Raw genomic sequence first — 57,671 nt, 5'->3', positions numbered from 1 at the left:
GGTCTCTCTCCTCAGCAGCGCGACTATGCGCAGACTCTGCAGAGTTCAGGAGAGGCGCTGTTGTCGGTGATCAACGACATCCTAGACTTCTCGAAGATCGAGGCCGGCAGAATGGAGCTCGAGCTCACGAACTTTGATCTGAGGGAGACGATCGAGGAGATCACCCAGCTCTTCGCCGCCCCTGCCCACAAGAAGGGTCTCGATCTGAGTGGCTTCGTTGAGCCAGGCACGCCGCAGAAGTTGGTCGGCGATTATTTCCGCATCCGACAGATACTGATCAACATCGTTGGTAACGCCATCAAATTCACCGACTCAGGTGAGGTTGTCATCAGCGCCTCATGCAATCAAGAGACTGAAGACGTCGCGACGATTCAGTTCGAGGTCACCGATACAGGTATCGGTATCAGCAAAGACCAGGAGGATCGACTGTTCTCAGCTTTCTCACAGGCAGAGGACTCCACTTCTCGACGGTTTGGCGGAACGGGCTTAGGACTCTCCATCGCCAGTAGATTGAGCGAACTGATGGGTGGCGAGATGGGCATGATAAGTATTCCGGGGAGCGGAAGCACATTCACATTCACAGCACCCTTGATGAAACATGCCCCCGGCGACGGGGATGCGGACCCTCAGGAACACCCTCAGAACATGTTGGGGAGACGTGTCTTGGTGGTCGATGACAGTCCCACGAACCGGAGCATCCTCGAGCATCAGCTCGCCAGCTGGGGAATGCACAGTGCTGCCGCTGAAGACGGACCCCGGGCGTTGCAGATGCTTCGTGAAGCCGCGGATGCACAGGTGCACTATGACCTAGCGATATTGGACATGCATATGCCGGGCATGGATGGCATCACGCTGGCTCGTGTCATCTCAGCAGATCCAACACACGAGGGAACCCGGCTTCTGCTGCTGACCTCGATCGGCGAGAGCCTCGGTGAGCAAGCCAGTCAGGCAGGAATTTCCGCCTACCTGACCAAACCGGTCCGACAGACCCAACTCCTGGAATCGTTGACACAGGTCATGACGGCTCGCGACGCCAAGGGAGAAACGGCGAAGTCGTCCTCTGCAAAGACCGCTGAATGGAACCAGCCGCTGCAGGAGGGGTCAGGAGAGCGAGCCCCCTACGCCGGACGGATCCTCTTGGTCGAAGACAACCTGATCAACCAGAAAGTCGCCAGCGCCATGCTGCAAAACTTGGGGTACACGGTGGAGACAGCAGCGAACGGACGCCTTGCGGTTGAAGCCGCGACGCATCACTCGTTCGACGCGGTGCTGATGGATATCCAGATGCCTGAGCTGGATGGTTATTCCGCTACCGCCCAGATACGGAGGATAGAGACAGAGTCCGGAAAGGACCGCTTGCCTGTCATCGCACTGACAGCCAACGCCATGGCCGAGGACCGTGACCAGGCCCTGGCGGCTGGCATGGATGACCACCTGCCGAAACCGATTCATCAGAAACAGCTGCAACTGGCCTTATCGCGCTGGGTGGGGTCACCAGCAGGTGATGTGCCAGATCTGACGGCAGCGCCAGAACGGACTTCGTCTCCGCTGGATCGGGGGATCCTGGAGGCGCTGAGAGCCTTGGATCAGCCAGGCGGAAACGAGGTATTCGCTGAGCTGGTGGGCATGTTCCTAGAAGACGCCCCCGCCCAGATTGAGAAGATTGGCCAGGCCATCACACAGAATGACCACACTGCGGCAGTCCAACTTGCGCACGCCCTGCAGGGGAGCAGCGGCAGTATGGGCGCCCTTCACCTGAGCAAACTAGCTGGTCAGGTCCAGGAACTGAGCAGAACCCGAGATTACCCGCAGCTCACTCAGAGACTTAGACTGCTGGAGATCGAGTTCGAGGCCGTCAAAGGGTCCTTGGAGAAGGAAGTCGCCAAGACGGTCTAGTGTCACGTAGGCAAAGACGCCAGCGCGCGCGACCGACAGGTACGCGGGATGAGAAAGGGAGCTGCTGTGGACGAAGATTTCGCTTCTTTTCGACCCGCGCACTGGACGAAACGTAGTCATCGTCTCGGGCGAAGCCTTCTGGAACCGTCAAGCGTGGACGTCGCTGACCATGTGCTGCGGTTGACGCTGCCGGCGGACTCCACCAACGGAGCAGAGATACGCTCCGTAGAAGCCTTTGGCTTTGGAAGGTTCGAGGCGCGTCTGCGCGTTCCACACGCCCCTTCCTCGATCACCGGATTCTTCCTTTACGAACCGCCGGACGAGGCTCAGGAGATCGATATCGAGATCTTCAACGACCGGACCGGCAGGGTGATGTTCACCTACTACTCTGCTGGTCAACAGGTCAGCAGGACCCATGAGCTGCCTTTCGACCCGACAGCGGGGTTCCACACCTACGGCTTCCACTATGGGGCTGATGTGGTGGAGTTCTTCGTCGACGGTGAACTCCTGGAGAGTCTCCGTGGTGACATGCCTGCCGGACCACTTCGTCTGCATCTCAACACATGGTTTCCGGCATGGTTGGAGGGTGAGCGCAGTCCGCAGGATCATCACGTGTCAGTGGACCACGTCCGGGTCACGCCTCGCTAAGCCGGGATCGTCATCTGAGGCGACAACCTCAGATTCGGCCTCTGGAACGCCACAGCACGGTGCGAACACGTGCAGCGAGCTCATCCGGAGAGAACGGCTTGGCGATGTAGTCATCGAGCCCTGCTTCCAGCCCCTCGATGGTGTCGTTCTCACCTTGACGTGAGGTGAGCATGATGATCGGCAGCTTCGCGAGATCCTCCATGGGACTCTTACGCAGCTGACGGACCAGCTGCAGTCCATTGAGCCGCGGCATGAGCTTATCCACCACAAGAACGTCAGGTCTTGCACCCGCGTGCAGAGCCTCGAGGGCTTCTTGTCCGTCAGCGAGCTCAGTCACCTGACAACCCAGACCAGTGAGCTTGGCCGTGATCATGCGTCGTATCACGCGCTCATCATCGACGACCATCATCTTGATGCCTTCAAGTCCAGCCATTGCTGCCCCTCGCCTTACAAATACCAAAAGTTCTTGAACTTTAGTTCGGGTACATTCTATCCATGGGATTCGGTATACCGGGGTGGATGCAGGTGGTTGTAGCGCTGCTGGTGCTGTCGATCCTGGTGATGGTGATGACCACAGTGAGCATCAAGTCAATCCGCAGCATGATCGAACGGTGGCGGGGAGCGAATCAGGAGAAGATGGAACCCCTGTTGGAGAAGACCCTCCACGGCGGTATGGGTCCGGCAACTTTACGCCGGGTAGGTCTGCGCCGACTTGACCGCGACCTCACACCGATGTTGGTCGAACGCATCAGATATCTCCATGGCTCTTCTCGGGACCAGATGCTTGACCTGGTCCGTGAGCTGGGACTGGTGAGAAGGAATCAGGCCGCCCTGCGTTCGCGTCGCCGCTGGCGCCGAGCTCGGGCCGCGGAACGGCTGGGTCATCTCGGCGGCGCCCGCCAGGTCGAGGATCTCGGGTTGTTGGTCACTGATCAGGATGAAACAGTCCGTGCCGTCGCTGCGCGCGCTCTGGCGCAGCTCGGGACACCACAGGCGGTGGAGATCTTGGTACGTACCCTCGATGATCCCTCCGAGTTGACGCGATTGCGCATCGCGGAGAACCTGCATCGGCTCGGGAGCCAAGCCCTTCCCCAGCTCATCGCACACGTAGAAAGAAGGCTCGTCCACGACGTCGGAAACGGGGAGAAGGGGCTCCTCGCCGTGCTCAGCGTGCTCGGCGGGACACGTTCCTACCAGGCCCGCCCGGTCCTGCGTGAAACCATCGAAGTGGCGCAGAGTGTGGCGGTGCGTGCTGGAGCTGTCCGGGCGCTGGGCCGTTGCGGCGGGCCCAGCGATGTGCGGCTGCTGAGCGCGTGTTCCAAGGACGGTCATTGGGAGGTCCGTCAACAGGCGGCCCATGCCCTGAGGTCAATCGGGGACACCTCGGGGATTCCAGCCCTCGGAAAACTGATGGCAGATGAGATGTGGACCGTGCGTACCGCGGCAGCAGAAGCCCTCGCAGGAATGGGCCTGATCGGAGAGGACGCGTTGGTCAGGTTCGCAGGCTCTCGAGACGCCCACGTTCGAGACCAGGCAGTGACGGCTTTAGAGGCCAGTGGCGCCACTGCCAGGTTAGTTCAGGAACTGGCCCTTCAGGGCCCGACGGGAACCCGCGCGCGAACCGCGATATCGACCCTCGTCAATGCTGGGGCGACACGACACCTCACCGACCTGGCCACCGAGCTTAGCCATACCGAACGCGAAACTCTGGGTCGCATGCTGCAAGTGCCTGCCCCATCTGAAGATGAACGCCTGGAACGAGAAGTAGGGGTCGAGAATGACGGTTGAGGGTTTCGTACTGGCCGTCAACTACGCCATACTCGGTTACTTCTTTCTCCTTAATGGCTTCTATCTGATGCTGTATGTCATTTCATTTCGGGTCGTCTCAGACTACGCGCGGCGGGAAGTGTTTTCGGGATTCTCAGAGCTCGCGAACTCGCAATACTCTCCCGGGGTCTCGCTGATCGTCCCTGCATATAACGAGGAAGCCACCATCGCGGCAAGCGTCCGCTCATTCCTCGCCCTGAACTACCCGACATTCGAGATCGTCGTCGTCAACGACGGCTCCCGTGATCGCACCGTCGACATCCTGCGCAAGGAATTCGAGCTCAAAGCGTCAGACCAGTCAATCCAGAAAGAGCTGCAGACGCAGCCGATAAAGGCCGTCTACACCTCGGCGACGGATAATATCCTGGTCGTCGACAAGGACAATGGTGGAAAGGCCGACGCGCTGAACGCGGGAATCTGCGCCGCCCGCTACCCCTTGATCTGTTGCATCGACGCTGACGTCATCCTCGAAGAAGATGCCCTCCTGCGTCTAGCGCGTCCCATGATCGAATCCAGCGATGTGGCTGCGGTGGGGGGCATCGTGCGCGTCGCGAATGGATGCACCGTGGAAATGGGGCGGGTCATCGATGTGAAGACCTCTCGGCAGGCGCTGCCGAACTTTCAGATCGTGGAGTACCTGCGAGCCTTCCTCGCTGGCCGCACCGGGTGGAGCTCACTCAACGCCATGCTGATCATCTCCGGGGCTTTCGGCATGTTCCGGCGACACGACATCGTGGCAGCCGGCGGCTACGCGAGCGACACCGTGGGCGAAGACATGGAGCTCGTGACTCGGCTGCACAAGACGCTCCGAAGGGCCCAGCGCAAGGAGCGAATAGTCTTCGTGCCAGATCCCGTCGCCTGGACCGAAGTCCCCAGCTCCCTCCGGGTTCTGCGGCGGCAGCGCGATCGGTGGCACCGAGGTCTGCTGGACACGCTTCATCGCCACCGCACCATGCTGTTCAATCCACGCTACGGAACGGTAGGCATGCTGGGGATGCCGTACTTCTTGTTCTTCGAGGCGCTGGGCCCAGTCATCGAACTCATAGGATATGCAGCATTCGCGATCGGATTGAGCCTAGGAATTCTCGACGTGAGTTTCGCGGTCGCATTCTTCGTCGCGGCTGTGGGGCTGGGGATAATATTGTCCCTCGCGGCAGTGCTCCTGGAGGAGATGCGACTACGCCGGTATCACCGATGGTCAGACCTCGCCAAGATCACCGCCTACGCAGTGTTGGAGAATTTCGGGTACCGGCAGATCAATACACTCTGGCGCGCTTTTGCCATCGTTACCTACCTGAGAAAAAACCAATCCTGGGGTGCCATGGAGCGACAGGGCTTTGACAAGCCGCCAGGATAACGACTGGGCGGGTCCCGGCGCATCGCCCCCCCCGTCTCGCTTCGAACGTTTGTTCGAGCGCGTCAGGGGTTCTACACTGAACGACGTGTCAGAGCGAGCAGCAGAAACAGCGATCATCGAATCCGTGGACGACTATTACGCCGAGGGTGCGCGAGAAAAATCCGCCATCAACGGCACGATCGGTCGTGCCGAGGCGGACCGGATTGTGGTCCAGGGTGCCCGCGAGCACAACCTCAAGGACGTCACGGTCGAGCTGCCGCGCAACTCGTTCATCGTCTTCACCGGCCTCTCCGGCTCCGGCAAGTCCTCGCTCGCCTTCGACACCATCTTCGCCGAGGGCCAGCGGCGCTACGTCGAGTCGCTCTCCGCCTACGCCCGGCAGTTCCTGGGCCGCGTGGACAAGCCCGACATCGACTTCATCGAGGGCCTCTCCCCAGCGGTGTCCATCGACCAGAAGTCCACCTCCAAGAACCCCCGCTCCACCGTGGGCACGGTCACCGAGATCCACGACTACCTGCGCCTGCTCTGGGCCCGGATCGGGATTCCGCACTGCCCCACCTGCGGGGAGAAGATCGAACGCCAGACCCCGCAGCAGATCGTCGACCAGGTCCTCGGCTTCCCTGAGAAGACCCGCTTCCAGGTCCTGGCCCCCGTGGTCCGCGGCCGCAAGGGCGAGTTCAAGGACCTCTTCCGCGACCTCGCCAGTGAGGGCTTCTCCCGCGCAATCGTCGACGGCGAGATCATCCAGCTCAGCGAGCCGCCCACGCTGGAGAAGACCTATAAGCACCAGATCGAGGTGGTCATCGACCGCCTGGTGATCCGCGAGGGCATGCGCCAGCGGCTCACCGACTCGGTGGAGACTGCGCTGAAGCTCGCCGACGGACGCCTGGTCATCGACCTGGTCGACCTCGACGACGACGGCGAACCCACCAACGACCGGGTCCCCGAAGGCCTCAAGGGCCCCAAGCAGCGGCCGTTCTCCGAGAACCTCGCCTGCCCGAACGAGCACCCGCTGCAGCTGGACGAGATCGAGCCGCGCTCCTTCTCCTTCAACAACCCCTTCGGCGCCTGCGAGGTCTGCTCCGGCATCGGCTCCAGCCTCGAGGTCGACATCGACCTTGTCATCCCCGATGACACGCTCTCCCTCGAGGGCGGCGCCATCGCCCCCTGGGCGCTGGGCAAGGCCTCCAAGGACTACTGGCTCCGGCTGATCACCGCGCTGTCCAAGGAGCTCGACTTCTCGGTGCGCACCCCCTGGAAGGACCTGCCCAAGAAGGCGCAGAAGGCGCTGCTGCACGGCCGCAACCACAAGGTCGTCGTGCAGTACCGCAACCGCTTCGGCCGCGAACGCACCTACTCCACCGGCTTCGAAGGCGTGCTCTCCTACATCTCACGCAAGCACCTCGAGGTGGAGTCCGACAACGCCCGGGACCGCTACGCGCAGTACATGCGCCAGGTCCCATGCCCGGCCTGCAACGGCCAGCGGCTGAACCCCGCCGCACTCGCGGTCACGGTGCAGGGCGCCTCGATCGCCGAGATCGCCCGGCTGCCGCTGGACAAGTGCGCCGAGTTCTTCACCAGCGTGGAGCTCTCCGCCCGCGACGCCGCCATCGCCGACCAGGTGCTCAAAGAGATCCTGGCCCGGCTGAACTTCCTGCTCGACGTCGGCCTGAGCTACCTGAACCTGGAACGCGCCGCCGGCACGCTCTCCGGCGGCGAGGCCCAGCGCATCCGGCTCGCCACCCAGATCGGCTCCGGCCTGGTCGGGGTGCTCTACGTCCTCGACGAGCCCTCCATCGGTCTGCACCAGCGCGACAACGCCCGGCTCATCCAGACCCTCACCCGGCTGCGCGACCTTGGCAACACCCTGATCGTGGTCGAACACGACGAGGACACCATCGCCGAGGCCGACTGGATCGTGGACATCGGACCCGGCGCCGGTGAGCGCGGCGGCGAGATCGTGCACTCCGGCTCCGTGCAGGGCCTGCGCGAGAACACCCACTCCATCACCGGCGACTACCTCTCCGGCCGGCGCAGCATCCCCGTGCCCACCACCCGCCGCCCGGTGGACAAGTCCCGGATGCTCAAGGTCGTCGAAGCCCAGGAGAACAACCTGGACAAGGTCTCCGTGGAGATCCCGCTGGGGATCTTCCTCTCGGTCACCGGCGTCTCCGGCTCCGGCAAGTCCACGCTGATCAACGAGATCCTGTACAAGTCCCTGGCGAACAAGCTCAACGGCGCCAAGCAGGTCCCCGGCCGCCACCGCCGGATCGACGGGATCGACGATCACCTGGACAAGGTGATCCACGTGGACCAGTCACCCATCGGGCGCACCCCGCGCTCCAACCCGGCCACCTACACCGGGGTCTTCGACCACGTCCGCAAGCTCTTCGCGCAGGCGCCCGAGTCCAAGACCCGCGGCTACCAGCCCGGCCGGTTCTCCTTCAACATCAAGGGCGGCCGCTGCGAGTCCTGCTCCGGCGACGGCACGCTGAAGATCGAGATGAACTTCCTGCCGGATGTCTACGTGCCCTGCGAGGTCTGCCACGGCGCCCGGTACAACCGCGAGACCCTCGAGGTGAAGTACAAGAACAAGAACATCGCCGAGGTGCTCGACATGCCGATCGAGGAGGCAGCAGAGTTCTTCGCCGCCTTCGCCCCGATCGCCCGGCACCTCAACACCCTGGTCGAGGTCGGCCTGGGCTACGTCCGGCTCGGCCAGTCCGCCACCACGCTTTCCGGCGGCGAGGCCCAGCGGGTAAAGCTCGCGTCTGAGCTGCAGCGCCGCTCCAACGGGCGCAGCGTCTACGTGCTGGACGAACCCACCACGGGCCTGCACTTCGAGGACATCCGCAAGCTGCTCCAGGTCCTGCAGGGACTCGTCGAGAAGGGCAACAGCGTGATCACCATCGAGCACAACCTCGATGTGATCAAGTCCTCCGACTGGGTCATCGACCTCGGCCCCGAAGGGGGCAGCGGCGGCGGGCTCGTCGTCGCCCAGGGGACCCCGGAGAAGGTCGCCTCCACCGCAGAGAAGACAGGTTCCCACACGGGCGCATTCCTTGCCGCACTGCTAAAGTGAGTGGGCCAGTTCACAGGCTGGACTTTTTTCATTTACGCAGGACGACGTCGCTGATCAGCGAGTAAGCGGAGGCACCAGGTGAGCACCACCCCCGAGGCGCAGGATTCTGAGCGCGTCGCCACCAATGATGCGGTCCGCAAGACCTTCGAGATCGCCGTAAAGCTCTCCTGCCGACCGGTCATCACCGGACTGGAGAACACCCCGGACGAGGGCGGCTTCATTGTCGCCTCCAACCACCTCTCCTTCCTGGACTCGGTGCTGATCCAGGCGCTGTTCCCGCGCACCGTGAGCTTCTTCGCCAAGGCGGAGTACTTCAACCAGACCGGGGTGAAGGGCCGCGCGATGAAGCTGTTCTTCGAATCCGTCGGCTCGGTCCCGGTGGAGCGGCAGCGCCAGTCCGCCTCGGTGGAGGCGCTCTTCGAGCTCGGCGCGATCGCCCAGGCCGGCCACGGCGTCGGGATCTACCCCGAGGGGACCCGCAGCCGCGACGGCCGGCTCTACCGCGGCAAGAACGGCGTCGGCTGGCTCGCCGTGGCCACCGGACTGCCCATCGTCCCGGTCGGGCTGCGCGGCACCGAGGCGCTGCAGAAGCCAGACTCCCGGATGGTCCGACCCCGGAAGTTCGAGATGCACGTGGGGGAGCCGCTGCAGTTCGAGAAGCTGGGCAAGAAGCACCCGTTGCCCGCCCGCCGGGCCGCCACCGAGGCGATCATGGACTCGATCGCCGCGCTCAGCGGCCAGGAACGGGTGGCCAGCTACAACGCGCCCCCCGCCGAGGACCATGGCTGATCCCTCTTCCTACCGTCCGAAGACCGGGGAGATCCCCACCACCCCCGGGGTCTATCGCTTCATCGATCCGCACGGCCGCGTGGTCTATGTGGGCAAGGCCAAGAACCTGCGTTCCCGGCTGAACTCCTACTTCGCCCGGGTCAACACGCTGCACCCGAAGACCTACGCCATGGTCCACGCCGCGGCCAGCGTGGAATGGACCGTGGTCGGCTCGGAGCTCGAAGCGATCCAGCTCGAATACACCTGGATCAAGCAGCACACCCCGCGGTTCAACATCATGTACCGCGACGACAAGTCCTACCCCTACCTCGCGGTCACCATGAACGAGAAGTACCCGCGGGTCCAGGTGATGCGCGGCGACAAGAAGCCCGGAGTGAAGTATTTCGGACCCTTCTACCCGGCCAAGGCGATCCGCGAGACCGTGGACACCATGCTCCGGGTCTTCCCGGTGCGCTCCTGCTCCGCCGGGGTCTTCAAGCGAGCCAAGGCCTCCGGCAGGCCCTGCCTGCTGGGCTACATCGGCAAATGCGCCGCGCCGTGTGTGGGGGAGATCAGCGAAGAAGACCACCGCAAGCTCGCCGAGGAGTTCTGCGAGGTGATGGCCGGACGCCCCGGCCCGCACGTGAAGCGGATCGAGAACCAGATGAAGTCCGCCGTGGCCGAGCTGCGCTATGAGGACGCCGGCCGGCACCGCGACGACCTCGAAGCCATCCGCCGGGTCTTCGAACGCAACGCCGTGGTGCTCTCCGAGGACACCGAGGCCGACATCTTCGCCTTCGCCGAGGACGAGCTCGAAGCCGCCGCCCAGGTCTTCCACGTCCGGCAGGGCCGCGTCCGCGGCCAGCGCGGCTGGGTCGTGGAGAAGGTCGAAGAGACCGACGCCGGCGCGATGGTCGAGCAGCTGCTGATGCAGGTCTACGGCTCCATGGCCGACACCGAACGGATCCCGCCCGAGGTGCTGGTCCCGGCGCTGCCGGACAACGCCGAGGAGATGACCGCCTGGCTGCGCCAGCTGCGCAGCGACTCCGGCGAAGGCAAGGCGCAGATCAGCCTGCGCGTGCCCCAGCGCGGGGACAAGGCCGCCCTGCTGGGCACCGTGCAGGAGAACGCCGCCCAGGCGCTGTCCCTGCACAAGTCCCGGCGCAACTCCGACATCACCACCCGCTCCGCCGCGCTGCGCGATCTGCAGGAGGCGCTCGGCGCCGCCGAGCCGCTGCTGCGCATCGAATGCTTCGACATCTCCCACACCTCCGGCACCAACGTTGTCGCCTCGATGGTGGTGCTCGAGGACGGACTCTCCAAGAAGCGCGACTACCGGCGCTTTGCGATCAAGGGCGACGCCGCGCGGGATGACACCTCCGCGATGTACGACGTGATCACCCGCCGGTTCGCCCGGCACCTGAAGGACCAGGCCCAGTCGGGGGCTGCGGTGGAGGTGGCTGAGGCGGCTGAGCCTGCGGCAGGGGAGTCCGCTGCTGAGGAGACGAAGGACTCCACCGTGGTGGAGCGTGAGGCCGAGCGCTTCGCGTACCCGCCCAGCCTGGTCGTCGTTGACGGCGGCCAGCCGCAGGTCAACGTGGCCCGGCAGGCGCTGGATGACCTCGGGATCACCGACCTGCCCGTCGTCGGGCTGGCCAAACGCCTCGAGGAGGTCTGGCTGCCCGGGGACGACTTCCCGCTGGTGCTCCCGCGCTCTTCTGAAGCGCTCTACATGCTGCAGCGGATCCGCGACGAGGCCCACCGCTTCGCCATCGCCTACCACCGGTCCAAGCGGTCCAAGGCGATGACCGCCTCCGCACTCGACGATGTCCCGGGCCTGGGGCCGAGCCGCCGCGCCGCCGTGGTCGCGCATTTCGGGTCGGTGGCGAACCTGAAGAAGGCCAGCCTGGAGGAGATCATCGAGGTCCCCGGCATGGGTCGCGGCACAGCGCAGAAGATCCTCGACCACCTGCAGGCCGAGTCGCCTGCGGGGGAGTCGGTTGCGGCGGGCGCCGCCGAGAAGGACCCGGCCTGAACGCTGTATCGACCCGGGTCTGAACCCTGGACTGAACCGGAGGTTCACCCTTGTCATACCCGGCAGATAGGCTTTGGGCATGGATGTTGGTCTGACCCCGGTGAAGCCGCCCGAGAACGAACTGTTGATCGTCACCGGCATGTCCGGTGCCGGCCGAACCACCGCTGCCCATGCCCTGGAGGATCTGGGCTGGTACGTGGTCGAGGGGCTCCCGCCGGAGCTCATCACCACCATGATCGATATCATCTCCCGACACCCTGGCTCCATGGAGAAGCTCGCCGTGGTGATCGACGTGCGCACCCGCGCGCTGTTCTCCGACATGCTCGGCGCCCTGGAGCAGCTCAAGGCCACGGGCGTGACCTACCGGATGCTCTTCCTGGACTCCTCCGACGCGCTGCTGGTCCGCCGCTTCGAACAGGGCCGCCGCCCGCACCCGCTGCAGGGCTCCGGTCGGATCCTCGACGGCATCACCGCCGAGCGTGACCTGCTCAAGGAGGTGAAGTCCGCCGCGGAGATCGTGCTCGACACCACCGACCTCAACGTCCACGGCCTGGCCCGGGAGATCACCGAGATCTTCAATGAGGACGGCCCGGTCCAGCTCCGGCTCAACGTGATGAGCTTCGGCTTCAAATATGGGGTCCCGGCGGACGCGAACTTCATCGCCGATATGCGCTTCATCCCCAACCCGCACTGGGTGCCCGAGCTGCGCGCGCACACCGGCCTGGACCCGGAAGTCAGCGAGTACGTGCTCGGCAACGAGGGCACCTCCGACTTCCTGGACAACTACGTGGAATCGCTGCGCCCGGTCATCGAGGGCTACCGCCGCGAGAACAAGCACTATGCCAACATCTCGGTGGGCTGCACCGGCGGCAAGCACCGCTCCGTGGCCGTCTCCGAAGAGCTGGCCCGCCGGCTCGGCCAGCTCCCCAACGTCACGGTGAACACCATCCACCGTGATCTGGGACGTGAGTAAGCGGTGAGCCAGAACCCCCAGCCGCAGCCGCTCAACACCTCCCGCGGCTCCTTCCGGGTCTCCGCGCTCGGCGGGGGACACGGGCTCTCCGCCACGCTCTCGGCGCTGCGGGTGATCGCCGCGGAGCACCTCACGGCGATCGTCACCGTGGCCGACGACGGCGGATCCTCCGGTCGGCTGCGCGAGGACATGGACGTGCTGCCCCCCGGAGACCTCCGGATGGCGCTGGCCGCGCTGTGCGACGACACCGAATGGGGCCGCACCTGGGCCCAGGTCATGCAGCACCGGTTCCGCTCCCGCGAGGGCGTCACCGGCAGTCTGGACGACCACGCCATGGGCAACCTGCTCATCGTCGCGCTCTGGGAGCTCATCGGCGACTCCGTGGAGGGTCTGCGCTGGGCCGGGACGCTGCTCGGCGCCCGTGGCCAGGTGCTGCCCATGTCCCGGCAGCCGCTGACCATGTCCGGGGTGGTCGAGCCCCTCGAGGGTCAGCCCGGGCTCGAGGCGCCGTTCAACAACGGCGACCGGCTCTCCTCGCAGGTCGCCCTGGCCGCCGCCGGCAGCCTCGGCCGGCTCCGCGATGTGCAGCTGCACCCGGCCGAGGCCTCGGCGTGCTCCGAGGCGCTCACCGCCATCGAGCTCAGTGACTGGGTGGTCTTAGGACCTGGCTCCTGGTACACCTCGGTGCTGCCCCATCTGCTGCTGCCCGAGCTCCGGGACGCTCTCTATGAGACCGAAGCCCGTCGGTGTATCGTGATGAACCTCACACCGCACACCGACGAGACCGCCGGTATGAGTCCCGCCGAACATCTGCGAGTCCTCCATCACTATGCCCCTGGACTGCGCGTGCACCGCATCATCGCGGATCCCGCATCGGTTCCAGGTCAGGAGCGCGAGGAGTTCGCAGAGGCGGCCCGGCTGCTCGGCGCCGAGGTGAGATATCACGACGTCGCCAAGGCAGGTCAGCCTGATGTGCACGACCCGCTGCGGCTGGCCATCGCGTTCAGCGAGGTCTTCGGGGACTGACGCTACGAACGGGATCACGATTCCGTTCAGGGGCATTGGGTACGATGACGGATCAGCATCACACGAAGACCAGAGGACAACACATATGGCGCTGACCGAGTCGGTCAAAGAAGAGCTTTCCCGCCAACACGTCAAGACCACCTCCGAGCGGAAGGCCGAGGTCTCGGCCATGCTCCGCTTCGCCGGGGGACTGCACATCATCTCTGGTCGGATCGTGATCGAGGCCGAGCTGGACCACGCGGCGACCGCGCGGCGGCTCAAGACCACCATCACCGAGGTCTACGGGCACAACCCTGAGGTCATCGTGGTCTCCGGCAGCGGACTCAAGCGCGGCTCCCGCTATGTCGTCCGCGTGGTCCGCGACGGCGAGGCGCTGGCCCGGCAGACCGGACTGCTCGACGCCCGCGGCCGACCCGTGCGCGGCCTGCCCTCCGTCGTCGTCAACGGGTCCATGGCCGACGCCGTCTCCGCCTGGCGCGGCGCCTTCCTGGCCCACGGCTCGCTGACCGAACCCGGACGTTCCTCCTCCCTGGAGGTCACCTGCCCCGGGCCCGAGGCGGCCTTGGCCCTGGTGGGCTCCGCCCGCCGGCTCGGCATCCCGTCCAAGGCCCGCGAGGTGCGCAGCGTGGACCGCGTGGTGATCCGCGACGGCGACTCCATCGCGAAGCTGCTGACCCTCATGGGGGCGCATCAGACCCTGCTGGTCTGGGAGGAGCGCCGGATGCGCAAAGAGGTCCGGGCCACCGCCAACCGACTGGCCAACTTCGACGACGCCAACCTTCGCCGCTCCGCCCAGGCCGCCGTCGCCGCCGGCGCCCGGGTGCAGCGCGCCCTGGAGATCCTCGGCGACGACGCCCCCTACCACCTCAAATACGCCGGCGAACTCCGCCTGGCGCATAAGCAGGCCTCCTTGGATGAGCTCGGTCGGCTCGCCGATCCGCCGATGACCAAAGACGCCATCGCCGGGCGGATCCGACGGCTGCTGGCCATGGCGGACAAGCAGGCCTCCGAGCAGAAGATCCCCGGCACCGAATCCAGCGTCACCCCGGACATGCTCGAAGGCTGAGGCTGCGTCCACGGGCCTGAGGCCCACCTCACACGGCAGTTACTCCGGTGGTGAACACTGCAGGTCATAGGCGTCGATCCCCTTTCTGGCGATGCCCTCACGGCATAGGATGAGAACCGAGTTGAGGTGAAGCTGGCCTCGACGAACCCCCGTGTCTAGGAGGACATTTTGACTGACTTCACGCTTCCTGAATTGGACTACGACTACTCCGCGCTCGAGCCGCACATATCGGCTCGCATCATGGAGCTCCACCACTCCAAGCACCACCAGACCTACGTCACCGGCGCCAACACCGCGCTGGAGAAGCTGGCCGAAGCCCGCGAAAAGGGCGACTACGCCACCACCCCGAAGCTGCTCAAGGACCTGCAGTTCAACCTCGGCGGACACACCAACCACTCGATCTTCTGGAAGAACCTCTCCCCAGAGGGCCAGGAGCGCCCCGAGGGCGAGCTGGCCGCAGCCATCGACGAGTTCTTCGGCTCCTTCGAGGCCTTCCAGCAGCAGTTCACCTCTGCCGCGCTGACCATCCAGGGCTCCGGCTGGGCGATCCTCGCCTACGAGCCCGTCGGCGGCAACGTGGTCATCGAGCAGTTCTACGACCAGCAGAACGGCGTGCCCGTGGGCACCATCCCGCTGCTGATGCTGGACATGTGGGAGCACGCCTTCTACCTGGACTACCAGAACGTCAAGCCTGACTACGTGAAGGCCTTCTGGAACATCATCAACTGGTCCGACGTGGCCACGCGCCTCGAGGCCGCCCGCTCGGGCGCCTCGAAGCTGATCACTCCCTGATCATCTCCACCCGGACGGTCTCACCGTCCGACGCGGACGGTGACACCGTCCGCTCAGAGAGACTCGGCCCCACGATGTTGGGGCCAGCCATGGCGACATGGTTGAATGATGTACGAGAAAACTGAAAATCACGTTCTGCAGACAGCCTGATGGACAACGATGTTGTTGGGGGTCAGCGGTTCGACTACGGTCGAGCTGCTGATCCCCAACGTGTGTCTAAGGGCCTTTTCCCCTTCCGGGAAGCCCCTCGAGCTGCCTCTGCCAGAACGGCCCCAAGGCCCGCAGGAACTGCGGTCCCATGCTCAAGAGAGGAACCTCATGGCGACGAAAATCGCGATCAATGGTTTTGGACGTATCGGCCGCAACGTGCTGCGCGTGCTGGAGAACACCGGCCGCACCGACCTGGAGCTCGTGGCGATCAACGACCTCACCGACCCCGCCCAGCTGGTGAACCTGACCAAGTACGACTCCGTCATGGGCCGCTACCCGGCAGACGTCTCCCTGGACGGCGACACCCTCGTCGCCGGTGACCGCCGGATCAAGCTCCTCTCTGACAAGGACCCGGCGAACCTGCCCTGGGGCGAGCTCGGCGTCGACGTCGTTCTCGAGTGCACCGGCTTCTTCACCACCAAGGACACCGCCGGCAAGCACCTCGAGGCCGGCGCCAAGAAGGTCATCGTCTCGGCACCGGGCAAGGGAGTCGACGCGACCCTGGTCATGGGCATCAACGAGAACACCTATGACCCGGAGAACCACACCGTGGTCTCCAACGCCTCCTGCACCACCAACTGCCTGGCTCCGCTGGTCAAGGTGCTCAACGACGAGTTCGGTCTGGTCGAGGGTCTGATGACCACCGTCCACGCCTACACCGGTGACCAGCGCCTGCACGACGCCCCGCACAGCGATCCCCGCCGTGCCCGCGCCGCCGGCGTGAACATGGTCCCGACCTCCACCGGTGCGGCTGCCGCCATCGGTCACGTCATCCCCGAGGTCGACGGCAAGCTTGACGGCTACGCCATCCGCGTCCCGGTCATCACCGGCTCCGGCACCGACCTCACCGTCGCCATCGAGAAGGAGGGTGTCACGGCCGAGCAGGTCAACGCCGCCTTCAAGAAGGCCGCCGAGGGACCGCTCAAGGGCATCCTGTCCTACAACGAGGACCCGCTGGTCTCCTCCGACATCGTCGGCGACCCGCACTCTTCGATCTTCGACGCACCGCTGACCAAGGTCATCGGCAAGACCGTCAAGGTCTTCGCCTGGTACGACAACGAGTACGGCTACTCCTCCCGCCTGGTGGACATGACCGCACACGTCGGCGGCTGATCCAGCTCGCGTGACCGCAAGGGCCCCGGCTCGACGAAACCTCGTCGGGACCGGGGCCTCTGCCGTGCGGCATGCGTGCGTCGTCGTTCTTCCTGTTTCTCCCTTCCAGCGATTGGTACCCTGATCACATGACTGCAGCCACCCTTGACGCCCTGCTCTCCGAAGGCCTGGACGGGCGCCGCGTGCTCGTCCGCTCCGACCTCAACGTGCCGCTGAAGGATGGTGAGGTCACCGACGACGGCCGCATCCGCGCCTCCCTGCCGGTGCTCGAGAAGCTCGCCGCCGCCGGCGCCCGGGTGCTGGTCACCGCCCACCTGGGCCGCCCCAAGGGCGAGCCCGACCCGCAGTACTCGCTGGCCCCCGTGGCCGCCCGGATGGCCGAGCTCAGCGAGGTCGACGTGCTGCGAGCTTCAGACCTCGTCGGCCCCAGCGCCCAGGAGAAGGCCGCCGCGCTGGAGCCCGGTCAGATCCTGCTGCTGGAGAACGTCCGCTTCGACCCCCGCGAGACCTCCAAGGACGACGCCGAGCGGGCCAGCCTCGCCGCCGAGCTCGCCGCCCTGACCGGCACCGACGGCGCCTACGTCAACGACGCCTTCGGCGCCGTGCACCGGGCCCACGCCTCGGTCGCCGACATCACCGCGAAGCTTCCCGCCTACCAGGGCGACCTGGTCCGCGACGAGCTGCTGGTGCTCCAGCGCCTCACCGAGACCCCGGAGCGGCCCTACACCGTGGTCCTCGGCGGGTCCAAGGTCTCTGACAAGCTCGCGGTCATCGAGAACCTGATGAGCCGCGCCGACACGCTCCTGGTCGGCGGCGGCATGGTCTTCACCTTCCTCAAGGCCCAGGGCCACGGCATCGGCAAGTCCCTGGTGGAGAACGACAAGCTCGACACCGTCAAGGGCTTCCTGGAGGCCGCCGAACGGCAGAACTGCCGGATCGTGCTGCCCACCGACATCGTGATGGCCTCGGCCTTCGCCGCCGACGCTGACGTCGAGGTGCTCCCCGTGGACGCCCTGGAATCCGGAGCCGCCGGCGCCGAAGCCCTCGGCCTGGACATCGGACCCGAGACCTCCCAGGCCTTCGCCGCCGAGATCGCCCAGGCCAAGACGGTCTTCTGGAACGGGCCCATGGGTGTGTTCGAGATGGAGGCCTTCGCCAAGGGCACCTCCGCAGTCGCCGATGCACTGACCACCACCGAGGCCTTCACCGTGGTCGGCGGCGGCGACTCCGCGGCCGCAGTGCGCGCACTGGGCTTCGACGAGGCCAGCTTCGGCCACATCTCCACCGGCGGCGGCGCCAGCCTGGAGTACCTCGAGGGCAAGTCGCTGCCCGGCATCGACGCGCTCGAAGGCTGAGCTCGCGCTTCGTCTGACCTGCTGATCTCATCACTGTTGAAAGGGAATCCCTCTCCATGACCACTCAGAAGAATGGCGCCTTCGTGCGTCGCCCGCTGATCGCCGGCAACTGGAAGATGAACATCGACCACATGGAGGCGATCGCGCTGGTCCAGAAGCTCGCCTGGACGCTGAACGACGCCGGCCACGACTACGACCGCGTGCAGGTCTCGGTGTTCCCCCCGTTCACCGACCTGCGCGGCGTCCAGACCCTGGTCACCGGGGACAAGCTGAGCATCGACTACGGCGCCCAGGACCTCTCCGACCAGGACTCCGGCGCCTACACCGGGGACATCTCCGGGGCCTTCCTGAACAAGCTCGGCTGCACCCAGGTGCTCATCGGGCACTCCGAGCGCCGCGAGGTCCACGGCGAGACCGACGAGCAGCTCAACGCCAAGCTGAGCGCCGCGCTGCGCCACGGACTGACCCCCGTGCTCTGCGTCGGTGAAGGCCTGGACGTCCGCGAGGCGGGCAACCACGTCGCCCACACCCTGGCCCAGCTCGAAGGCGCCCTGACGGGCCGCAGCGCCGAGGAGCTCACCGAGCTCGTCGTCGCCTACGAGCCCGTCTGGGCCATCGGCACCGGCAAGGTCGCCGGACCCGAGGATGCTCAGGAGATGTCGGCCGCGATCCGCGCCAAGCTGGCCGAGCTGTACTCTGAGGAGTTCGCCGACACCGTCCGGGTGCTCTACGGCGGTTCCGTGAAGTCCAAGAACGTCGCCTCGATCCTCGCCGGTCCCGACGTGGACGGCGCCCTGGTCGGCGGCGCGAGCCTGGACACCGACGAGTTCAGCAAGATCATCTCGTTCGAGAAGCACGTCGACACCGGGGCGCAGGGCTGAGCTTCCTCCTGAAGCCAGGATTCAGCCCCATACGGGCTATCCTGGTAGCTGATTCGCCCACGTTCCATCATGAAAGGTCGCTGTGTCTGCGCTGACCATCACTCTTCAGGTCGTCCTTGCCCTGATCAGCCTGCTGCTGATCCTGCTCATCCTGCTGCACAAGGGCCGCGGCGGAGGCATGTCTGACATGTTCGGCGGCGGCGTGACCTCCTCCCTGGGGTCCTCCGGCGTGGCGGAGCGGAACCTGAACCGGTTGACCATCACCCTGGCGGTGAGCTGGGGCCTGATCATCGTCGCCCTGGCCCTGATCGTCCCCCTGGGCGCCGACATCTGACGCCCTAGGCTTGCACGAGAAAAGCCCAGCTCGACCGTGAGGTCGGACTGGGCTTTCTCATGTCCCGGGTGCTTCGTCCTGGGTCACTCATCCTGGGTGGTTGCGTTTTCCGGCAGTTACGTAGTAGCCGGAAAACGCAACCACCCAGGAAGGGGTCAGCGGAGTTTGGCGGCGGCGGCCTGATCCAGGTGCCAGATGGTCTCCCGGGCGCCGCGAGCGTTCACCGCGGGAATCTCGGTGAGCTCGGTCCCCGGAGTCAGCGCCTTCGCGGCGGCCTCGGCCTTGTCCGCGCCGGCCACGACCGTCCAGACCCGCTCGGCGGTGTGGATCGCAGGGAACGTCAGGGTGATCCGCTGCAGCGGCGGTTTCGGGGACTGGTCCTCGCTCGTGGTGGTCTGGTCGGTGACGTGCAGCGAGTCCTTGCCCGGGAACAGGCTGGCCACGTGGCCGTCGGGTCCGACGCCGAGCAGCAGCACGTCGAAGCGGGGGAGGGCCAGCCCGTTGCGGCCGCCTTCGACCGTGTGGCCGGCCAGCTCGGAGGCATACATCTCCGCCCCGATCGGCGGGGCCTCGGCGTCCTCGGAGGTGGGCATCCGGTGCACGTTCTCCTCGGGCAGCCCGTGCTGGATCAGCAGGTGATCGAGCAGCGCCTCATGGGCCTGCTGGGCGTTGCGCTCCGGGTCGTCGCTGGGCAGCAGCCGCTCGTCGCCCCACCAGAAGTGGACCTTGCTCCAGGGCGGGGTCTCGACGCCGGGCTTCGCGACCAGCTCCGCGACCTCGGAGAGCACCGCGATGCCGGCGCTTCCGCCGGTGAGCACCGCGTGGGCATCACCGTGGTGGCGTGCGGCGTCGACCAGGACCGCGAGCAGCCGTTCGGCGACCACGGTGACCAACTGGTCCTTATCGGCGTAGATCTCGGTGCGGGGAGCCGCCAGGGTGGTCTGGGGGGAATCGGTCATGAGGGTGCATCCTTCCGCAGCATCGTCACTGATGCTGCGAGCCTAGTGGGTCGGTCGGAGATGAGTCAGCTGATCGTCTGGGTGGCGCCGGAGAGGTCCGTGGCGGGCAGCGCCCGGGTGAGCACCTCACCGAAGACCTCGTCGGAGTCCAGCCGGCGCAGTTCCTCGGCCAGGCACACCTGCAGGGTGCGCACCGGCAGCGGGACGCCTTGGACCAGGCCGTCGGCGGAGCGCAGCTCGGCGATCTCCTCGCCACGCGGCCGGGAGAGGCTCACGTCGCCGCTGGGCCGGTGGAAGGTCACCGCGGTCAGGGTCAGCGGCAGCTCGGACTCCGGCGGGGGAGCCGTGGAGTTCAGGGTCACCGGGATCTTCAGCGCCTGCTGCAGCCAGGCCGCGAGCAGCGCTGCGCTGGGCAGGTCCGCGGCGGCCTCCACGGTCACCGAGGTCAGATCCGTCGGGTCCAGGGTGTCGAGGATGCTGGCCAACTGGATCCGCCAATGGGTCAGCCGGGTCCAGGCCAGATCGGTGTCGCCCTCGGCGTAGTGCGCGGAGATCCGCTGCAGCGCCTCCAGCGGACGCGGGTCCATGGCCGAGTCGGTGATCCGGCGGTGCGCGATCCCACCGATCGGGGTGCTGCTGACGTTCTCGGGCAGCTCATCGGCCCACCAGGCCACGATCGGCGCGTCGGGCAGCAGCAACGCCGAGACCATCGCCTCGTTCTGCTCGGCGAGCTCGCCGGATGCCTCCAGCACGATCACCTCGGAGGCGCCGGCGTCGCCGCCGACGCGGATCTGGGCGTCCAGCCGGGTCTCATCGGTGCTGCGCCCGGAGGCGAGCACGATGATCCGGCAGGGGTGCTCCCGGGAGGCCAGGTTGGCCGCGGCGATGGCGGGCTCGGCGTTGTCCTTGGAGGTCAGGATGACCAGGGTCAGCACTCGGGTCAGCGCGACCACGCCGCCGTCCTCACGGAGCTCACGCAGCTTCTTGGAGACCTTTGAGGTGGTGGTGTTCTCGATATCGACGATCACGGGGGTTCTCCTTTAGGGCCTGCGCCAGGTGCGGCCGTCACGGGCCAGAAGATCGTGGGCGGACTGGGGACCCCAGCCGCCCGGGGCATAGGGCTCGGGCTGGACCTGCTGGCCGGCCCAGTGCTCCTCGAACGGATCCAGGATCTTCCAGGAGAGCTCGACCTCCTCCTGCCGCGGGAACAGCGGCGGCTCACCGAGCAGCACGTCGAGGATCAGCCGCTCATAGGCCTCGGGGCTGTCCTCGGTGAAGGAGTGCCCGTAGCCGAAGTCCATGGTGACGTCGCGGACCTCCATCTGGGTGCCCGGGACCTTGGAGGTGAATCGGATGGTCGCGCCCTCATCGGGCTGGACCCGGATGACGACGGCGTTCTGACCGAACTCGTGGTCGTCGTGGTCCTGGAAGAGCAGATTCGGGGCGCGCTTGAAGATCACCGCGATCTCGGTGACCCGACGGCCCAGCCGTTTGCCCGCGCGCAGGTAGAACGGGGCGCCGGCCCAGCGGCGGGTGTTGATGTCGAGCTTCAGTGCGGCGAAGGTCTCGGTGATGGACTCGGGGTTGAAGCCCTCTTCGTCCAGGAACCCGACGACCTTCTCCCCGCCCTGCCAGCCGGAGGTGTACTGGCCGCGGGCGGAGGCGGCGCCGAGGTCCTCGGGCAGCCGGACGGCGGCGAGCACCTTCTCCTTCTCGGCGCGCAGATGATCCGCGTCGAAGGAGATCGGTTCTTCCATCGCGGTCAGCGCGAGCAGCTGCAGCAGGTGGTTCTGGATCACGTCGCGGGCGGCGCCGACGCCGTCGTAGTAGCTGGCGCGACCCCCGATGCCGATGTCCTCGGCCATGGTGATCTGCACGTGGTCCACGTACTGGGCGTTCCAGAGCGGCTCGAAGAGCTGGTTCGCGAAGCGCAGCGCGAGCAGGTTCTGCACCGTCTCCTTGCCCAGGTAGTGATCGATCCTAAAGACCGCGTCCGGGGGGAAGACCGACTCGACCACGGCGTTGAGCTCCCGGGCCGAGCTGAGGTCATGGCCGAAGGGCTTCTCGATGACCACCCGGCTCCACGGGTCCTCCACCGAGTTCTGCGGGGCGGCGAGCCCGTGCGAGGAGAGCTTGTGGCAGACGATCTCGAACGAGTTCGGCGGGATCGAGAGGTAGTAGGCGTGGTTGCCGCGGGTCCCGCGGGACTCCTGCAGCTCCTCGAGGGTCTCCCCGAGCCGGGCATAGGCGTCGTCGTCGTCGAAGCCGGTGGCTGTCACGAAGCGGAGCCCGGCAGAGAGCTGATCCCAGACCTGCTGATCGAAGGCGGTGCGCGCGGAGGCCTTGACCTGCTCGAGCACCTCCGCGGCGAACTGCTCGTGGGTCCAGTCGCGCCGGCCGAAGCCGACCAGCGAGAAGCTCGGCGGCAGCAGTCCGCGGTTGGCCAGGTCGTAGATGGCCGGGAGCAGCTTCTTGCGCGCGAGGTCGCCGGTGACGCCGAACATCACCATCGCCGAGGGGCCGGCGATCCGGTTCAGCCGGCGGTCGCGAGGGTCGCGCAGCGGGTTGCTGGGCTTGCTGCGCGAGCTGCCGTTGCCGCGCTTGGCGTCGGCGCGGGAAGAGGCGGGGCGCCCGGAGGCGTTGGTGCGGGACTCGCTCACAGGGCGTCCACCGTCTCGATGACCTGGGTCAGGCCGGCGGTGCGGTCATTGAGATGCACCTGCAGGACCGGCATGTCGTGTCCGGCCAGGACCTGGGCGTCGCCCTCGGCCTGGGCGGCGATCAGCTTCGCCAGCGTGAAGGGCCGGTCCGGAACTTCGACGTCGCGCTCCGAGCTGGTGGTCAGCTGCAGGAAGGCCCCCACGTGGGGGCCGCCCTTGTGGAACTGTCCGGTGGAGTGCAGGAAGCGCGGGCCCCAGCCGAAGGTCACCGGGCGTCCGGCGAGCGAGGAGAGCTGCGCGCGGATGGCCTCGAGCTGGGTCTCGGTGGTGCGGTCCAGGTAGGCGGTGACGGCGAGGTAGCCGTCCTCCGGGACGGACTTCACCAGGGCCTGCAGCGCCTCGCTCAGGGTCGAGGGGTTGGCCTCGGTCAGTGCGGCGCCGCCGATGGTGCGGAAGGCGACCGCGCCGTCGGTCACGGAGTCGCCGGCCTCAGGCGCCGGGGCGTCGAGCAGGCCGCGGGCGGCGGTCTTGGCGGACTCCACGTCGGGCTGGTCGAAGGGGTTGATGCTCAGCAGCGCGCCGGCGACCACGGTGGCGACCTCCCAGAGCATGAACTGGGCGCCGAGGCTGCCGCCGGTGCGGACCTTGTGCGAGCTGACCACCAGGTCGGCGTCGTCGTTGTCCACCGAGGCGCCGTCTTCGACCTCGACGTCGATGATCTGAGCGATGAGCACGTCGTCCTCGTCGCGGTGCAGCTCGGGCTCGCCGTCGGCCACGATCACCGGCAGCAGGCCGGTGCCGTTCTTGCCGGTGGACTCGGCGATGAGCTGTTCGATCCAGTTGCCCAGCCCGATCAGCGGGGAGCCGTCGTCGACGATCACGAGCTTGTTGCGCAGCGGCACGGTGCCGCCGATCGCGGAGCCCAGGCGCAGGCCGGGGTTGTCGGCGTCGTCCTCGGAGAGGATCGTCAGGGTCTCCTCGGCGTCGTCGAGCAGCGACTCCAGGTCGGCGCCGGCCAGCCCGGAGGGGACCAGGCCGAAGGCGGTGAGCGCGGAGTAGCGACCGCCCACAGTGGGGTCGGCCTCGAAGATCGCGCGGACCCCGGCCTCGGTGGAGGACTCGCTGAGCGGGGAGCCGGGATCGGTGACGATCACGGTGCGGGACACGGCGTCGATCCCGGCCTCGGTCATCGCCTGCTGCACGATCCGGCGCTGCGAGTCGGTCTCCACGGTGGAGCCCGACTTCGAGGAGACCACGAGCACGGTCTTGTCGATGTCGGCGCCGATCACGGCGGCCACATGCTGCGGGTCGGTGGAGTCCAGCACGGTCAGCTCCACGCCGGCGGTGGCGCAGATGACCTCAGGGGCCAGGGAGGACCCGCCCATGCCGGCGAGCACCACCCGAGTGACGCCCTCGCCGGCGAGCTCCTCACGCAGGGCGGCGATCTTCGGCAGCAGCGCGCGGGAGTCCTCGAAGAGCGAGACCCAGCCGAGCCGCTTGCTGGCCTCGTCCTCGGCGTCCACGCCCCAGAGGGTTTGGTCCTTCGCGGCGAGCCGGGAGGCGAATTCGTGGTCCAGCAGACCGGGAACCTGGTTCTCAGCGGCCTGACGGGCCGCTCCGGTCAGTGTCAGGGAGAGTGAGCTCATGACGTGCTTCCTTTCTCAGCCGAACGCCTCGGTTCAGCCTGGCCAGCATCTGCGCTTATAGGGGGCCGGTGGGATTCACATGGCTGTTGACCCTGATCGATGCCCGGTCGGGGGAGTCTTCGGCTCCGGTCCTGCTGGAGCCTGGGACGCCGCCCGAGCCGGGCACCGTACGGAGTGAACAGTCGACCGGTCAGCTCAGCATGCGAGCCGACCGGTGTTCAGGTTCAGCTGTTGCGCTTGAGACCATCATCGATGGTGCCCAGCAGGCCAGTCCAGGAGACCTCGAACTTCTGCAGACCTTCGGTCTCCAGGGTGTCGACGACCTCGCGGTAGCTGATCCCGGCGGCGGAGATGCCGTCGAGGACCCGGTTGGCCTCCACGTAGGTGCCGCTGAGCGTGTCCTTCTCGACGACGCCGTGGTCGGCCAGGGCGAGCAGGGTCTTCTCCGGCATGGTGTTGACCACGTCGGCGCCGGCCAGCTCGGTCACGTACAGGGTGTCCGAGAGGTTCGGGTCCTTGGTGCCGGTGGAGGCCAGCAGCAGGCGCTGCGGGCGTGCGCCGCGCTCGGCCAGCAGCTGCCAGCGCTCGGAGGAGAAGGTCTCCACCGCGATCTGGTGCGCGAGCCGGGCGTTGGCCACCGCGGCCTGGGACTTCAGCTTCTCGGTGCCGGGCTTGCCCTCTTCGGCGGCGAGCTCCAGACGCTTGTCGATCTCGGCGTCCACGCGGGAGACGAAGAAGGAGGCCACGGAGTGGATCTTCGAGATGTCGATCCCGTCCGAGTGGGCCTTCTCCAGGCCGAGCATGAACGCGTTGATGACCGCGCGGTAGCGCTCGAGGGAGAAGACCAGGGTCACGTTGACGCTGATCCCCTCGGCGGTCACGGCGGCGATCGCCTCGATGCCCTCGACGGTGGCGGGGATCTTGATCAGCACATTCTCCCGATCCACCGCCTTGTAGAGCTCGCGGGCCTGGGCGATGGTGCCGGCGGCGTCGCGGGCCAGACGGGGGTCGACCTCGATGGAGACGCGGCCGTCGACGCCGTCGGTGGCGGCGTAGACCCCGGCGAACACGTCGCAGGCCTCGCGCACATCGGCGGTGGTGATGTCGAAGACGGCCTTCTCGGCGTCGGCTCCGGCGGCGGCCAGCTCGGCCAGCTGCGCCTCGTAGGCCTCGCCGTCCTTCAGCGCGGACTCGAAGATGGTCGGGTTGGTGGTGACGCCGACGACGTTGTGCGACTCGATCAGCTTCGCGAGCGAGCCGGAGTTCAGCCGTTCGCGGGAGAGGTCATCGAGCCAGATCGAGACGCCGAGGTCTGAGAGCGCCTGGGTGTTCTTGTTCGCAGTCATATTTGTTCTCCTGATGCCAGGGTTGGATGAATCTGATGCGCCGGGCGCCTGGAGGCTGAGCCCCTTGAAGGGGCTGCGCCGGTCGGAGGCTCAGCCTCCAGGCGGTGCCGGGTGAGACGTAAGTGCCTCTAGGAGGCGGCGGCGATGGATTCCTGGGCTGCCTCGGTGACAGCGGCGGTGGTGATGCCGAACTTCTCGTAGAGCACCTTGTAGTCGGCGGAGGCGCCGAAGTGGTCCAGACCGATGATCCGACCGGCGTCACCGACGATGTCCCGCCAGCCCATGGAGGACGCGGCCTCCACGGAGACGCGTGCCTTCACCGCGGCCGGGATGACGCTCTCGCGGTAGTCGGCGTCCTGCTCGAAGAACCATTCGCGGCAGGTCATCGACACCACGCGGGCGGCGATGTTCTGCTGGCTGAGCGCCTCGCGGGCCTCCACGGCCAGCTGGACCTCGGAGCCGGTGCCGATGAGCACGACGTCGGGAGTGACCACGGCGCCGTCGCGGACGGCCTCGGCGAGCACGTAGGCTCCCTTGGCCGCGCCCTCGACCGCACCGAACTCGGTGGCGGTGGCCGCACCGGTGCCGCGGGCGTAGGTGGGGATGTTCTGGCGGGTCAGCGCCAGACCGGCGGGCCGGTCGTTGCGGCGCAGCACCTCGCGCCAGGCGATCGCGACCTCGTTGGCGTCGCCGGGGCGGATCACGTCCAGGTTCGGGATGGCCCGCAGGCTGGCGAGCTGCTCCACCGGCTGGTGGGTGGGGCCGTCCTCGCCCAGGCCGATCGAGTCATGGGTCCAGACGAAGATCGACCCGGTCCCCATCAGCGCGGCGAGCCGGATGGCGGGGCGCTGATAGTCCGAGAAGATCAGGAACGTGCCGTTGTAGGTCCGCAGCGGCGTGGACAGCGAGATGCCGTTGGTGATCGACGCGGCGGCGTGTTCCCGGATGCCGAAGTGCAGGTTGCGCCCGTAGGGGTTGCCGGTGAACTTTTCGGTGGAGTGGGACTCCGGGACGAAGGAGTCGTAGCCGGACATCAGCGTGTTGTTCGAGCCGGCGAGGTCGGCGGAGCCGCCCCACAGCTCGGGGAGCACGTCGGCGATGCCGTTGAGCACCTTGCCGGAGGCCGCGCGGGTGGCGACGTCCTCACCGGCCGGGAACTCGGGAAGGTTCGACTCCCAGCCCTCGGGCAGCTCGCCGGCGGTGAGCCGGTCCAGCAGCTTCGCGGCATCGGGGTTGGCGTCGCGCCAGGAGGCGAACTTGGTGTCCCATTCCTTGCGGGTCTCGACGCTGCGCTCGAGGATTTTGCGGGCGTGGGTGAGGACCTCGTCCTCCACTGCGAAGTGGGCCTCGGTGTCGAAGCCGAGCAGCTCCTTGAGTGCGACGAGCTCGTCGTTGCCGAGCTTCGAGCCGTGGATGCCGCCGGTGTTCTGCTTCTTCGGGGAGGGGTAGCCGATCACGGTGCGCAGCGCGATCAGGGAGGGCTTGGAGGTCTCGGCCTTGGCCGCCTCCAGGGCGCGGTGCAGCTCTTCGATGTCCTCGTCGTAGTCGCCGGACTTCTTCCAGTCCACGCGCTGCACGTGCCAGCCGTAGGCCTCGTAGCGGGCGGCGACGTCCTCGGTGAACGCGATGTCGGTGTCGTCTTCGATGGAGATCTTGTTGTCATCCCAGACCACGACGAGGTTGCCGAGCTCCTGGTGGCCGGCCAGCGAGGAGGCCTCGGAGGTGACGCCTTCCTGGAGGTCGCCGTCGGAGGCGATGACCCAGATGGTGTGGTCGAAGGGGGACTCCCCGGCTGGCGCGTCGGGGTCCATCAGGCCGCGCATCCGGCGCTGGCCGTAGGCGAAGCCGACCGAGGAGGCGAGCCCCTGGCCGAGCGGGCCGGTGGTCATCTCCACGCCAGCGGTGTGCCCGTACTCGGGGTGACCGGGAGTCAGCGAGTCCCAGGTGCGCAGCGCGGCCAGGTCATCGACCTCGAGGCCGTAGCCGGAGAAGTAGAGCTGGAGGTACAGGGTCAGGGATGTGTGACCGGGGGAGAGGATGAAGCGGTCGCGGCCGATCCACTTGGGATCAGTGGGATCATGCTTCATCATCTTCTGGAAGATCAGGTAGGCGGCGGGGGCCAGCGACATCGCGGTGCCGGGGTGGCCGGAGCCGACCTTTTCCACGGAGTCAGCTGCGAGCACGCGCAGCGTGTCGACTGCCCGCTTGTCCAGATCGGTGAATACGGCATTATCGGTCACTAGGTTTCCTCCAGATGGTGAGGGACGGTGGACAACGAGGGCCGCGCACATCGTTGTGCCGCGCAGGATCAACCCTACCGGGGTAGAGGCTATTCCTGGCGGATCATCAGAGCATTGCAGAATGCTCACGAGCGATGATCGCGAGTATGAAATCTTGGAGCCGGCTGCGTCTTCGCAGCGGCTGCCGGTGTCCTGCGACGGTGCAGGCCGGTTGTTCTCCTCCTCGAGCCGGTGGGCTCAGCTCATCCCCAGGGCCAGCGAGATGAGCTCGAAGGAGCGGTGGTCGATCACCAGGTCCGCCTGCTCACGCAGCGCGGGCTTCGCGCAGAAGGCGATTCCCACTCCGGCGGCGGTGATCATGTCCAGGTCATTGGCGCCATCGCCGACGGCGACCACGTTGCGGGGGAGCAGACCCTGTGACGCCGACCACTGTTCAAGATACTCTCTCTTGGCCCTGCGGTCGACGACGGCGCCCCGGACGGTGCCCTCGAGAATCCCCTGCGGCGAGATCGCCAGGTCATTGGCGTGGTAGCCGGTGAGGCCCAGATCCGCGGCCAGCGGGGCAAGCACCTGCAGGAACCCGCCGGAGACGGCGTAGCTGGGCCAGTTCCGGCGGTGCAGCTGCGCCAGCAGCTCCCGAGCGCCCTGGGTGGGGGTGATCGCGGCGAGGGTGGAGTCGATGACGCTCTCGGGCAGGCCGGTCAGTGCCTGAACCCGCTGGTGCAGCGAGGCCGCGAAGTCGATCTCCCCGCGCATCGCACGCTCCGTGACCTCAGCGACCTCGGCCTCCCGGCCGGCGTCGCGGGCAAGGAGCTCGATGACCTCCTGGTCGATCAGGGTGGAGTCCACATCCATGAGCAGCATCAGCCGGCCGTCCGGGGCGTGCAGCTGCGCCCGGCGCGGGGCGGGGAGCACCGTCTGGGTGACCGGGCCCTCGAGCTGATAGGCGGCGTCCTCGAGCAGCGAGACCGCCAGCTGGGAGCCGTAGGAGTCGTCGGAGTCATCCAGCGTCACAGACCACCGCACCGCGGAGACCTCGGTGCGGTCGGCCAGCGGGACCTGGCGCAGTTCCACACTGTGGACCACGCCGCGTCGGGAGAACTCGTGGGTCAGCGAGCGGATGAGCGGTCCGTCCAGCTCAGCGGCCGCCAACATGGCCACCGTGCCGGCGGGGAGATCAGGATCAGGGTGCGCAGTCATAGCGTGTTCAGCCTATAGCGCCTGATCCGGTTCGATAGTGTTGAGCGCATGAGCCCTGTCCTCGATATCCAGAATGTCAGCGTGCGCCGAGGGCGCAAGAATCTCCTCCACGACGTCTCCTGGACGGTGAACGAGGACGAGCGCTGGGTGATTCTGGGGCCGAACGGGGCAGGCAAGACCACCCTGCTGCAGATCGCCGCCGCCCGGCTGTTCCCGACCACCGGCACCGCGAAGATCCTCGACGAGCAGCTCGGCGCCGTCGACGTCTTCGAGCTGCGCCCGCTGATCGGGTTCAGCTCCAACTCGCTGACCACCACGGTCCCGATGCAGGAGACGGCGCTCAACGTCGTTGTCACCGCCGCCTACGGGGTCACCGGACGCTGGCGCGAGGAGTACGAGCAGCTCGATGAGCGCCGCGCATTCGCGCTGCTCAACGAGTGGGGCGTGGGCACGGTCTTCGACCGCCCGTTCAGCACCCTCTCCGAGGGGGAGCGCAAACGCGTGCAGATCGCCCGGGCGCTGATGACCGACCCCGAGCTGCTGCTCCTCGACGAACCCGGCGCCGGACTGGACCTGGGCGGACGCGAGGCACTCGTCGAGCGGACCAGCGAGCTGGTCAGCAGCGAGGAGGCGCCGACGACGGTGCTCGTCACCCACCACCTCGAAGAGATCCCGCCCGGATTCACCCACGTGCTGCTGCTGCGCGACGGCAAGACCGTCGCCGCCGGACCGATCGAGGAGACCATGACCTCGGCGAACCTCTCGAAGACCTTCGACACCGAGCTGGAACTGATCCACCGCGACGGGCGCTTCTCCGCGTTCAAGAAGCCGGCTGCGGCGGCCGCTGCGACGTCGTCGGCGGTCTCCTCGGCCGCGTCGTCGCAAGCTCGTGCCTGATGGAGGCGCTCGCTGACTTCTTCCTGGATGACCTGAGCGTCGCGCAGCTGCTGCTGATCCTGGTGGCAGGGATCTGGGCCGGCGCGATCAACACCGTCGTCGGCTCCGGCACCCTGGTGACCTTCCCGGTGCTGGTCGCGATGGGCGTCCCGCCGGTCTCGGCCACGGTCTCCAACGCGATGGGACTCATCGCCGGGAACTTCACCGGCGCCTGGGGGTACCGGCGCGAGATCCGGCAGGTGAAGTCGGTGCTGGTGAAGCTGATCCCGGCCTCAGTGCTGGGCGGCGTCATCGGCGCGGTGCTGCTGATCACCCTGCCCGAGGAGGTCTTCAGCCGGGTCGCGCCGATCCTGATCGTGGTCTCGCTCGGCTTCGTGATCGCCCAACCGAAGCTCTCCGCCTGGGTCCGCGCCCGCGCTGCGGCCCGGGAGAAGGGCGCCGGTGGTGCTGATGCTTCCGCCAAGGATGCCGGCTCAGCTGATGTCGGCTCCGCCGATGTCGGCACGCCGAAGTCCGGGAAGCCCTCGATGCCCACGGTCGGCCTGGCGCTGATGCTGCTGGTCTTCGCCGCCGGCATCTACGGCGGCTACTTCGTCGCCGCGCAGGGGATCCTGCTCATGGGCATCCTAGGGATCTTCCTGATGGCCAACATCCAGCAGGCCAACGGCGTGAAGAACTTGCTGGTCGCCGTTGTGAACCTCACCGCCGCGATCAGCTACATGTTCGTGGACTACGTGCTGCGCGACGCGGGGGAGCGGGTGATCCTCTGGGAGATCGTGGTGGTCATCGCAGTGGGCTCCACGCTCGGCGGACTCGTCGGTGCCTGGGTCGGCCGCCGCCTCTCCCCCCTGGTGCTGCGCCTGATCATCGTCACCCTGGGCCTGGTCGCCCTCTTCGTGATGCTGCGCAACCTCTTCCTGGGTGGTTGAGTTTTCCGGCTACTACGTAACCGCCGGAAAACTCAACCACCCAGGATGGGGCGGGCGCACCTCTGGGAGCGGGTTCCGGCAGGTGCGCGGCTGATTTGATATAGTGCTGTGTTGGTCCAAACTCGGCCCACCCTCAGTTCCACGCTTCTGGCAAAATCCAGCGGCAGATGAAAAGGACACACTTCATGAAGTCTGATATCCACCCCACATACGAGCCGGTCATCTTCAACGACCTGGCCTCCGGTGAGAAGATCCTCACCCGCTCCACCACCTCCTCGAAGAAGACCATGGAGTGGGAAGACGGCAACACCTACCCGGTCATCGACGTCGAGATCTCCGCAGCCTCGCACCCGTTCTACACGGGCAAGCAGCGCATCATGGACTCCGAGGGTCGCGTCGAGCGCTTCAACGCACGCTTCAAGGGCTTCGGCGGCAAGAAGTAAGCACTTCGCTTCTTTCGCCTCAAGCACCGTCAGTAGGGCCACAGTCATCGACTGTGGCCCTGCTGCTGTCTTGAGGGCCTTGAAGAATCCGTCGCTGCGGCCCGCCGCTCAGACCAGAGCCGGCTTGAACTCGGTGCCCACCGCGATGCTCGGTTCCACGCGGCGCCAGGCCTCGGCGAGGATCTCCACCGCGAGGCTGGTCTCCTCCGCGGGGTAGCTGAGCGGGAAGCGCAGGAACCGCTCAAAGGCTCCGCCGAGTCCGAACCTCGGGCCCGCGCCGATGGGAAGGCCGCCGTCGCGCGCGGCCAGGGCGAGCTGGGAACTGACAGGTTCCTTGATGTTGACCCAGGTGCACAGCCCGCCGGCGACATGCGGCACATCCCACTGCGGAAAGTTCGCGCGCAGCAGCTGCTCCACGTGATCGCGCCCCTCGGTGAGCTGCACCGTCCGGAAGCGCAGGATCTCCTCGTACTCTCCGAGCAGCTCCAGGGCGATCAGCTGCTCGAGGATGGGCGTGCCCAGGTCCTGGGCGTAGCGCGCCTGCTCGAGGCGCCTGATCTTCTCGGGCTGCGCGCGGATCCATCCGATCCGCAGCCCGCCCCACACGGTCTTGCCCATGGACCCGACGAGGATCGCCGGTCCGTAGGCCGCCAGCGGAGCTCCCGCGGCACCATCGATGCGCAGGTCCGCCGTCGTCTCATCGGCCACCACCAGCGTGTGGTGGCGTCGGGCGAGGTCCATGAGCAGCTCGCGCTGATGGCCCGGCATGACGGCGCCCGTCGGGTTGTGGAAGTCCGGCATGACGTAGGCAAGTGCCGGTCTGGCCCCGCGGAAGGCCTGTACGAGCCCGTTGTCGTCCCAGCCCCGGCGGGGATCCACGGTGACCGTGACGAGCTTGCGAGCTTTCAGGCCCAGGGCGTCGTAGGCGTGGGGGTAGCTCGGCGCCTCCACCAGAGCGGTGTCGGCCCGGGACAGGAATGTCTTGGTGATCAGCGAGATCGCATGCTGGGCCCCGAGGGTGACCATGATGTTCTTGGGATCGGTCGGGACGCCTTTGGCCGTGTATCGCTCGGCCAGAGCCTGGCGAAGCCGAGGCAGCCCGAGGAGATCGTAGCCGGTGCCGCCCAGGTAGCCCGGCAGCGCCTGCGCGGCTCTCAGGGAGGCCTCTCCGACCTGCGGGGCGGCGGGGAGCGCCGCCTTGCTGAAGTCGAGCGTGGTGGTGGTGCGCGCCTCGATGTCCTCGACCGGGCTGTCACGTCCCGGGATAGTGACCACGCTGCCCGACCCGCGGGTGCTCTGCAGGTAGCCGCCCTCGCGAAGCCGCGCGTAGGCGGCCGCGACGGTCGTGCGACTGACTCCCAGCTCGGAGGCGAGCTCCCGTTCGGCCGGCAGTCGGGTGCCGAGCGGAATCCGCCCGTCGAGGGTGAGGAGTCGGATGCGATCGGCGAGAGCACTGTAGGCAGGTCCAGCCACGCGCCACGCGCCGAGCTCCGAGGCCAATCTGCGGGCCGTGAGAACCATCATCAGTCCACCATGCCACAATTGGACTCTTGTTGTAATGCCAATCAGCTGGTGAACTTCTCTCATGAGTCTTCTTGGTGCCTGGCGCAGTGCCCAGCTGTTGGTCGGATTGTTCCTCTACGGGTTCTCTCTCGCGATGATGATCAGGGCCACCCTCGGTGTCTCACCGTGGGATGTCCTGGGCCAAGGCTCGGCGCTGCAGACGGGACTCCCGTTCGGCGTGATGACCAACATCATCGGACTGATCGTGTTGCTGCTGTGGATCCCACTCCGGCAGAAGCCCGGCGTGGGCACGGTCCTCAACGTCCTGCTGGTTGGCCCGAGTGCGGAGGTCGGTCTCGCGGTCCTCGGGGAGCCCGAGGCGCTCTGGATGCGCATCCTGCTGTTCACCGGCGGCTTGGTCCTCCTAGCCGTGGCCACCGGACTCTACATCGGAGCCCAATTCGGACCCGGCCCCCGGGACGGACTCATGACGGGAGTGCACCGTCGCTTCGGACTGCCCATCTGGCTGGTCCGCACCGGCATCGAGGGCACAGTGCTTCTTCTGGGCTGGCTGCTGGGCGGCCCTGTGGGTCTTGGAACGGTGGCCGTGGTCTTGCTCATCGGCCCGCTGGTCCACCTGGCGCTGCCGATCTTCCTCATCCCGATCCCCGAGAAACGACCGCAACCTCCCGGGCCGTCGTACCTCCATGGATACTCCCAGACCGAGAGCGTCGAGATCGTCGGTCAAAGCCATCAACTCAAGGGAACATGATGCTGTCACTGTTGTCTGTCTTGCTCTTCACCGTTGCTGTCCTTGCGTATATCGGAAGGACTTCGGTTCCGGCCCGGGAGCGCCTTCCCGTCACCAGCTGGAGTGCCAGGGATCTGTGGCGAAACGTCCGGCGTGGGATCGACGTGTGTGGCGCGCACACGCCGCTGCAGCGGATGCTGGATCAGCCCACCGACAAGGCGTCGAAAAGGTGAATCGCGTGCGAGCCTCGCGGGGGACTGCGACGCTCGATTCGGCCGACAATCCCTGAACTGAGGTTCCCGCGACCGGACCCTGTCTCCGCCCCCGCACTGCCAACTAGAATGAGCTATGGCTCAGACCGGCCGGACCACCGCCGCGGCGGTGCTGCTCGTCCTCGCGGCAGCGCTGGCGCTGCTGGGGGTGCTTCTCCACCACGGATTCCTGGCGGAGTACGGAATCATCACCGACAACGCACTCGAGGGCCTGGTCTGGGGGCTGACGGCCGGTGTCTCCGGCGTCGCTCTCATTCTGGTCCTCGTCGTCGTCGGGATCGTCCTGGTGCTCTCGCCCCGAACCTGGATCCGGTGGACCGCCGCGGCCATCCCGGTCCTCATGCTGGTCACGATGCTCGCTCTCACGCCCTTGGCGCTCCGGCAGAAGGTCGCGGCCCAGTATGACTCCGTCCCGCAATGCGTGAGCGAGGACTCGGGGGAGCCGGCTGCCACCGCGGAGCGTGAGTCCCAGGAGGCGTTCGAGTCCATCGAGCACATCGGCTACTTCAACCGCGGCGGAGCCAGCGGCGTCGGCGGCTGTGACCGCAGCCTGGAAGTCTCCGAGGAGGTCGAGGTGCTCGGGCATTACCGGAATGCGCTGCCGGAGGCAGGCTGGGACGTGATCGACGACGACGCCCGCCACGTCCGTGCCCAGCGCGATGGCATGGGGTTCGAGGTGACGCTCTGCCCCGGGGGCGCGGTCGTCTGGGCCGGCAGTGAGGGCGACGCCGGCCCCTCCTGCCAGGAACCCTGATCTGGACCCGATGTGCGGGGGCTCAGTCATGTGTGCCGCGTGGCTGAGCCGGCGGCCGGCGTGGAACCAGTTCCCCATTCACCTCAGAAAGACCCTGTCATTTCGGCTCAAATGAACATAGGTTGTCATCACCTGAACTCAGAGGAGCTGACGTGAACCTGTACACCGTTGAGCGGGCTCAGAACGACCTGCTGATGCGAGTCCGTTCCCGATTGAACAGCCGGACCGCAGCGAAAGTGCTCAAATCCATCGAGGCGGCCAATGGTCCGCTCGCAGGGCATCTCAAGGCACAGGCCGATGCCTACGCCGCCGATGTCCTGGGCTCCAAGAGCTATGCGCCCTGGTTATATGTCTACAGCGCGATAGCCGGAGAGTTCCGCGAAGGGTGGATCCCCGACAACTACTACATGTCGGTGGTCCTTCCGGCGATCGAAGGTCGCTATGGCGGGCTCTCCGACATGCGGTCGATGACCGCGCGTGTCTTTGGGCGTGAGAAGGAGATTCCCGACCGCGGATACGTGGTCAAGGGCCGGCTGTACAACGCGTCACTTGAGCCGGTCTCGTCGTTCGAGAACTTCGCCGAGCTCGTCTTCTCCGGTGTTGAGAAAGTCGCGTTCAAAGCAGACGCGAGCGATCGCGGCCGGGGCGTGCAGATCCTTGATCGCGCCAGCTTCACGCAGTCCGCTGTGGGTTTTCCCGATGGCGTGATCCAGCCCTTCATCGACCAGCACGAAGTCTTTGCTCAGGTCGCGTCTCGGTCGGTCGGGACCCTGCGGATGACAAGCGTGGTCGAGCCGGACGGTGAGATCACCGTCCGGGATGCCTACCTGCGATTCGGCCGGGATACCGACGACCACGTGTTCTCGGAATCGAATATCCGCGTTCTGCTCGATACGGCGACGGGAGCCTTCAGTCCCATCGGGTACTCGGTGGACTGGCTCGAGATCGACCGGCACCCTGATTCCGGCTTCGTGTTCTCAGGGAACCAGGTGCCCAGCTATGCGGCCTGCGTCGAGGCAGTGCAGCGGCTGCATCGGCGAATCCCGGTGGTCCCCTCCATCGGATGGGATCTCACGGTCGCCGACGACGGCTCGGTTCAGGTGCTGGAATGGAACAGCGGCCACAACGACATCAAGTTCTCTGAGGCGACGTCGGGCCCGTGCTTCGGCGGCCTGGGCTGGGAACATCTCGGCCGGGACCCCAGAGCGAACCAGATCGCCGGGTGATCGAGGGCGGCCTCTGCGCTCCTCGATCAGCACCCATAGGATTGCCCCATGACGGATACGCATCAGCATCACGGGGAGTACAAGGTCGTGGGCGGCAAGCTCGTCGTCGTCGACCTCCACACCGATCTCGATCCCCGCACCCACCCGCGGGACGCGAAGATCACCGCCGCCTCGGTCAACGGGGACTTCTTCCTGGAGCCCGACGAGGCGCTGGACTCGCTCAACGCCGCGCTGATCGGGCTGCCGACCCGCTCCACCCGGGAGGAGATCGCCGAATCGGTGCGTGCCCAGCTGCCGGCCGACGCGCACATGTTCGGCTTCGACGAGTACGCGATCGCTACCGCGGTGCGCCGCGCCCTGGGTCATGCCACCCGTTGGGAGGACCATGACTGGGAGGTCATGCCCGCGGTGCAGCTGCCCGTGGAGATGCACGTGGCGCTGGACCAGGTGCTCACCGAAGAGGTGGGCCGCGGCAACCGGCCTCCGTTGATGCGGATGTGGGACTACTCTGGCCGCGCCGTGGTCATCGGCTCCTTCCAGTCACTGGCCAACGAGGTGGACTCCGAGGCCGCCCAGCGGATGGGCGCGACCGTGGTCCGCCGGATCACCGGCGGGGGAGCGATGTACATGGACGAGGGCAGCTTCGTGACCTACTCGCTCTCGGTGCCGCAGTCCCTGGTGGACGGACTCAGCTTCGCCGACTCCTACCCGTTCCTCGACGCCTGGGCGATGGAGGCGCTGACCTCGATCGGGATCACCGCCTCGTACAAGCCGCTCAACGACATCGTCTCCACCGAGGGCAAGATCGGCGGGGCCGCTCAGAAGCGCCTCGCCAGCGGCGGCATGGTGCACCACGTGACCATGAGCTACGACATGAACGCCGACGACATGCTCCAAGTGCTGCGCATCGGCCGAGAGAAGATCTCCGACAAGGGGATCACCTCCGCGGCGAAACGGGTGGACCCGCTGCGCAGCCAGACCGGGCTGGCGCGACAGGAGATCCTGGAAGCGTTCGTGGAGACCTTCGCGACCAAGTACGGGGCACGGATCGCCGAGATCCGTCCCGAGGAGCTGGCCCGTGCAGAGCAGCTGGTGACGGAGAAGTTCAGCACCGAGGAATGGACCGCACGAGTCCCCTGATCTGGGCGGGGACAGCGTCGACGACGAGTGGTGGCGTGCCCGATTCGCGGTCCCGTTCAGGGCCGTGCTAATGTTTCTTGTCGTTGCCTTTGAGGCAAAAACAAGATGCGCGGGTGGCGGAATAGGTAGACGCGCTAGCTTGAGGTGCTAGTCCTCGTATAAGAGGGTAGGGGTTCAAGTCCCCTTCCGCGCACATCTGAGAACGAACCAAAGACCCCGGTCTGACATGGAGCAATCCAGTCGGCCGGGGTTTTTGCTTTGTTCTGGACCGGATGAGCCATTCAGTGGTGCGCCATGTTTCAGCACGGCCGCACAGCGGGCCCACGCGCTGAAAACCTCGCCCACCCGCGTCGTGCATGAACATCGGGCCCCCGAACCCTCCCTCCGGTACGCTGGCCAAGACATTGTGTGGGTCTCGGGACAACGCTCAGAACTCGAAGACGCCCGAGGGGGCACTATGGCAAAGCCGAAGAAGCTGGCAGGCAAAGATCACGACCCCGTCGATGACCGGCCGTTCATAGAGGCCAATGCGGACGCCAAGAAGCGATACGGCAGGTTCAACCTCGCCGTCATCGGCAACACGGGGGTGGGGAAGTCATCTCTGGTGAATGCCGTGTTCGGTCGTGAGCATGCCAAGGTCGGCAAAGGACTGCCCGTGACGAAGGGTGTCAATTACTACCACGACGATTTCCTCGGGGTATGGGACTTCGAGGGCTTCGAGATCGGTTCCACCGACGCTCCTTCAGAGAGTCTCCGGGTGAACCTGCAGACCATCGCGGAGCGACCCGCCGATGAGCAGATCGCCGTCGTGTGGTACTGCGTGCTGCACAACGCCGACCGTCTGACTGAACCCGACGTCGCCATGATCCGTGCCCTCGACGCCGCAGGTCTCCCAGTTATCCTGGTCCTGACGAAGACGGATTGGACGAAGAACCGGGTCACCGGCACGTACCGCGCCCCCGCAGATACCGAGCTGTTCCGAGAGTGGCTTGAGCACCCCGTGGACGGCGACGGCGAACCTGTCCACCTCCCACTTCGGCATGTCTGCGTCACCTCGGCTTCCGGCAGGAACGGAAAGGAGACGGGTCACGGGCTCGGTGACCTCGTCGACGCAACGATCGCAGTTGCGCCGGAAAGCGCGAGGAACGCCTTTCGGATTGCCCAGAAGCTCAACCTCGAGTGGAAGCGTCAGATGGCTCACCGTGTCGTCGTGGGTGCGTCGGTTTCCTCTGGGGCTGCAGCGGCGATCCCCATCCCTGTTGCCGACGCGACAACCCTTGCGCCGATCCAGATGGCCATGATGGGACGCATCGCGCACATCTATGGGCTTGAGCTGAAAGACATGATCTCTGCGGCGACATTGGCCCAGTTGGCGGCGCATATCGCCGGGAAGGCGCTGGCCCGCAGCTTCGTGAAGTTCATCCCCGTGGTGGGCAGTGCGGTGAACGGGACTGTCGCGTCTGCACTGACGGCGGCCACAGGCGAAGGCTGGATGCGCCTCTGCGAGCGAGTGCACACCGGCGACCTTGATGCGTCCTCGATCGCCGAGACGCTGGATCAGTTCAGTCCCACGGTTCGCTCGGTCGTGAAGAACATCTTCTTGCAGAAGGCGTCTCGCACGTGACTCCATGCGGGTCCGACGCCACGTGTCAGAGCGGGTCAGGCGCAGGGGTGGAGCAAGCGGTCCGTCTCAGCCGGCCTCGGAGACGCGGTCTCTTCCACCGTCCCCACAGCTATAAAACGCCCACCACGCATTGAGAGGCGGATGCTGCGGGTCGTTCATGCGTTTTTCGGGTCGAGGTGCTCGTAAATTCAACCCCTCAGCGGGAGGCCCCGCCCTCAGAACGGCACCTGGGTTGCCAGCAGTCCTGGAGCGGGGGCCCGGCCGCTGGTGGCGCGGCAGAACTCGAATGGATCCATCGCCAGGCGCTCGCCGGTCCCGTCCCCGACTTCCCAGCGCCCGCCGGCCGGCCCGCTGAGCTCCAGGACGTAGGGGCGCCCGTGGCGCTGGGCCCACTCACGCACGACGTCGGCGACGATGACCCGCTCATGATCAGCGGTGGCGACCATCGTCGTGCCGGTGGCGCGGGTGATGTCGATCCGGTGCATGAACGGATCGCGGGTGAGGATCACGTCGACGAGGTAGCCGACGCTCCATCGGCCGTCGGTCTCCTCCACCATGGTCTGGCGTCGCAGGAACTCAGGCGCTCGACGCCGGTTGCGCATCGCCCGCGGACTCAGTCTCCGGTATTCGCGAGCGATCTCTCCGGGGGTGAGTCTGGAGTTCTTCTCGACTTGGAGGGCGGTGAGCGCGTCGATCTGCAGGCCCCCGCGACGTCGAGCCGTCCACGTCGCCGTCGCCTGCTGGCGGATCAGCTCGGGCACCGAGGCGGCCATCTGGACCATGCCGAGCATGTGACCGGCCATGTCGCGCACGTCCCAGGCGGGGCAGTCGGTGGGGGCCTCCCACTGCTCGGGGGTGAGGCGGTCCAGAAGGTCAGCGACGCGCGTGTATTCCACGGCGGCGAGCTGGGCCGCGAGGTCACGGTCCAGCTGGGGGAGTCGGGCTTCCCGGGTCAGTTCCTGCTGCTTGCTGCTCATGACTGCTCCTTCGGGCAGTGGGTGGGGAGGTGCTGGGTCAGGGCAGGCCGAAGGTGTCGGCCAGCATGTCGATGGCGCGGTTGAGGAGTCGACCCCACCGGTCGCCGCCCGGGTCGTTGGCGTGTTGGGAATCCACCAGACCTCCGACCAGGGCGGTGAACAGATCGAGGTCCTCCTGCGCTGTGAGGCCGTGACGGGCGAAGATCTCGCGGGCGAGGTCCAGCGTCGCGACGGCAGGCGCGTAGTTCTCGGCGCTCGGGGTGAAGCCCGGAATCGTGCGCAGATTCATCAGCTGGTGGCGGGGGAGGTCGCTGGCAGCGAAGTCGAAGAAGCTCCGGGCGAGGAACCGCAGCGCCTCCCGTCCGGCATCCGGGATCTGATCCCGGATGGATTCGAAGCGTGCGAGGCAGTCGGCCCAGGCCTGGCCGAACATCGCGTCATAGATCGCGTGCTTGGACCCGAAGTGCGTGTAGAGCGACGGCGCGCGCATGCCGACTCGCTCGGCCACCCCGCGCAGGGTGATCTCTGCGAGTCCGACCTCTCGAGTCATCGACCACGCGGCGTCGAGGATCTCCAGCTGCGTCGCCGCACGCCGTTCGGCCTGCCTATCGCGTGTAGTTCCACCTAACATAGTTAGGAGTGAAGCACTGCGGCGCGTGAGGTGTCCAGGTCCTGCGGCTCCGCAACAAAAACGGCTGGGACCTCCGTGCACTACCCGGCCCTCAGCGCGGGGGAGTCGGCTCAGCCGCCATTTTCGGCCCACTGCTCGGCGCAGCGTCGGGGTCTTTCCACTAGTCGATCTGCCGCCTCATGAGGGGCGCCATTGATTGGCGCGCTGGTTCAAGGATGCCTGCCGCGCCGTCTCGGAGATCCGCGCCTCGCGCGTCGCGGGACGCTTGGCCTGGATGATCCATTCCAGGATTCCCCGACGCGCGGAAGGGGGAAACCGATCCCAGTTCTCGCGGGCCGGCGGATGGCGGGTGAAGGCCTCGGCGAGGTCCTCGGGCACGATGAGGTCTTCGACCTGATCGAGCAGCGACCAGGCGCCAGAATCCACGGCCTCAGCGACGACGCGCTCGCCGGCCTCGGTCATCGCCCCGCTGCCGCGAAGCTGCTCCACCCGGCGCTTGTTCGGCCGGGACCACGCGCTGCCGGGCCTGCGGGGCGAGAAATAGAGCATCGTGCGCTCATCGTCGAGCTTGCGAGGCTTGCTGTCGACCCAGCCCACGGCGAGCGCCTCGGATACTGCTTCGTCATAGGCCATCGCCGGCCGACCGGTGGCCTTCTTCCAGGAGACGAGCCACACAGAGGACTCCGTCTCATGGTGAGCCAGCAGCCATTCGCGCCATTGGCCGCGCGTCTCGGCGTGTACCCGCTGCGCGGAGTCTGGACCTGCCATGTCAGAACCCCCTGGTGAGGTGACTGCTGTCCCCGCGGCGCGGCGGGAGCATCCGGAGGAGATCGCACTCTGCGAGTCAGGATAGCGGCCCTCGCCGCCGCAGCCGAAGCCCTCGGGAGGAACCGCCGCGCAAGTCCCCACACGCAGTGAGGGGCGGATTCTGCGAGCAGTTCAAGCCCCTTTCGGGTCAAACTGGTCGCAAAATCCGCCCCTCAACGTGAAAAGGGGAGCAGGGTCAGCGCCGGGTGGTGCCTGAGCTGGGGTTGCGGCCGGACCGGCCGCGCACCATACGGAAGACTTTGCGGCCGAGCCACATGAGGACTGTTCTGATGATCATGGTTGGAGCATAGCCGAGGACACATCTAAAAGGCGCATGCAACCTGTACAGAGCCTGAGAGGGTGAGACTCGATAGGCTGGGGGCAGAAGATTCCCTACCCCAGGAGACGCCCTGTGAGCATCGCCCCCGGCACGAATCCCGCAGATCCCGCCGCCGCAGCCGAGACCGAGGTCATCGACTTCTGCCGGGACCTGATCCGCTTCGACACCTCCAACTGGGGCGAGGGCAAGTCCAACGGGGAGCGCGAAGCCGCCGAGTACTGCGCCGCGGTGATGCGCCAGGCCGGGCTCTCACCCGAGATCTACGAATCCGCGCCCGGGCGCACCTCGGTGGTGGCCCGGATGAAGGGCGCCGACCCGGAGCTCGGCGCGCTGGTAGTGCACGGGCACCTCGACGTCGTCCCCGCCCAGGCGGAGGACTGGCAGGTCGACCCCTTCGCCGCCGAGATCCGCGACGGCATGATCTGGGGCCGCGGCGCCGTGGACATGAAGGACATGAACGCGATGATCCTCGCCGCGCTGCTGCGGATGCACCGCGAGGGCCACCAGCCCCAGCGCGACCTGATCTTCGCGTTCTTCGCCGATGAGGAGGACAACGGCAAATTCGGCGCCAAGTGGATGGTCGAGAACCACCCCGAGGTCTTCGACGGCGCCACCGAGGCGATCAGCGAGGTCGGCGGGTTCTCCACCGACGTCGCCGGTCAGCGCGCCTACCTGATCCAGACCGGGGAGAAGGGCCTGCACTGGACCAAGATGACCGCCTCCGGCACCGCCGGGCACGGATCCGCGATCCACAGCGACAACCCCGTGGTCCGGCTCGGCGCCGCCGTCGCCGCCATCGGTGAATACGAGTGGCCGCTGGACTACACCAAGACCACGCGGGCGCTGATGGAGCAGCTCTCCGAGCTCACCGGGATCCCCTTCGACGAGCAGGACCCCTCCGAGCTCCTCGAGGCCACCGGCAGCGCCTCGAAGTTCATCGCCGCCACCCTGCGCAACACCTCCAACCCGACCCTGCTCGAGGGCGGCTATAAGCACAACGTGGTCCCCGGGTCCGCCTCGGCGCTGGTCGATGCGCGGACCCTGCCGGAGCAGGACGAGCGTGTCGCCGCGAAGCTGAAGGAGCTCGCCGGCGAGAAGGTCAGCTTCGAGCTGCTCAACGGCGGACCCTCGCTGGAGGTCCCGTTCTCCGGGCTGCTGGTCGAGCAGATGGTCGCCTCGCTCAAGGCCGAGGACCCCGAGGCTGTCGTGCTGCCCTACATGCTCGGCGGCGGCACCGACAACAAGCACCTGTCCTCGCTGGGGATCTCCGGCTACGGCTTCGCCCCGCTGCAGCTGCCTGCCGATCTGGACTTCACCGGCATGTTCCACGGCGTGGACGAGCGCGTCCCCACCGAGGCGCTGACCTTCGGCGTCCGGGTGCTGCACCGCTTCCTCGCCGCCCAGTAGCCCCACCTCACGCCACACCCACTGCAGGAGCGCACCATGGACCCCGTCACCGCCGTGCTGAGCCCGGAGCTGCTGGCGCGCCTCGCCGCCCGCGCCCCCGGATACGACGCACGCAACGAGTTCTGCCACGAGGACCTCGCCGAGCTCACCGAGGCCGGGTGCCTGCGCGCGATGATCCCCACCGAGCAGGGCGGGCTCGGCTGGGACCTGCCGACCCTGGTCGCCGCGCAGCGCCGGCTCGCAGCCGCTGCCCCGGCCACGGCGCTCGCGGTGAACATGCACCACATCTGGGTGTCCGTGGCGCGCAGCATGGTCGCCGGCGGGCACACCGCCTTCGAGCAGGTGCTCCGCGAGGCCGCAGCGGGGGAGATCTTCGCCTTCGGGATCTCCGAGGCCGGCAACGACGCAGTGCTCTTCGACTCCACCACCCAGGCCGAGGTCGACGACGACGGCGCGGTCACCTTCACCGGCACGAAGATCTTCACCACCTTGGCCCCGGTCTGGACCCGGCTCGGGCTCTTCGGCAAGGACACCGCCGCCACCGGCGACGCCGAGGAGACCCCGCTGATCTTCGGGTTCCTGGAACGTGAGACCCCGGGCTGGCGCACCATCGAGAACTGGGACACCCTCGGGATGCGCGCCACCCAGTCCCACGCCACGGTCCTGGAGGGCGCCCGTGTGCCAGCGGATCGGATCGTGCGACGCCTGCCGGTGGGGCCGAACCCGGACCCGCTGGTGTTCGCGATCTTCTCCTCGTTCTTGACCCTGCTCGCCGCCGTCTACACCGGCATCGGGGACCGGGCGCTCAGCTTAGGAGCGGACCTGGTGGCCAAGCGCACCTCGCTGCTGAGTGGAGAGACCATGGACCGGGATCCCGACGCCCGGTACAAGCTGGCCGAGGCGCAGCTGGCGCAGCTGTCCCTGGACTCCCAGCTGCGCGGGCTCGCTGCGGAGATCGAAGCCGGCGTCGAGCACGGCGCCTCTTGGTCACCTCGGCTCGCGGCGCTGCGCACCAACGCCACCCGGACCGCGCGCCAAGTCCTGGATCTGGTCCTGGGCGTCGCCGGGGGAGCGCAGTACCACCGCGAGTCCGAGCTCAGCCGGCTATACCGTGACGTGCTGGCCGGGATCCACCACCCCTCCGACGACGAATCAGCCCACCGGACCCTGGCGAACTACACCCTCGGCCCGCTCTGAACGGACCGGAGTGGATCGGCGTCGAGTCCCGGCGTGGGCGCTCTGAATCGTCGCGCCGGCGTGATCCGTTACAGCGTGCGCTGAACCCGCATCACGCGCCGACGCAGCCAATAGCGGCGCAGCCCGCCGGTGTAGATCATGGAGCGGCGGAGCTCCCATTTGCCGTACTCCGCGTGGTCGGTGACCCGGCGGCGCACCTCTTTCAAGGACTCCTGCGGCTGGCAGGTGATGACCATATATTCCCAGGTGGGGCCGGCGTCGTCGGTCGTGGTGTAGAGCTCGGCCATGGGCTGGGACCACCAGTTCTGCTGGGTCATCAGAGGTTCACCTTCACTTTCGTGGGGAGCTTCAGCCTACGTGGAACTTCAGTCTCAATCCGAGATCACAACCAGGACTTACCGAAGTGGGGTCTCGTTGGTACGGTGAGCTTATGACTATGGATCCTCGCGTGGCACTCAACGCGCTGACGAACGCTCTTGAAGAGCATCTCTCCGCCTCGCTGAACCGCCGTGGAGATGAGGATCCTTCGGTGGAATCCGCGTTCTACAACATCTCCGACGCTTTCGAAGCCTATGAGGACGCCCTCTTCGCCGCCAGCGGCGAGGTCACCCCGCTGGACCTCTACGACGAGGATGACGACGACAGCGACGAGGACGACGACGATGACCTCGACGAAGATGACGACGACGAGGACTCCGACGGCGAAGACGAGATCTACGAGGACGACGACGAGGAACGCTGAGCGCTCCGCGCCGGAACGCTGAGCGACCCATACCGCTCCAGCTGAAACCCAGATCACTTGCAGGGCTTTAACAGGGCTCAGCCAGCGCACTTCCAGCGCGCTCACAGCCGTTCGTGATCCTCACCACCGTGGTGGGTCCCAGGCATCTGGGCCCCGATGCTCTAAGCTCGGCCTGTGCAGTGGATAGAAGCGATCATTCTCGGCCTGGTGCAAGGCCTGACAGAGTTCCTCCCCGTCTCATCGTCCGCGCATCTGCGGATCGTGGGGGAGTTCCTGCCCGGTGCCGCTGACCCCGGCGCCGCCTTCACCGCGATCACCCAGCTCGGCACCGAATTCGCCGTGCTGGTCTACTTCTGGCGCGACATCGTGCGCATCGTCAAGGCCTGGTTCGCCGCCCTGGCCGGCAAGCTGCCGCATTCCGACGCCGACGTGCGGATGGGCTGGCTCATCATCGTCGGCAGCATCCCGATCGTGGTGCTCGGACTGCTGCTAGAGGACATGATCGAATCGGTCTTCCGCACGCTCTGGCTCACCGCCACGATGCTGGTGGTCTTCGGCGTGCTGCTGGCCTTCGCCGACGCCTACGGCAAGCAGCGCAAACCGCTGGACCAGCTCAGCATCCGCGACGGAATCATCTTCGGCTTTGCCCAGGCCATGGCCCTGATCCCCGGGGTCTCCCGCTCCGGCGGTACCATCACCGCGGGCCTGCTCATGGGCTACACCCGTGAGGCCGCCGCCCGGTATTCCTTCCTGCTGGCGATCCCCGCAGTCTTCGGCTCGGGCTTCTATAAGCTCTTCGGCTCACTCGGGGAGCAGACCGGTCCCTACACGATGGGTCAGACCCTGCTGGCCACGCTCGTCGGGTTCTTCGTGGCCTATCTGATCATCGGCTGGTTCCTCAAATATGTCTCCACGAACTCCTACACCTTGTTCGTGAACTACCGGATCCTGCTGGGCCTGTTCGTCTACGTGATGCTCGGCCTCGGAATCATCAACGCCTGATCGGCGTTGCGTCAGTAACGACATTCTTCCCGGCAGGGGATTCTTCGGCGGTTGACCCTCCGGATGACCTGCTGGGCTGCCCCACTGGTGAAAGGACCTGTGCGTGAAATCGTGGATCTCCCCGGACGTGCCCACCCTGCCTGCGCTGCCCGAGACCCTGCAGCTGCACGACACGTCAGCGGGCACTCTGGTCCCGGTGGAGTCCACCGACGGCGTGGGGTCCCTCTACGTCTGCGGCATCACCCCCTATGACGCCACCCACCTGGGCCACGCCAACACCTACGTCCAGTTCGACCTGCTGGTGCGTTACTGGCGTGCCTCCGGGCTGCGCGTGAACTACGTGCAGAACGTCACCGACATCGACGATCCGCTGCTGGAACGCGCCACCGCCACCGGCGTGGACTGGTTCTCACTCGCCCAGGAGCAGACCGAGCTCTTCCGCGAGGATATGGCCGCCCTCGGCGTCATCGCCCCGGACAACTACCTCGGCGCGGTGGAGACCATCCCGGTCGTCGCCCAAGACGTGGCCCAGCTGGTCGAGCTCGGCATGGGCTACCCGGTGCCGGTGCCGCTGGAGGAGCTGGCCGACGGCGTCACCCCCGGTGAGCGCGAATCCTTCGACATCTACTTCGACACGACGGCGGCGCAGGCCACCACCCCGTGGACCCTGGGCAGCATCGGCAACTACGACCGCGCTGAGATGGAGGAGCTCTTCCCGCAGCGCGGCGGCGATCCCGAGCGTCCCGGCAAGCGCGACCCGCTGGATCCGCTGCTGTGGCGGGCTCTCCGCAACGGGGAGCCGCACTGGGACGGGCGTAGCCTCGGCCAGGGCCGCCCGGGCTGGCACATCGAGTGTTCAGTCATCGCCCGGCGCCACCTGCCCGCCCCGTTCATGGTCCAGGGCGGCGGCTCCGACCTGCGCTTCCCGCACCACGAGTTCAGCGCCGCCCATGCCACCGCCGCCGACGGCGTCGCGCTGGCCAAGACCTATCTGCACGCCGGGATGGTCGGTCTCGAGGGCGAGAAGATGTCCAAGTCCAAGGGCAACCTGGTGCTCTCCTCGCGGATGCGCGCCGAAGGCGTGGACCCGCAGGTGATCCGCACCCTGTTGCTGAGCCACCACTACCGGGCGGACTGGAGTTACACCCCGGCTCTGCTCGAGGCCGCCGCTCAGCGCTGGGAGCGCTGGAACGCCGCGCTGGAGCAGGCCCCGGAGACCGACGGCTACGGGGAGCTCGGCACCGCCAGCGCGGTGCCGGAGGACCTGCAGTACGCGCTGCACTCGGCGCTCTCACAGAACCTCAACGCCCCCGCGGCGCTGGACACCCTCGACCTGTGGGCCGCCGGCCAGCTCGCCGGCGGCACCAGCCGAGCCCGGATCATCGCAGTGGTCAAGGCGCTGCTGGGCATCGAGCTGCAGCACACGAGCCCCGCACACAGCGTGACGGCCGGCGCGGTCAACACCGCCGGCTGACGCCGCCGGTCCGGGCCAGGTGACTGGGTCTAGTTCTCCGGGCGCTTGCGCCGGCGCAGGTAGCGCTCGAACTCCTGGGCGATCGCTTCGCCGCTGGCCTCAGGAAGATTCGTGGTGTCCGTGGCCTCTTCAAGACGCTTGACGTAATCTGCGATCTCGGAGTCCTCCTCCGCCAGGTCATCGACGCCGCGCTCCCACGCCTCGGCGTCCTCCACGACCTCGCTCTCATCGAGGGTCAGCCCGAGCAGATCCTCGAGCTCGCGCATGATCGCCAGCTGCGCCTTCGGTGAGGGAGCCTGGCCCACGTAGTGCGGGATGGCCGCCCAGAGCGAGACGGCGGGCAGCCCGGCCTGCGCGGCCGTGTGCGCGAGCACCCCGACGATCCCGGTGGGACCCTCATAGCTGGGCTCGTCGATGTCGAGGATCTCCTGGAGCGCCACGTCCTCGCTGGAGAGCGAGGCCGGGATCGGGCGGGTGTGCGGGACATCCGCCAGCAGCGCGCCCACCAGGATGATCCCGGAGACGTCGTTCTCCGCGGCACGGGTCAGCAGGTCCGCGGTGAAGGCCTGCCAGCGGAAGCTCGGCTCCACGCCGTGGACCAGCAGCAGGTCCACCGCCGCGCGCGCCGGCCGGGCCCGGTAGATCTTGGTGGAGGGCCAGATGATCTCGCGGTGGCCCCCGCTGCTGCGCACCTTGGGCCGGGAGAACTGGTAGTCGTAATATCCCTCGTCATCGACCTTGCCGATGAGCTCCGCACCGCAGGCTTGTCCCACGGCGCGCACCGCGGAGGAGGCGGCGGCACCGGCGTCGTTCCAGCCCTCGAAGGCCATCACCATCACGGTCGGCCGCGAGCGCGGAGCCTGCCCCTCGCCGGTGGCCGCGGCGGTCTGGTTGGCCCGAAGATGCTCGGCGAAGCGCTGCGCGAAGCCCTCGGGCAGCGTGGAATCACTGGCTGCCGGGGTTTCGCCGGAGTCCTCGGGGGAGGAGTCCTGAGACGGTGTTTCGTCGCTCACGCTTCTCAGACTATCCCTCCTGGTGATCACACGGGAAGCGTAGGATTGAGCCCATGCCTTCGACCTCTTCCGCCCCCGTTCAGCAGCAGCGCGCCGCCGCACCCCTCGCCTCCGAGGCGCTCTCCGGGGAGCTCCAGGCCGTGTTCTGGGACATGGACGGCACGCTCGTCGATACCGAGCCCTACTGGATCTCCGAGGAGCGCGCCCTGGTGGAGGCGCACGGCGGCACCTGGTCCCAAGAGCAGGCCCACGGCCTGGTCGGACAGGCGCTGAGCTACAGCGCCACGGTGCTTCGCGAGGCCGGGGTGGACATGACGGTGCGCGAGATCATCGACCACCTCATCACCCGGGTCGCGGCCCGGGCTGCCGCCGAGATGCCCTGGCGCCCGGGAGCCCGCGAGCTGCTCGCCGACCTCAACGCCGCCGGGGTGCGCTGCGCCCTGGTCACCATGAGCGAGAAGCCGCTGGCCGAGGCGATCGTCGCCGCACTCCCGGCCGGTTCCATGGAGTTCATCGTCAGCGGCGACATGGTCGGCCGCGGCAAACCCGACCCCGAGGCCTACCAGCAGGCCTTCACCACCATGTCCGGAGATCATGAGCAGCGCAGCGGGGAGCCGCTGACGATGAGCCGCTGCATCGCGATCGAGGACTCGGTCCCGGGGGTCAGCTCCGCAGCCGCCTCCGGACTGGTCACCATCGCGGTCCCGCACTACACCCCGATCCCGGCCGATGCCCGCTGGCAGACCCTCGACGGTCTGGCCGGTGTGAGCGCGGCGGACCTCGAAGGGCTCCTGCCCCGATGACCGCCCGCCCCGGCGGCCGAGCACGCAAGGCGATGACCCTGGTGCGGATCGCCGGGGTCCCCGTGCGCTTCCGCGCCTCCTGGTTCCTGGTCAGCGCCGTGATCGTGGCGCTCTTCGGCCCCCAGGTCCAGCGGATCTTCCCCGAGCTGGGCGCCCTGGCCTACCTGGTGGCCCTGGGCTACGCGGCGCTGCTGATGTTCTCGGTGCTGGCCCACGAGCTCGCCCACGCGCTGGCGGCGCGCTCCTTCGGCTGGCCCACCACCGAGATCGAGCTCAACCTCTGGGGCGGGCACACCGAGTTCCTCGCCCACCGGGCCACCCCGGCGAAGTCCCTCGCGGTGTCCCTGGCCGGACCCGCCGCGAACCTGGTGATCGCCGGGCTGGGCCTCTACCTCTCCGGGCTGTTCGAGCTCACCGGCGTCGCCGCGATGCTCTTCCAGGTCACCGTGCTGGTGAACTTCTTCGTCGGGGTCTTCAACCTGCTGCCGGGACTGCCGCTCGACGGCGGACGGATCGTGGAATCCGCGGTCTGGGCCGCCACCGGAGACCAGGACCGCGGGATGCGCGCCGCCGGATGGGCCGGGCGCGTCGTCGTCGTCCTGCTGCTGGCCGGACTGGCCGCCGTGGTGATCAGCGGGGTGCGCGAGGTGAGCCTCGTCGTCGTCGTGGTGACCGTGATGGTCAGCTTCTTCCTCTGGCAGGGCGCCTCGGAGACCGTGCGGGTGGCCAACGCCCGGCTCAGCCGCCCGCGCTGAAGCCTGGGCCCTGACAGGGATAGGCTGAAGCCAGACGATACGTCCGCCTGGACCGGATCACGGTCGGCGGAGCCGCAGCACCTCAGAGAGCGAGTTTCAGTGACCACGAGCACCTCCGGCGAGACCCCGACGACGACCCGCACCGGTCCCATCGGGGCCCATATGCGCTCAGGTCCGCTGCGCGCGGGCCAGCGCGTGCAGCTCACCGACCGCAAGGGCCGGCCCAGCACCATCACGCTGGCCCCCGGCGGCGAATGGCACACCCACCAGGGCGTGCTGCGCCACGACCTGCTCATCGGCGCCAGCGAAGGAATCCTGGTCGCCAACGACGCCGGCCACGAGTACCAGGTGCTGCGCCCGCTGCTCAACGACTTCGTGCTCTCGATGCCGCGCGGCGCGACCGTGGTCTACCCGAAGGACTCCGCCCAGATCGTGCAGGTCGCCGACATCTTCCCCGGCGCCCGCGTGGTCGAGGCCGGCGTCGGCTCCGGCGCGCTGTCGATCTCGCTGCTGCGCGCAGTGGGGGAGAACGGGATCCTGCATTCCTTCGAGCGGCGCGCGGACTTCAAGGACATCGCCGTGGGCAACGTCGAGGCGTTCTTCGGCGAACCCCACCCCGGCTGGGAGGTCTACCTCGGCGACATGCAGGAGGAGGTCCTCACCGTGGAGGAGCCCGGCAGCGTGGACCGCGTGGTGCTGGACATGCTCGCCCCCTGGGAGTGCCTGGACGCGGTGAAGACCGTGCTGGCTCCCGGCGGCGTCTGGGTCAGCTACGTCGCCTCGGTCACCCAGCTCTCCCGGCTCGCCGAGGAGATCCGCTCCTCAGAGGGCTTCACCGAGCCCGAGGCGCACGAGACCATGCTGCGCACCTGGCACCTCGACGGGCTCGCCGTGCGCCCGGACCACCGGATGGTCGCCCACACCGGCTTCCTGCTCTCGGCCCGGCGGCTCGCCGACGACCAGACCCCGCTGCAGCTGAAGAAGCGAGAGAAGGTCTCCGTGGTCAGCGAGGAGGACCGCGCCGCCTGGCCAGCCAACGACCCCGACGCCGTCTGGGACGAGGAGAGCCTGAAGACCCGCACCGTCTCCGGAAAGAAGGGCCGCAAGGCCGCGGCCCTGTCCCAGAAGATCGCCGCCCAGGCCAAGGAGGTGTTCACCCGTGAGTGAGCAGACCGGCAACGAGCGCACCCCCGCACGGACCCCTGACTTCGAGCCCGCGCAGACCTTCACCCCGAACACCGAACAGGCCCGCGAGGCGCAGCGGCAGCAGGAGCGGCTCGCCCAGGCGCACCGTCAGTTGGACACGCTGCGCAGCCGCTCCAAGCAGCTCGAGGCCCAGCTGCAGAGCGCCGGACGGAACAACCAGCGGATGACCGACCTGCTGGAGACCACCCGCAACGAGATCTCCCAGCTGCGCAACGCGCTGCAGGCCGACGGTCAGGCGCCGTTCACCTTCGGCACCGTCATCGCCTACCGGCCCGAGCACGCCCAGGCCGAGGGTCGCGAGATCCAGGCCACCACGGTGGCCGGGGTCGACATCCTCCAGGCCGGACGCAAGCTGAGGGTCAGCCTGTCTCCGCTGATCAGCCCCGAGCAGCTGCAGGCCGGCGACGAGGTGCTGCTGAATGAGAACTTCACCGTGGTCGCGATCCTCGGCGCCGAGCGCACCGGGGAGCTCGCCCGGGTCAAAGAGGTGCTGCCCGATTCCCGGCTGGTGATCATCTCCCGCGGCGAGGACGAGCGGGTGGTCACCCTCACCGAGGCCGCGACCGCCCAGGCCCAGCGCGAGGGGCTGCACAGCGCCCGCGTCGGCGACGCCGTGATGGTGGACCTGCGCACCGGCACCGCCACCGAGATCGTGCCGCTCTCCGAGGTCGAGGACGTGGTGCTCGAGGAGTCCCCGGACGTCTCCTACTCCGACATCGGCGGCCTCGCCGAGCAGATCGAAGCGATCCGCGACGCCGTGGAGCTGCCCTTCCTGCACGCCGATCTCTACAAGGAGCACGGGCTGCGCGCGCCGAAGGGGATCCTGCTCTACGGGCCTCCCGGCTGCGGCAAGACCATGATCGCCAAGGCCGTGGCCAGCTCGCTGGCCCACACCGGCCAGACGGCAGCCGACGACGCCGGCCAGTCCAGCGCCGGCCAAGGTTCCGGCGCCGCCGACCAGGGTTCCGCATCAGGCGCCCCCGGCCCGGGCAGGGGCGCGTTCTTCCTCAACATCAAGGGCCCCGAGCTGCTGAACAAGTACGTGGGCGAGACCGAGCGGCACATCCGAGTGATCTTCTCCCGGGCCCGCGAACGCGCCTCCGCCGGGCAGCCCGTGGTGGTGTTCTTCGACGAGATGGAGGCGCTCTTCCGCACCCGCGGCTCCGGCGTCTCCTCCGACGTCGAGACCACCATCGTCCCGCAGCTGCTGGCCGAGATCGACGGGGTGGAATCGCTGGAGAACGTCATCGTGATCGGCGCCTCCAACCGTGAAGACATGATCGACCCGGCGATCCTCCGCCCCGGCCGCCTCGACGTGAAGATCCGCGTCCAGCGCCCCGGTCGCGAGGGCGCCGGGGAGATCCTCGGCATCCACCTCGGCGGGGCGGTCCCGCTGCACCCCGAGCTGCTCGCCGCCCACGGGGACCGCGCCTCCGCCGTCGCCGCCCTGGTCGACGCGCTGCTGGACCGACTCTTCCCGCAGACCCCGCAAGCACGACTGCGCCTGATCCACGCCGACGGCACCCACACCGCCTTCCAGGCCGCGGACTTCATGTCCGGTGCGGTGCTCAGCAACATCGTGGACCGGGCGAAGAAGGCGGCGATCAAGGACTTCCTGCGCGCCGGCACCGACCCGGCGCAGAAGGGCCTCACGTGCAAGCACCTGCTCGCCGCCGCCGAGGAGGAGCTGCGCGATCAGGAAGACCTGGTCAACACCGCAGACCCGCAGGCCTGGGCCCGCGTGGTCGGCGCCTCGACCTCCCCGGTGGTCCGGATCGAACGTCCCTCCGAGGCTGCCGTCGACGCTGCTGCCGGCGCCGCGTCCTCCACCGGAGCCCAGCGATGACCGTGCGTCGGCTGATCGGGATGGAGACCGAATACGGGATCCACGCCCCGGCCAACCCGCGCGCCAGCCACATCGCGCTCTCCATTGAGCTGGTCAACGCCTACGCCGCCCACGTCACCGAGTCCGGCGGAGCCGTGGCCGGCACCGAATGGGACTACCAGTCCGAGTCCCCGCTGGTCGACGCCCGCGGCTGGGTGCTCCCACGCTCCGCCGCGCACCCCTCCCAGCTCACCGACACCGGGGAGACGCTGGCCCACACCCGCCACGACGACGCGCTCAGCTACGCCACCGAGCAGGAGCCCGGGCCGGGTCCGGTCCGCGATGCGCTGGGCAACGTCAGCTCAGGGGACCCCAGCCCGGCCGACGTCGCTTTCCACGCCCCCGGATCCCCGCACTGGCGCGGCGAGTTCTTCCAAGCCGCCGAGGACGCCCCGCAGCTGCTGATGAACCTGGTCCTGGGCAACGGGGCCCGGTTCTACGTGGACCACGCCCACCCTGAATACTCCTCGCCCGAGGCCATCGGCGCCCGCCGTGCGGTGCTCTACGACGTCGCCGGAGACCGGGTCGCGCTCGCCGCCGCCGGCCGGCTGAGCCAGGAGCAGCACGCCCCGCAGGTCCTGCTGTACAAGAACAACACCGACAACAAGTCCGTCTCCTACGGCGCCCACGAGAACTACCTGGTGCCGCGCAGCGTGGACTTCGACGCGATCGTCGCCGGGCTGCTCCCCTTCTTCGCGACCCGGCAGGTCCTCTGCGGCGCCGGGCGGGTGGGGATCGGGCAGACCAGCGCGCAGGCCGGCTACCAGATCTCCCAGCGCGCCGACTTCTTCGAAGAACAGGTCGGGCTGGAGACCACGGTGCGCCGCCCGATCATCAACACCCGCGACGAGCCGCACGCCGATCACGACCGGTTCCGCCGGCTCCACGTGATCATCGGCGACGCGAACATGAGCGAGTACTCCGCCTGGATGCGGGTGGGCAGCACCGCGCTGGTGCTGGACCTGATCGAATCCGGACGAGCCCCGGAGCTCACGCTGAGCGACCCGGTCGCCGCGTTGAAGACGATCTCCCACGACCCCACCCTCACCGCCACGGTGCCGACCTCCCGTGGGGAGCTCACCGCGGTGCAGATCCAGCAGCTCTACCTGGACGCGGCGCGCGCCTGGGAGCAGGAGAAGGCGGGCCCCAGCAACACCGTCAGCGTCCCCGATGCCGAGACCGCCGAGCTGCTCGAGGCCTGGGAGGAGCTGCTCGAGGACCTGGGCACCGATCTCTACGCCGCGGCGGACCGGGTGGACTGGATCGCGAAGCTGACCCTGCTGGAGTCCTACCGCCGCCGCGACGGCCTCGCCTGGGACGCCCCGCTGCTGGGCATGGTTGACCTGCAGTACGCGGACCTGCGCCCGGAGAAGGGCCTCTACTACAAGCTCGCCCGCGCCGGACGGATGCGCCGACTGTTCACCGATGCGCAGATCGCCTGGGCCGCGGAGCACCCGCCTGAGGAGACCCGCGCCTGGCTGCGCGGCCAGCTGGTCAGTGACCACGCCGACGTCGTCGTCGGGGCCAGCTGGGACCAGATCCTGCTGCGCGCCGATGACGTCTCCCCGGTGGTGCGGCTGGGCCTGCCCGACCCCTATGCCGGCACAAGGGCGGCGGCGGAGAATACACTTGCCACCGCAGAGACGGCCCAGGACCTCATCACCGGACTCCAACGGCTGCTGGGTCACTAGACTTTCCGGTGAACAGGCTGCTGAGTCACCGAACTGCAGGGTTCCTAGGAGGAGACATCATGTCCACGCAACCGCAGAAGCGCCCGCAGGGCGGAAACGACGACGGCGCAGCGCGCGAGGCCGCGGACGCGGTCGGCGCCAACGCGCAGGCCCAGAAACGGGCCGGCGAGCTCGACAGCCTCCTCGACGAGATCGATTCGGTGCTGGAGTCCAACGCCGAGGAGTTTGTCAAGGGCTTCGTGCAGAAGGGCGGCGAGTAGGCTCCCATGGATCGGCGCGTCATCGGGGTCGAGACCGAGTTCGGCATCACCCACACCGGAGGCACCCACCGCGGCCTGCCCCCGGACGAGGTGGCCCGCTACCTCTTCCGCCCGGTGTTGCGCTGGGGGAGAAGCTCCAACGTCTTCATCCCCAACGCCTCCCGGCTCTACCTCGACGTGGGCTCGCATCCGGAGTACGCCACCGCCGAATGCGATGACCTGCTGGACCTGATCGCCTCTGACCGTGCCGGCGAGCTGATCATGCACGACCTCGCCCAGTGCGCCGAGGCCGCGATGACCGAGGACGGCTTCGACGGCAGCGTGTACCTGCTGAAGAACAACGTGGATTCCCAGGGCAACTCCTATGGCAGCCACGAGAACTACCTGATCCCGCGCACCACCCACTTCCGCCGGCTCTCCACGATCCTGCTGCCCTTCCTGGTGACCCGGCAGATCATGGTCGGCGCCGGCCGGCTGGTCCCGGCCACGGATGAGACCCCGGCGCACTACGCGTTCTCCCAGCGGGCGGATCACATGTGGGAGGGCATCTCCTCGGCCACCACCCGCTCCCGGCCGATCATCAACACCCGCGATGAGCCCCACTCCGACGCCGCGGTGCACCGCCGGCTGCATGTGATCGTGGGCGACTCCAACATGTCCGAGACGACCAGTCTGCTGCGCTACGGCGCGACCGACCTGGTGCTGCGGATGGTCGAGTCCGGGATCCCGGTGGGGGACTTCGAGCTGGAGAACCCGATCGGCGCGATCCGGCACGTCAGCCACGACATCACCGGGCAGGCCACCGTCAAGATTCGTCATGGAGACGAGCAGACCGCCGTGGACATCCAGGCTCGGCTGCTGGACCGCGCCCGACGCTTCGTCCGGGAGAACGGCGCCCACCACGACCGGGTGGAGCAGATCTTCGAGCTCTGGGAACGCACCCTGCAGGCGGTGGCCAGCGGCGAGCACGCACCGATCGAGCGCGACATCGACTGGGCGATCAAGAAGCGGCTGCTCACCGACGTCGCCGAACGCGGCGGCCTGCCCATGGGACACCCGAAGCTGGAACAGCTCGACATGGCCTATCACGACGTCCACCCGACCCGCGGGGTGTTCAACCTGCTCGCCGCCCGCGGCCGGGCCAGCACCCAGCTGGAGCCCGAACGGATCCAGCGCGCCATCGTGGACCCGCCGGCGACCACCCGGGCCGCGCTGCGCGGACGCTTCCTCTCCACCGCCCGCGCTATGGGCGCCGAGCACACCGTGGACTGGGTGCACCACAAGCTGGTGGACCGTCCGCTGGACGCGCTGATGCTCAAGGATCCGCTCAGCGCCGAGGATCCCCGGGTGGACACGCTGCTTGGCCGGCTCGGTGATCGGGTCTCCACGCTGAGCGAACAGAGCCTCGAGCAGCGGCGTGCGCAGGAGGTGCCGCTGGCGCTCAGTGAGCGCTACAAGCTGGGCCATCCCCAGGAGCTTGCTGAGCCTCCGCTGATCTGACGAACCAGGTATCCGGCCTGTACAGTGCTGGGCAGGCCCAGACCTTGTCAGGTCGCCGTTCAAGCTGAAGGAAATCCCGTGCATTCTTCGTTCCGCCGCACCTGCGTGGCACTGTCCATCCCGGCAGTGCTGCTGCTGACGTCCTGCTCCGACGACGGTCTGGGTGACACCGACGCACTCTCCGGCGTGGATCTGCACTTCACCGATGAAGGCAGCCCCGAGGTCATCCTGCGCAGCCCGCTGGAGCTCGAGGAGGAGGCCTCCCGGGTGCTCGACCGCGGCGACGGCGAAGACCTCGACGAGGAGCAGATCCTCGAGGTCTCCCACGCCGTGGCCGACCCCAGCTCCGGAGAGATCCAGGAGGAGAGCTTCAGCCAGGACAACCCCTCCATGATCTTCCTCCCGCAGATGCAGGAGCAGAGCGAGTTCATCTACGAGTCGCTCACCGACACCGACCTCACGGTCGGGTCCGAGATCGCCCTGTTCGAACCCGCCAACGCCGAGACCGGCGCGCAGGCCACGCTGCTGGTGCTTCGCGTGGAGGGCCAGTCCCCGGCCTTCGCCGAGGGCGAGGTCCAGGAGCAGGACGGCGAGCTGCCTGAGATCGAGAACGAGGAAGGCGTGCTCCCGGAGCTGCTCGGCGGCAACGACGGCGACGCGCCCGAAGAGGTCAGCACCGAGGTGCTCATCCAGGGCGACGGCGAGGAGGTGGCCGCCGACGACCAGGTCGTGGTGCGCTACTCCGGCTGGAAGTGGTCCGACGGCGAGCTCTTCGACTCCAACTGGCCCGCCGATGACGAGGAAGCCGACGCCGGACCGGCAGGCTTCCCGCTGAGCAGCCTGGTCCCCGGATGGGCCGAGGGCCTCGAGGGCGAGCAGGTCGGCTCCCGCGTGCTGCTGGTCATCCCGCCGGAGTCCGGCTACGGCGAGGCCGAGGAGGGCGCCGCAGAGGGCACCCAGCACGAACTCGCAGGCGAGACCCTGATCTTCGTGGTGGACCTGATCGCCTCCGCCGAAGCGCCCCAGGC

Annotated in this window: 50 protein-coding genes and 1 tRNA gene (2 of these 51 cut by a window edge); 37 read left to right on the top strand and 14 right to left on the bottom strand. The window is 67.4% G+C overall.

The window, feature by feature from the left end:
• Together ACHAA4_RS03120 and ACHAA4_RS03115 are read left to right on the top strand one after the other, a co-directional pair.
• Positions 1–1,896, top strand: partial view of a response regulator gene (locus ACHAA4_RS03120; protein WP_435772721.1) — the 3' portion only. Its footprint begins 888 nt before the window's first position; 1,896 of the gene's 2,784 nt are visible here — the last part of the coding sequence; its start codon lies off the left edge, out of view; its stop codon occupies positions 1,894–1,896.
• Positions 1,897–1,962: 66 nt separating this feature from the next.
• Positions 1,963–2,544 carry a glycoside hydrolase family 16 protein gene (locus ACHAA4_RS03115; protein WP_435772720.1) on the top strand — a complete coding sequence of 194 codons (582 nt, stop codon included), beginning with the start codon at positions 1,963–1,965 and terminating at the stop codon, positions 2,542–2,544.
• 28 nt (positions 2,545–2,572) lie between these two features.
• Here the strand turns inward: ACHAA4_RS03115 and ACHAA4_RS03110 are convergent, their stop codons facing one another.
• A complete protein-coding gene (locus ACHAA4_RS03110; RefSeq protein ID WP_435772719.1) occupies positions 2,573–2,977 on the bottom strand; it encodes a response regulator transcription factor in 405 nt (134 codons plus the stop codon).
• 86 nt (positions 2,978–3,063) lie between these two features.
• On the opposite strand from ACHAA4_RS03110, the gene ACHAA4_RS03105 reads away from it, so the two are divergent.
• The 13 genes from ACHAA4_RS03105 to secG all read left to right on the top strand — a co-directional run bounded on the left by ACHAA4_RS03105 (position 3,064) and on the right by secG (position 19,363).
• A complete protein-coding gene (locus ACHAA4_RS03105) occupies positions 3,064–4,332 on the top strand; it encodes a HEAT repeat domain-containing protein (protein WP_435772718.1) in 1,269 nt (422 codons plus the stop codon).
• Positions 4,322–5,728 carry a glycosyltransferase family 2 protein gene (locus tag ACHAA4_RS03100; RefSeq protein ID WP_435772717.1) on the top strand — a complete coding sequence of 469 codons (1,407 nt, stop codon included), beginning with the start codon at positions 4,322–4,324 and terminating at the stop codon, positions 5,726–5,728. The genes ACHAA4_RS03105 and ACHAA4_RS03100 overlap by 11 nt, the downstream gene beginning before the upstream one ends.
• 166 nt (positions 5,729–5,894) lie before the next feature.
• Positions 5,895–8,810 (top strand): excinuclease ABC subunit UvrA, encoded by a 2,916-nt coding sequence (gene uvrA, locus ACHAA4_RS03095; RefSeq protein WP_435772978.1) that lies wholly within the window; start codon positions 5,895–5,897, stop codon positions 8,808–8,810.
• A gap of 78 nt (positions 8,811–8,888) precedes the next feature.
• On the top strand, positions 8,889–9,599 hold the full coding sequence (locus ACHAA4_RS03090; RefSeq protein ID WP_435772716.1) for a lysophospholipid acyltransferase family protein: 711 nt from the start codon (positions 8,889–8,891) through the stop codon (positions 9,597–9,599).
• A complete protein-coding gene (gene uvrC / locus ACHAA4_RS03085; RefSeq protein ID WP_435772715.1) occupies positions 9,592–11,613 on the top strand; it encodes an excinuclease ABC subunit UvrC in 2,022 nt (673 codons plus the stop codon). Before ACHAA4_RS03090 ends, uvrC begins: the two co-directional genes overlap by 8 nt.
• Before the next feature lie 79 nt (positions 11,614–11,692).
• The gene (gene rapZ, locus ACHAA4_RS03080) at positions 11,693–12,586 is read left to right on the top strand and encodes an RNase adapter RapZ (protein WP_435772714.1); all 894 of its coding nucleotides are present in this window, start codon (positions 11,693–11,695) and stop codon (positions 12,584–12,586) included.
• A 3-nt stretch (positions 12,587–12,589) separates the two neighbouring features.
• Positions 12,590–13,612, top strand: coding sequence for a gluconeogenesis factor YvcK family protein (locus ACHAA4_RS03075; protein ID WP_435772713.1), 1,023 nt, complete (start codon positions 12,590–12,592; stop codon positions 13,610–13,612).
• 85 nt (positions 13,613–13,697) lie between these two features.
• Positions 13,698–14,678, top strand: a complete 981-nt coding sequence (gene whiA / locus ACHAA4_RS03070; protein ID WP_435772712.1) for a DNA-binding protein WhiA — start codon at positions 13,698–13,700, stop codon at positions 14,676–14,678.
• 168 nt (positions 14,679–14,846) lie between these two features.
• Entirely contained in the window at positions 14,847–15,470 is a 624-nt protein-coding gene (locus ACHAA4_RS03065; RefSeq protein WP_435772711.1) for a superoxide dismutase, read from the top strand.
• Between the two features lie 318 nt (positions 15,471–15,788).
• Positions 15,789–16,793, top strand: coding sequence for a type I glyceraldehyde-3-phosphate dehydrogenase (gap, locus tag ACHAA4_RS03060; protein ID WP_435772710.1), 1,005 nt, complete (start codon positions 15,789–15,791; stop codon positions 16,791–16,793).
• Between the two features lie 128 nt (positions 16,794–16,921).
• Entirely contained in the window at positions 16,922–18,148 is a 1,227-nt protein-coding gene (locus ACHAA4_RS03055; protein WP_435772709.1) for a phosphoglycerate kinase, read from the top strand.
• 56 nt (positions 18,149–18,204) lie between these two features.
• On the top strand, positions 18,205–19,029 hold the full coding sequence (gene tpiA, locus ACHAA4_RS03050; protein WP_435772708.1) for a triose-phosphate isomerase: 825 nt from the start codon (positions 18,205–18,207) through the stop codon (positions 19,027–19,029).
• A gap of 82 nt (positions 19,030–19,111) precedes the next feature.
• Positions 19,112–19,363, top strand: a complete 252-nt coding sequence (secG, locus tag ACHAA4_RS03045; RefSeq protein WP_435772707.1) for a preprotein translocase subunit SecG — start codon at positions 19,112–19,114, stop codon at positions 19,361–19,363.
• 155 nt (positions 19,364–19,518) lie between these two features.
• Here the strand turns inward: secG and pgl are convergent, their stop codons facing one another.
• The 7 genes from pgl to serB form a co-directional block, all read right to left on the bottom strand.
• A complete protein-coding gene (gene pgl, locus ACHAA4_RS03040; protein ID WP_435772706.1) occupies positions 19,519–20,322 on the bottom strand; it encodes a 6-phosphogluconolactonase in 804 nt (267 codons plus the stop codon).
• A 65-nt stretch (positions 20,323–20,387) separates the two neighbouring features.
• On the bottom strand, positions 20,388–21,350 hold the full coding sequence (locus ACHAA4_RS03035; RefSeq protein ID WP_435772705.1) for a glucose-6-phosphate dehydrogenase assembly protein OpcA: 963 nt from the start codon (positions 21,348–21,350) through the stop codon (positions 20,388–20,390).
• Between the two features lie 12 nt (positions 21,351–21,362).
• Positions 21,363–22,832 (bottom strand): glucose-6-phosphate dehydrogenase, encoded by a 1,470-nt coding sequence (gene zwf, locus ACHAA4_RS03030; RefSeq protein WP_435772977.1) that lies wholly within the window; start codon positions 22,830–22,832, stop codon positions 21,363–21,365.
• A 146-nt stretch (positions 22,833–22,978) separates the two neighbouring features.
• On the bottom strand, positions 22,979–24,628 hold the full coding sequence (locus tag ACHAA4_RS03025; RefSeq protein ID WP_435772704.1) for a phosphoglucose isomerase-related protein: 1,650 nt from the start codon (positions 24,626–24,628) through the stop codon (positions 22,979–22,981).
• Positions 24,629–24,852: 224 nt separating this feature from the next.
• Positions 24,853–25,974, bottom strand: a complete 1,122-nt coding sequence (gene tal, locus ACHAA4_RS03020; protein WP_435772703.1) for a transaldolase — start codon at positions 25,972–25,974, stop codon at positions 24,853–24,855.
• A 128-nt stretch (positions 25,975–26,102) separates the two neighbouring features.
• A complete protein-coding gene (gene tkt / locus ACHAA4_RS03015) occupies positions 26,103–28,214 on the bottom strand; it encodes a transketolase (protein ID WP_435772702.1) in 2,112 nt (703 codons plus the stop codon).
• 237 nt (positions 28,215–28,451) lie between these two features.
• Positions 28,452–29,414 carry a phosphoserine phosphatase SerB gene (serB, locus tag ACHAA4_RS03010; protein ID WP_435772701.1) on the bottom strand — a complete coding sequence of 321 codons (963 nt, stop codon included), beginning with the start codon at positions 29,412–29,414 and terminating at the stop codon, positions 28,452–28,454.
• 48 nt (positions 29,415–29,462) lie between these two features.
• Here serB and ACHAA4_RS03005 point away from each other — a divergent pair, with 48 nt between their 5' ends.
• From ACHAA4_RS03005 to ACHAA4_RS02995, 3 genes are all read left to right on the top strand, one after another.
• A complete protein-coding gene (locus tag ACHAA4_RS03005) occupies positions 29,463–30,311 on the top strand; it encodes an ABC transporter ATP-binding protein (RefSeq protein ID WP_435772700.1) in 849 nt (282 codons plus the stop codon).
• The gene (locus ACHAA4_RS03000; RefSeq protein ID WP_435772699.1) at positions 30,311–31,240 is read left to right on the top strand and encodes a sulfite exporter TauE/SafE family protein; all 930 of its coding nucleotides are present in this window, start codon (positions 30,311–30,313) and stop codon (positions 31,238–31,240) included. Before ACHAA4_RS03005 ends, ACHAA4_RS03000 begins: the two co-directional genes overlap by 1 nt.
• Positions 31,241–31,425: 185 nt before the next feature.
• Positions 31,426–31,683 (top strand): type B 50S ribosomal protein L31, encoded by a 258-nt coding sequence (locus tag ACHAA4_RS02995; protein ID WP_207172421.1) that lies wholly within the window; start codon positions 31,426–31,428, stop codon positions 31,681–31,683.
• A 108-nt stretch (positions 31,684–31,791) separates the two neighbouring features.
• Here ACHAA4_RS02995 and yczR read toward each other — a convergent pair whose 3' ends face one another.
• Complete coding sequence (yczR, locus tag ACHAA4_RS02990) at positions 31,792–33,207, bottom strand: MocR-like transcription factor YczR (protein ID WP_435772698.1); 1,416 nt, start codon at positions 33,205–33,207, stop codon at positions 31,792–31,794.
• Between the two features lie 61 nt (positions 33,208–33,268).
• On the opposite strand from yczR, the gene yczE reads away from it, so the two are divergent.
• From yczE to ACHAA4_RS02960, 6 genes are all read left to right on the top strand, one after another.
• Positions 33,269–33,958, top strand: coding sequence for a membrane protein YczE (yczE, locus tag ACHAA4_RS02985; RefSeq protein ID WP_435772697.1), 690 nt, complete (start codon positions 33,269–33,271; stop codon positions 33,956–33,958).
• A gap of 327 nt (positions 33,959–34,285) precedes the next feature.
• Positions 34,286–34,963 carry a hypothetical protein gene (locus ACHAA4_RS02980; protein ID WP_435772696.1) on the top strand — a complete coding sequence of 226 codons (678 nt, stop codon included), beginning with the start codon at positions 34,286–34,288 and terminating at the stop codon, positions 34,961–34,963.
• Positions 34,964–35,175: 212 nt separating this feature from the next.
• A complete protein-coding gene (locus tag ACHAA4_RS02975) occupies positions 35,176–36,189 on the top strand; it encodes a sugar-transfer associated ATP-grasp domain-containing protein (RefSeq protein ID WP_435772695.1) in 1,014 nt (337 codons plus the stop codon).
• Between the two features lie 48 nt (positions 36,190–36,237).
• Positions 36,238–37,329, top strand: coding sequence for a lipoate-protein ligase small subunit (gene lplB, locus ACHAA4_RS02970; RefSeq protein ID WP_435772694.1), 1,092 nt, complete (start codon positions 36,238–36,240; stop codon positions 37,327–37,329).
• Positions 37,330–37,436: 107 nt separating this feature from the next.
• Positions 37,437–37,522: transfer RNA gene (locus ACHAA4_RS02965), tRNA-Leu, on the top strand.
• Positions 37,523–37,786: 264 nt separating this feature from the next.
• Complete coding sequence (locus ACHAA4_RS02960; RefSeq protein ID WP_435772693.1) at positions 37,787–38,953, top strand: DUF697 domain-containing protein; 1,167 nt, start codon at positions 37,787–37,789, stop codon at positions 38,951–38,953.
• A 215-nt stretch (positions 38,954–39,168) separates the two neighbouring features.
• Here the strand turns inward: ACHAA4_RS02960 and ACHAA4_RS02955 are convergent, their stop codons facing one another.
• The 3 genes from ACHAA4_RS02955 to ACHAA4_RS02945 all read right to left on the bottom strand — a co-directional run bounded on the left by ACHAA4_RS02955 (position 39,169) and on the right by ACHAA4_RS02945 (position 41,329).
• Positions 39,169–39,930 (bottom strand): maleylpyruvate isomerase family mycothiol-dependent enzyme, encoded by a 762-nt coding sequence (locus ACHAA4_RS02955; RefSeq protein ID WP_435772692.1) that lies wholly within the window; start codon positions 39,928–39,930, stop codon positions 39,169–39,171.
• 37 nt (positions 39,931–39,967) lie between these two features.
• Positions 39,968–40,561, bottom strand: coding sequence for a TetR/AcrR family transcriptional regulator (locus ACHAA4_RS02950; RefSeq protein ID WP_435772691.1), 594 nt, complete (start codon positions 40,559–40,561; stop codon positions 39,968–39,970).
• 177 nt (positions 40,562–40,738) lie between these two features.
• Positions 40,739–41,329, bottom strand: a complete 591-nt coding sequence (locus tag ACHAA4_RS02945; RefSeq protein WP_435772690.1) for a YdeI/OmpD-associated family protein — start codon at positions 41,327–41,329, stop codon at positions 40,739–40,741.
• Between the two features lie 451 nt (positions 41,330–41,780).
• On the opposite strand from ACHAA4_RS02945, the gene ACHAA4_RS02940 reads away from it, so the two are divergent.
• Complete coding sequence (locus ACHAA4_RS02940) at positions 41,781–43,115, top strand: M20/M25/M40 family metallo-hydrolase (protein WP_435772689.1); 1,335 nt, start codon at positions 41,781–41,783, stop codon at positions 43,113–43,115.
• Between the two features lie 36 nt (positions 43,116–43,151).
• Positions 43,152–44,312, top strand: coding sequence for an acyl-CoA dehydrogenase family protein (locus ACHAA4_RS02935; RefSeq protein ID WP_435772688.1), 1,161 nt, complete (start codon positions 43,152–43,154; stop codon positions 44,310–44,312).
• 68 nt (positions 44,313–44,380) lie between these two features.
• Here ACHAA4_RS02935 and ACHAA4_RS02930 read toward each other — a convergent pair whose 3' ends face one another.
• Positions 44,381–44,599, bottom strand: coding sequence for a DUF5703 family protein (locus ACHAA4_RS02930; protein ID WP_106122851.1), 219 nt, complete (start codon positions 44,597–44,599; stop codon positions 44,381–44,383).
• 143 nt (positions 44,600–44,742) lie between these two features.
• Between ACHAA4_RS02930 and ACHAA4_RS02925 the strand changes: the two genes are divergently transcribed.
• The 3 genes from ACHAA4_RS02925 to mshC all read left to right on the top strand — a co-directional run bounded on the left by ACHAA4_RS02925 (position 44,743) and on the right by mshC (position 47,530).
• Positions 44,743–45,054: a primosomal protein gene (locus ACHAA4_RS02925; RefSeq protein WP_435772687.1), complete on the top strand. Its 312-nt coding sequence runs from the start codon at positions 44,743–44,745 to the stop codon at positions 45,052–45,054.
• 174 nt (positions 45,055–45,228) lie between these two features.
• Positions 45,229–46,056, top strand: a complete 828-nt coding sequence (locus ACHAA4_RS02920) for an undecaprenyl-diphosphate phosphatase (RefSeq protein WP_435772686.1) — start codon at positions 45,229–45,231, stop codon at positions 46,054–46,056.
• A gap of 103 nt (positions 46,057–46,159) precedes the next feature.
• Entirely contained in the window at positions 46,160–47,530 is a 1,371-nt protein-coding gene (mshC, locus tag ACHAA4_RS02915; RefSeq protein WP_435772685.1) for a cysteine--1-D-myo-inosityl 2-amino-2-deoxy-alpha-D-glucopyranoside ligase, read from the top strand.
• A gap of 29 nt (positions 47,531–47,559) precedes the next feature.
• On the opposite strand, the gene ACHAA4_RS02910 is transcribed toward mshC, so the two are convergent.
• Positions 47,560–48,543 (bottom strand): PAC2 family protein, encoded by a 984-nt coding sequence (locus tag ACHAA4_RS02910; RefSeq protein ID WP_435772684.1) that lies wholly within the window; start codon positions 48,541–48,543, stop codon positions 47,560–47,562.
• A 53-nt stretch (positions 48,544–48,596) separates the two neighbouring features.
• Between ACHAA4_RS02910 and ACHAA4_RS02905 the strand changes: the two genes are divergently transcribed.
• The 8 genes from ACHAA4_RS02905 to ACHAA4_RS02870 form a co-directional block, all read left to right on the top strand.
• A complete protein-coding gene (locus tag ACHAA4_RS02905; protein ID WP_435772683.1) occupies positions 48,597–49,346 on the top strand; it encodes an HAD family hydrolase in 750 nt (249 codons plus the stop codon).
• Positions 49,343–50,101 carry a site-2 protease family protein gene (locus tag ACHAA4_RS02900; protein ID WP_435772682.1) on the top strand — a complete coding sequence of 253 codons (759 nt, stop codon included), beginning with the start codon at positions 49,343–49,345 and terminating at the stop codon, positions 50,099–50,101. Before ACHAA4_RS02905 ends, ACHAA4_RS02900 begins: the two co-directional genes overlap by 4 nt.
• Before the next feature lie 162 nt (positions 50,102–50,263).
• A complete protein-coding gene (locus ACHAA4_RS02895) occupies positions 50,264–51,268 on the top strand; it encodes a tRNA (adenine-N1)-methyltransferase (protein WP_435772976.1) in 1,005 nt (334 codons plus the stop codon).
• Complete coding sequence (gene arc, locus ACHAA4_RS02890) at positions 51,261–53,153, top strand: proteasome ATPase (protein WP_435772681.1); 1,893 nt, start codon at positions 51,261–51,263, stop codon at positions 53,151–53,153. The genes ACHAA4_RS02895 and arc overlap by 8 nt, the downstream gene beginning before the upstream one ends.
• Positions 53,150–54,883 (top strand): depupylase/deamidase Dop, encoded by a 1,734-nt coding sequence (gene dop, locus ACHAA4_RS02885; protein ID WP_435772680.1) that lies wholly within the window; start codon positions 53,150–53,152, stop codon positions 54,881–54,883. Before arc ends, dop begins: the two co-directional genes overlap by 4 nt.
• A 59-nt stretch (positions 54,884–54,942) precedes the next feature.
• Positions 54,943–55,143, top strand: a complete 201-nt coding sequence (locus tag ACHAA4_RS02880) for a ubiquitin-like protein Pup (RefSeq protein WP_435772679.1) — start codon at positions 54,943–54,945, stop codon at positions 55,141–55,143.
• A gap of 6 nt (positions 55,144–55,149) precedes the next feature.
• Entirely contained in the window at positions 55,150–56,643 is a 1,494-nt protein-coding gene (gene pafA / locus ACHAA4_RS02875; protein WP_435772678.1) for a Pup--protein ligase, read from the top strand.
• Between the two features lie 78 nt (positions 56,644–56,721).
• On the top strand, positions 56,722–57,671 hold the 5' portion of the coding sequence (locus tag ACHAA4_RS02870; protein ID WP_435772677.1) for an FKBP-type peptidyl-prolyl cis-trans isomerase. It continues 169 nt past the right edge of the window; the window shows 950 of its 1,119 coding nt (coding positions 1–950); its start codon is at positions 56,722–56,724; its stop codon lies off the right edge, out of view.

It is taken from the genome of Nesterenkonia maliinae (assembly GCF_051262655.1).
GTDB lineage: Bacteria > Actinomycetota > Actinomycetes > Actinomycetales > Micrococcaceae > Nesterenkonia.
This window is presented reverse-complemented; position numbering and strand designations above follow the sequence as displayed.

Coding starts and splice junctions, on each gene's coding strand:
- pgl (WP_435772706.1), bottom strand. CDS start 20,322: ATGACCGATTCCCCCCAGACCACCCTGGCGGCTCCCCGCACCGAGATC.
- yczR (WP_435772698.1), bottom strand. CDS start 33,207: ATGATGGTTCTCACGGCCCGCAGATTGGCCTCGGAGCTCGGCGCGTGG.
- pafA (WP_435772678.1), top strand. CDS start 55,150: ATGGATCGGCGCGTCATCGGGGTCGAGACCGAGTTCGGCATCACCCAC.
- ACHAA4_RS02905 (WP_435772683.1), top strand. CDS start 48,597: ATGCCTTCGACCTCTTCCGCCCCCGTTCAGCAGCAGCGCGCCGCCGCA.
- ACHAA4_RS03105 (WP_435772718.1), top strand. CDS start 3,064: ATGCAGGTGGTTGTAGCGCTGCTGGTGCTGTCGATCCTGGTGATGGTG.
- ACHAA4_RS02980 (WP_435772696.1), top strand. CDS start 34,286: ATGGCTCAGACCGGCCGGACCACCGCCGCGGCGGTGCTGCTCGTCCTC.
- zwf (WP_435772977.1), bottom strand. CDS start 22,832: ATGGTGATGTTCGGCGTCACCGGCGACCTCGCGCGCAAGAAGCTGCTC.
- ACHAA4_RS03005 (WP_435772700.1), top strand. CDS start 29,463: ATGAGCCCTGTCCTCGATATCCAGAATGTCAGCGTGCGCCGAGGGCGC.
- ACHAA4_RS02935 (WP_435772688.1), top strand. CDS start 43,152: ATGGACCCCGTCACCGCCGTGCTGAGCCCGGAGCTGCTGGCGCGCCTC.
- ACHAA4_RS02950 (WP_435772691.1), bottom strand. CDS start 40,561: ATGTTAGGTGGAACTACACGCGATAGGCAGGCCGAACGGCGTGCGGCG.
- ACHAA4_RS02900 (WP_435772682.1), top strand. CDS start 49,343: ATGACCGCCCGCCCCGGCGGCCGAGCACGCAAGGCGATGACCCTGGTG.
- rapZ (WP_435772714.1), top strand. CDS start 11,693: ATGGATGTTGGTCTGACCCCGGTGAAGCCGCCCGAGAACGAACTGTTG.
- dop (WP_435772680.1), top strand. CDS start 53,150: ATGACCGTGCGTCGGCTGATCGGGATGGAGACCGAATACGGGATCCAC.
- uvrC (WP_435772715.1), top strand. CDS start 9,592: ATGGCTGATCCCTCTTCCTACCGTCCGAAGACCGGGGAGATCCCCACC.
- lplB (WP_435772694.1), top strand. CDS start 36,238: ATGACGGATACGCATCAGCATCACGGGGAGTACAAGGTCGTGGGCGGC.
- ACHAA4_RS03055 (WP_435772709.1), top strand. CDS start 16,922: ATGACTGCAGCCACCCTTGACGCCCTGCTCTCCGAAGGCCTGGACGGG.
- gap (WP_435772710.1), top strand. CDS start 15,789: ATGGCGACGAAAATCGCGATCAATGGTTTTGGACGTATCGGCCGCAAC.
- ACHAA4_RS02895 (WP_435772976.1), top strand. CDS start 50,264: ATGCGCTCAGGTCCGCTGCGCGCGGGCCAGCGCGTGCAGCTCACCGAC.
- ACHAA4_RS02880 (WP_435772679.1), top strand. CDS start 54,943: ATGTCCACGCAACCGCAGAAGCGCCCGCAGGGCGGAAACGACGACGGC.
- ACHAA4_RS02925 (WP_435772687.1), top strand. CDS start 44,743: ATGACTATGGATCCTCGCGTGGCACTCAACGCGCTGACGAACGCTCTT.
- serB (WP_435772701.1), bottom strand. CDS start 29,414: ATGACTGCGCACCCTGATCCTGATCTCCCCGCCGGCACGGTGGCCATG.
- tpiA (WP_435772708.1), top strand. CDS start 18,205: ATGACCACTCAGAAGAATGGCGCCTTCGTGCGTCGCCCGCTGATCGCC.
- ACHAA4_RS02930 (WP_106122851.1), bottom strand. CDS start 44,599: ATGGCCGAGCTCTACACCACGACCGACGACGCCGGCCCCACCTGGGAA.
- ACHAA4_RS02960 (WP_435772693.1), top strand. CDS start 37,787: ATGGCAAAGCCGAAGAAGCTGGCAGGCAAAGATCACGACCCCGTCGAT.
- whiA (WP_435772712.1), top strand. CDS start 13,698: ATGGCGCTGACCGAGTCGGTCAAAGAAGAGCTTTCCCGCCAACACGTC.
- ACHAA4_RS03000 (WP_435772699.1), top strand. CDS start 30,311: ATGGAGGCGCTCGCTGACTTCTTCCTGGATGACCTGAGCGTCGCGCAG.
- ACHAA4_RS03110 (WP_435772719.1), bottom strand. CDS start 2,977: ATGGCTGGACTTGAAGGCATCAAGATGATGGTCGTCGATGATGAGCGC.
- ACHAA4_RS02995 (WP_207172421.1), top strand. CDS start 31,426: ATGAAGTCTGATATCCACCCCACATACGAGCCGGTCATCTTCAACGAC.
- ACHAA4_RS02955 (WP_435772692.1), bottom strand. CDS start 39,930: ATGAGCAGCAAGCAGCAGGAACTGACCCGGGAAGCCCGACTCCCCCAG.
- ACHAA4_RS02945 (WP_435772690.1), bottom strand. CDS start 41,329: ATGGCAGGTCCAGACTCCGCGCAGCGGGTACACGCCGAGACGCGCGGC.
- ACHAA4_RS03025 (WP_435772704.1), bottom strand. CDS start 24,628: ATGAGCTCACTCTCCCTGACACTGACCGGAGCGGCCCGTCAGGCCGCT.
- tal (WP_435772703.1), bottom strand. CDS start 25,974: ATGACTGCGAACAAGAACACCCAGGCGCTCTCAGACCTCGGCGTCTCG.
- ACHAA4_RS03100 (WP_435772717.1), top strand. CDS start 4,322: ATGACGGTTGAGGGTTTCGTACTGGCCGTCAACTACGCCATACTCGGT.
- yczE (WP_435772697.1), top strand. CDS start 33,269: ATGAGTCTTCTTGGTGCCTGGCGCAGTGCCCAGCTGTTGGTCGGATTG.